The following is a 56,032-nucleotide window of genomic DNA, read 5'->3' on the forward strand; positions in this document are numbered from 1 at the left end:
CGACATAACGCTGACGATAGCGCTGCTCGACGTCCGCCAGGCCGTGAAACTTGTCGGGCAGCGGACGCAGCGACTTGGTCAGCAGGCGCAGCACGTCGGCCTTTACCGACAGCTCGCCCGTCTTGGTGCGCGTGAGCGTGCCCTGCGCGCCGACGATGTCGCCGACGTCCCAGCCCTTGAACGCGTCGTACACCTCGCCGAGCACGTTCGCCTGCAGGAACAGCTGGATGCGCCCGGATTCGTCCTGGATCTGCACGAAGCTGGCCTTGCCCATCACGCGCTTGAGCAGGATGCGGCCGGCGATCGCGACGCGCTGGCCCTTGGCTTCGAGCGCCTCGGCGGTCCACGTTTCGGCATCGGCGAACTGCGTTTGCAGATCGCCGGCGTATTCGTCGCGACGGAAATCGTTCGGAAAGGCGATGCCGCCCTCACCGCGCAGCGCCGTGAGTTTGGCGCGACGCTCGGCGATCAGGAAGTTCTCGTCGGCGGGCGTGGCGGTGGCGGGCGTCTGGTCGGTCATCGGTCGGAAAATCGGAAGGAATGGAGCGGAGGTGTTCGGGGACGGCGTGCGGCGCCGTCATCCCCTCGACAGCGGGGCCCCAGTGTCTTGGCTCCCGCGTTCAAATGCAAAAGTCGCTGGATGCCCGCTTTCGCGGGCAGGGCGATCTAGGCCGGATCGGCGCGATCAGACTGCGTCCGCGCGTTTCGAACCGGCCTCCAGGCCGGATTTGAGGCTCGCCTCGACGAATTCGTCCAGGTCGCCATCAAGGACCTTCTGCGTGTCGCTGCGCTCGATGCCCGTGCGCAGGTCCTTGATGCGGCTCTGGTCGAGCACGTAGTTGCGGATCTGGCTGCCCCAGCCGATGTCGGACTTGGTCGCTTCCACGGCGTCACGCTCGGCGTTGCGCTTCTGGATTTCCAGCTCGTACAACTTCGCCGCGAGCATCTTCATCGCGCGGTCGCGGTTGGCGTGCTGGCTGCGCTCGGTCTGGCACGCCACCACGATTCCCGACGGCACGTGCGTGATGCGCACCGCCGACTCGGTCTTGTTCACGTGCTGGCCGCCCGCGCCCGAAGAGCGGTACACGTCGGTCTTCAGGTCCGCCGGATTGATCTCGATGTCGATCTTGTCGTCGACTTCCGGCGAAACGAACACGGAAGTGAAGCTCGTGTGCCGACGGTTGTCCGAATCGAACGGCGACTTGCGCACCAGGCGGTGCACGCCGGTTTCGGTCTTGAGCCAGCCGTAGGCGAAATCGCCCTCGACGCGGAAGGTCGCGGACTTGATGCCGGCGACATCGCCGCCGCTGACTTCCATCAGCTCGGCCTTCCAGCCGCGCGACTCGGCCCAGCGCAGGTACATGCGCAGCAGGATTTCGGCCCAGTCCTGCGCCTCGGTGCCGCCCGCGCCGGCCTGGATGTCGACGAACGCATTGGTGCCGTCCATCTTGCCGGAGAACATGCGCTGGAATTCGAGCTTCTCGACGTCCTTCGCGTAGCGCTCGACGTCGTCCACCACGGCCTGCGCCGTGCCTTCGTCGTTCTCCATCTCGGCCAGTTCGAGCAGTTCGCCCGCGCCGACGAGGCCATCGGTGAGGTCGCGGATGCCTCCGACCACCTTGTCGAGCGAGGAGCGCTCGCGGCCCAGCGACTGGGCGCGTTCGGCGTCGTTCCAGACGTCCGGGCTTTCCAGTTCGCGGTTTACTTCTTCAAGACGTTCGACCTTGCGGTCGTAGTCAAAGATACCCCCTGAGCGCATCCAGCCGACCGGTGAGGTCGGCGATGCGCTGGCGGACGGGATTGAGCTCGATCATGTCCGGTTCGAATCGCGATGGTGAACCGCCGATTCTAACAAACGCCCTCGCCCGCCGCTGGTGCGTCGGCGGGCGATTGGAGCCGGCGCTTCAACGGAACCGGAACGGACCCGGCCGCCAGCCCGTGTCGGAGTAGCGCCGCACCGGGCCGTAGCCGCTGCTGCCGCCGAATCCGGTCCCGAAGCCACTGCCGAAGCCGCCGCGGAAATCGCGATTGCGGCGCTTGTGCATGCGTTCCTGGAGTTCGTCGCGGCGGCCTTCCAGCCAGTCCGCGCGACCGACGCTGGCGGGATCGAGCTTGCGGCGCTCGGCTTCGCGCTGGCGGAAGTCGCAGAAGTCGTCGTAGGCCTCGATCTCGTGGCGCAGCTCGCGCGCGCAGAGCTCGATCATGATCGCGTCGTCGATGAAGCCCAGCACCGGCACGTTGTCGGGAATCGCGTCGCCCGCGGAAACGAAGTACGCCAGCGCGGAACGCACGTTCGCCGCGTCGGCCTCAGACAGCGCCCAACCTTCGTCGCGAAGCATCGCGATCAGCGAATCCAGCATCAAGAGGCGGTCTTTGACGAACTGCGGCGGGTTGCTCTGGCTCGCCTTGGTGGCGAGTTGCGTTGCCGCTTCGACGACTTCGGCGTTGCTCTTGTCCGATGCTTCCCTTCGGGCCGACTCGACCACGCCGGCAAAGTGCTGCAGGTCCTCGTCCGAAAGATCGATGTTGATCGTCAGCGGCATGGCACGGACTCCCGAGGCTGGGGGAAGGCTGTTCAGCCTAGGTCCGGGAATGTTTCGGCGGCGTCAAGCCCGCGGCGCCAAGCGCGTCCCCGGGAAGGATCCTGAACGAGACGGGCCGAGCCGACTTTCCTCAGATTTCTCTGGTCGGCAGCGGCGTGCGGGAGTCCTACTCTCTCGCCCTCCCCGCACGCAACGGGACGGCTTCGATGCACGCCTCCGTGACCACCGCGACATCCTCGACGCCGCTCGCCGGACGCGCAGGCAGTCGCGTGGGTTTGAAGCTTTCCGTCGGAATTCCTCGTCAGCGGTGCGGTTCGCGTGGATGGCGCTGGGATTCCGACTTGGGAGTGTCCTCGCCGCCTCCGACGGTGGATGCGAGCTTGTGCCGCTCCACGCACGAAACAGGCACACCGAGCATTGCCGCGATCTCGCTGGTCGAACGGCCGCGTTCGAACATCCGGGCAATTTCGCGCCACAACACGGGCTCGTCCAGATGCGCGGCGTATCCGGCGATCGCCTCGGTGAAGCTTGGGCTCACGACGTTATCGCCCTGCTCGACGGCACGGATCGCGGCATGCAATTCCAGCGCGGGGGCGGCCTTGTCGATCAAGCCGCGCACGCCCGATTCGAGCAGCGCACGCAGGATCACCCCGTTCGACATCGTCGTCAGCATGATGACCGGCAGCTCCGGCCACTGCGACCGGATCCTGTGAACCATTTCGATGCCATCGACCTGCGCGTCGACCGGCATCGCGTAGTCGCACACCAGCAGGTCGCACGGCAGTTCGTGCAGCGCGGCGAGCAGTTCATCGGGCGATCGCGCACGCGCCACCACCGTCGCGCCTGTCGCCGCCACCGCGGCGCCGACGGATGCGAGCACCGGCAGATGGTCGTCCGCAATTACGACACGTGTATGCATGTTCCAGCCGTTCCTCCGACAGCCCGCGCAGTGTGCGCTCCGCCGGCCTTACCGGCCATCGGATTGATCCGGAACTGTCCGAGGGTCCACGCCACGCAGCCTGCTCAGGTCAGGCCGTTCTCCCGCGCGTACGCATACAGCTCCGCCTCGTTCTCCAGGCCCAGCTTGCGCATGGCATCGATCTTCTGCCGGCTGATGGTCTTCAAGCTTCGATCCAACTGCTGCGCGATCTCTGTTACCGTCAGGCCCGACGCCAGAAGGCGGATGATCTCGGCTTCACGCGCGCTTAACGTGCCCCGACCACGACGCTTGCCCATCGCGTCCAACTGCCGCCGCAGGCCAGGCGAGATGAACACCCGGCGGTTGGCCGCCGACTTCACGGCCATCGGGAGGATTTCCATGTCCTCGGTCTTTTCCACGACGCCCAGAACGGCCGCACGCAGCAGCGAGTCGAGGATTCCGACATTCCCGATCATCGTCATCACGACGATCGGCAGTAGCGGATGGCGCTCGCGCAACTGCCTGATCATTTCAGTGCCATCGGGCGACGTGCTGTTGGGCATCGCAAAGTCGGTCACCACGACGTCGCAGGTTTCGTTCTCCAACGCCGCCAGCAGATCGTCGCTGGTGCGCGCCTCTCCCACCACCGCGATCCCGCTCGCTTCCAGGATCGCCCGCGCACCGCGAAGTACGACAGGATGATCGTCGGCAAGGAACACTCGCAGGTTCATGGTGGATCGCCCGCCGGGACAGGAATTTCCGGGGGGATAGGATATCCCCGTGCCCGCATGCATGCACTGCTGGCGATGTTCCGTCGTGTCGCATGCCCGCTGCTTGTGCTCATCGCAAATCTCGCGCATGCGGCGCCTATCGAACGCACCGATGAAGAACGCGAGTGGCTGCGCACGCATCCGACGATCACGGTCGCGACGTACACCGGCGGCTGGCCACCGTTTGAGCGATACGAAAACGAAACACTGACCGGCCTCGCGCCCACATATCTCGACGACGTCGCGCGACAGCTAGGTGTGCGGATCGCAGTGCGTGCGTATCCGTCATGGGAGAAAGCCTTTGAAGGCGGCTGTCGGCGCGAAGTCGACGTGCTGATGAACGTCTCGCTCGTGCCCGAGCGAACGCCGTGCCTGGTATTCACGGCCTCCTACGTCGAAGCGACACCCGTCGCCGTGGGGCCGGCGACACGCGGCGATCTGCTGTCGCCCGACCGGCTCGCGTCGGCGCGCATCGCGGTAGAACGCGGCACCTCGGTCGAGCGCGCAGCGCGAGCCCGGTTTCCCGGCGCGGATATCATCGCAGTCGTCAACGCGCAGGAAGGCTTCGAGGCCATCCTGCATGGCAGGGCCGACGTTTTCATCGGCAATCCGTACGTCGCACATGCCGCGCTAGCGACCGACGCGTGGCCGTCGCTCGCGGTGCTCGGCCCGATCGACCTGCCTGCTGACACACTCCATTTCGCCGTACCCGACGATCGAAAACCCCTCGCGAGCATGATCGACAAGGCGCTCGCCCGCATCACGCCGCAACGGCGGCTCGCATACGAACGCAAGTGGCTCGGGGCTTCATCGTTGCCGATCCTGCGCGCGGGTCGCGTTCCACTTACGCACGACGAGGAACTTTGGCTGCGTCGCATGCCGGCGCCGCGGATCGGCTACGCAAGCGATTGGGAGCCGGTCAGTTTCAGAGGCGATGACGGCCATATGAGCGGCATCGCGGGCGAGTACGTCCAGATGATGCAAGACAGGCTGGGCCTCGAAGCGGGAAAGGAGTTCCCCGGCGACATCGAAGCGCTGCGGCAGCGCATGCGCCGCGGCGAGGTGGACCTCGTACCGATGCCGGCGGGCGCACCCCACGGAGCAGACTGGGCCATCACGTCCGCCTTCACCCGCGTCAGCCTCGTGATCGTCATGCGCGCCAATGCCCATCCGATCAGCGCGCTGGATGATCTGGACGGAAAGCGCATCGCCGTCCTGGGTCCCGAGCGGGCCAGACGCATCGCCGTCGCAGCACCCAACGCGGTCCTGTTGCCGGTGACCGACATTCCGGCGGGGCTGCGCGCGGTCGAACGTGGCGAGGCGGACGCCTACGTGGGCGACATGATTTCCGCGGACCGGCCCCTCCGACGCGGGGAATATCCGACGCTCCGGCTCGCCGCGCCCGCCGGATTCGACGAAGACCTCGTGTTCGCCGTGCGTGGCGAGTACCAGCCGCTGGTACCGCTGATCAACCGCATGCTCGCGGCGTTGAGTGCCGAGGACCAGCAGCGCATACGCTCGGGATGGCTGGAAGTGCAGGTCTCCAGCGGCGTGAAATGGCGGACCGTGGCCATCGGCTCGGCCCTGGCGGCGCTGCTGCTCGCGGTGCTCGCCTTCGCCTGGCTGCGCACGCGCACGGAAATCCGTCGCCGAGAGAAAACCGACAGCCTGATGCGCGACCTCACGCGCAACCTGCCCGGCGTGATCTTCAAGCTCACGCGCGATGCATCGGGCGTTTACCGCATGCCCTTCATCGCGGGCAACACGCTTGTGCTGTTCGGGGAGGATCACGCCGAACTCTCCGAACATCCGCGCGCGGCATTCGCGTCGCTCGTGCATGAGGACGACCGCGCGCGGCTCCTGGACGCGCTCGAGGCGTCCTTCGCAAACCTCGGCGCGATCGAGCTGGATTTCCGCACCGTAACGCCCGCGCCGGATCGCTGGATCCGCATGAGCACCGTCGCGCGGCGGCTCGACGACGGACTGGTGCACTGGAGCGGCTATTGGGTCGACGTCACCGCGTCGCACCGGCAGGCGGACGCGCTGGAGGCGGCGAAGCGATCGGCCGAAAGCGCCGCGCTTGCACGCGCCAACTTCCTCGCCGCGATGAGCCACGAGATCCGCACACCGATGGCCGGCATCAACAGCATCATCGAGATCCTGTCCCGCAGCGAGGTCAACGACGACCAGCGCTACCTCATCGGCCTGGTGGAGGATTACGCGCAGGCGCTGCGTACGATCCTCGACGACGTGCTCGACATGTCGCGCATCGAGGCGGGAGCGATCGAACTGGAACCGGTCGAGACCGACCTGCGCGTGCTCGTCTCCAACTCGATCGAACTGGTGCTGGACCTCAGTCGCCGCAAGCAGCTGCGCTGCCTCTGCCATATCGATCCGACCCTGGCTGGCCTGGTGGTGGCCGATCCCACGCGGCTCCGGCAGATCCTGCTCAACCTGCTGAGCAACGCGATCAAGTTCACCAGCAGCGGCTATGTGGCCGTGTCACTGGTGGTGCTCGGCACAGGCGACGATGAGCAGACCTTGTGCCTGAGCGTTACCGACTCCGGCATCGGCATCCCGCAGTCGGAACAGGGCAAGCTGTTCCAGCCGTTCAAGCAGGCCGACGCGAGCACCACACGCACGTATGGCGGCAGCGGACTGGGGCTGGCGATCTCCCGGCGCCTTGCCGAACGCATGCAGGCCGCACTCGAACTGGAAAGCACGCCGGGCGTCGGCACGCGCATTTCGCTCACACTGGACGTCGAGGTCGCAAGACATAGCGCGTCCGATCGCGTGCTCGCCGGACGCAACATGCTCGTGCGCAGCGATAACGCCAATGTTGCTGACGCACTCACCTCGACCCTGCAAGCGTTCGGCGCGTGTGTAGTGACCGACCCGTCGAAGGCGGACCTGATCCTCTCCGACGCTCCGCCCTCTTCGACATCACCGGCGCGCTACATCCCGCTGGTGGATGACAGCCCCGACGCTCCGCGAACGGCCATCGTCGTCGAGCCGCTGCTTCCCACGCATGTGCAACGCGCGTGCGCACTGGCGCTGGACCATGGCACACGCGCTGAAGCGTCCCGAAGGACGACGACGGCGGCACATGCCGGACACGTCCTGGTAGCCGAGGATCATTCGACCAATCGCCTGCTCGTGCAGCGGCAACTGCGCGAACTCGGGTTCCGCTGCCGCGTGGTGTCGAGCGGCGAACAGGCGCTCGCGGCGCTGGCGACCGAGCACTTCGATCTGCTCATCACCGACCTGCAGATGCCGGGAATGGACGGTTTCGCGCTGGCGCGGGCGATCCGAACCGCCGAGGCCGCCGAAGGACGGGCACGCCTTCCGATCATCGCGCTGAGCGCGGGCGTACTGTCGGAAGACGAGGCGCGCTGCCGGGAGGCCGGCATGGACGGCCACCTGCGCAAGCCGATCGGACTCGACGAGATGATGCGCGAACTCGAGCGGTGGCTGCCGCGCCAGCCCGCTGCGGACCTCGACGATGCGGCGGACGTCGTCGATCCTGACGCCACTCCCATCGATGCGGCGGCGGCGTCGCCCCGCCCTGCTCCGCCAGTCGAGCCGCCGCTCGAACCGCTCGACCTCGCGATGCTGACCCGCAGCTTCGGCTCGCGTGAAACGGTCTGCCTCGTCGCAGAGGACCTGCTCGCAAACCTGCCCGGCGACCTCGACGATCTGCGACGTTCGAACGACGAACGGGACGCCGGGCGCATGGGCCGCGCCCTGCACCGGATCACCGGCGCGCTCGGTACATTTGGCTATCGGAACCTGGCCGCCGACTTGCGGACCGCCACGCGCACAGCGGAGGCCGGAACGTTGGTATCGCCGGACGAGATCGCGCGCTTGCTGCGACGCGTGGATGGCACGTTGTCCGAACTCGGCGAGTTCGTGACCAAGAGCAAGGCCGGCGTCGATTGAACCGCCGGCGTACCGCGAACCGTCAGGCCACGGCTTCGCGATGCACGACGACCAGCTGCACGGCTTCGCCGCCGCGGTAATCGTCCGTTTCCAGGCGATAGGCGATGCGCACGCGCGGCGGCGGTGCGAGGCCACCCCAACCGCCGAACTCGATCGCGTTGAGCCGACGCCCGGCCAGGCCAAGTTCGAGCTTGAGGTGTCGCTCGCCGACCACGCGCCAGCCCAGCACGTCGAACTCGCCATCGAACTGCGGTTCGGCGAAGCCCTGCCCCCACGGCCCGCCGTCGCGCAGCGCTTCGGCGCTGGCGCGGCAGAACTCGTCGGCGGACAGCTCGCCGTCGCTCAGCAGTTCCGCCTGCAGCACCTCAGGCGTCAGCAATGTGGCGGCGGAATCGCGAAACGCCTCGGCGAATGCGGCAAAGGCCTCCATGCGCAGCGACAGTCCCGCCGCCATCGCATGGCCGCCGAAGCGCTCGATCAGGTGCGGATGCCGCGCGTGCACATCGGCGAGCGCGTCGCGGATGTGGAAACCCGGGATCGAACGAGCCGAGCCGCGCAACGACTCGCTGCCGGGCTCGGCTGGTGCGAATGCGATGACCGGTCGATGCAGCCGCTCCTTCATCTTCGACGCCACGAGACCAACGACGCCCGGATGCCATTCGGAGTCGAACAGGCAGATCGCCGCCGGCGGTGCGCTGTCGCCCAGCGCGACGCGGGCGAGCGCGCGTTCGGCGTCGTCCGTCATCTGCTGCTGCACGGCGCGGCGTTCGCTGTTGATCTCGTTGAGCGTCGCGGCGATGTCACGCGCGCGTGCAAGGTCGTCGGTGAGCAGGCATTCGATGCCCAGCGACATGTCTTCCAGGCGCCCCGCCGCATTGAGGCGAGGGCCGACGGCGTAGCCGATGTCGGTCGCCGTAAGGCGGGCGGGATCGCGCTGCGATACCTCGATCAACGCACGCAGGCCGGCACTGCCCTGCCCGGCTCGCAAACGCCGCAGGCCCGCGGCCACGAGCGCGCGATTGTTCGCATCCAGCGGCACGACGTCGGCCACCGTGCCGACCGCCACCAGATCCAGCAGGACCTGCAGGTCGGGTTCCTTCCCGGCGAAAGCGCCGCGCTCGCGCAGATGCCTGCGTAACGCCAGCAGCACGTAGAACATCACACCGACGCCCGCCAGGCACTTGCTCGGGAAGGCGTCGCCGCGCAGGTTCGGATCGACGATGGCGTCGGCCGGCGGCAGGTGTTCGCCCGGCAGGTGGTGGTCGGTGACCAGCACCTGCCAGCCGCGCGCCTTCGCCGCCGTGATCCCGGCGTGGCAGGCGATACCGTGATCGACCGTGACCAGCAGGTCCGGCTGCAACGCGGCGAGTTCGTCCACTAGCGCCGGCGACAGGCCATAACCATGCACGATGCGATTGGGCACCGCGTGCGAGACGCGCTTCGCGCCGAGCATGCGCAGCCCGCGCACGCCGACGGCGCAGGCGGTGGCGCCATCGCAGTCGAAATCGCCGACGACGACGATGTGGCGGTCTTCGGCGATCGCCGTGGCGAGCAGCGCCGTCGCCGCGTCGAGGCCGCCGAGCAGTTCCGGCGGATGCAGCTGCGCCAGGCGCGGCTGCGCGAGTTCGAGCGTCGTCGCGCCGCGCGACGCGTACAGCCGGCGCAGCAGCAATGGCATCGAGTCGGGCCAGAGGCCGGGGTCGACGCAATCGCGGCGACGCAGTCGTGCGATCGGCTTCATGCGGCCCCGTTGACGGCGGTCGCGCCGACGAATGACATCAGCGGGCGGCGCCAGAAACGCCAGCGCTGCGAGCGCGCGATGTCGTAGCGCGTGCCATCGTCGAAGTCGAAACGCAGCTGCTTCAGTTCGCCACGCACCAGCGCGCTCAGGAGTGGCGCGAACCAGTTGCGTTCAAGCACCGCGAGATCGCGCGCATCGCGCAGGTCGATCAACGTATTGCCCTCTTCAACGCGACCGCTCCATGACGCTGCCTTGGGCGCGAGTTCGACGCCGGCCAACGCAGCAAGCGCAGTCACGCTCTCGTCGTCGGTCACGATGTGCGTGTAGTCCGAGCGCACGTGGTCCGGCAGCGCACCCGCGCCCCAGAACCATAGCGAATTGACCGGGGCGAGCCCGGCAGCGGCGCGCTGCGCATTGAGCGGGTGATTGTGCAGGACGACCTGCGCCTCGCTCAGCAGCGCACGCCATCGGCGGCCTTCCGGCCCCTGCGGCAGTTCGTCGAACAGGTCGGCGCCGAGCGCCTGCTCCGGCGAAGTGAATGCGGGCAGCTTCGCGCCGATAGGCAGTTGCAGATACCAGCGCGTCGGCACCGGCGCGTCGATCGGAAACCCCGCATCGCCGAACAGCGGCTTGAGCGGCTTGAGCAGCGCCGCGGCGTCCTGCACGGTCAGGCCGAGCGCTTCGCCATAGGACAGCAGGCGCGCGCCGTTGATGTCGGGACGAACGTAGGCCGGGTCGGCACGAAGCCAGGCGGCGTTCGCCGCATCGCCGGCATCGCGCTGGCGCGCCGCCGCGGCGACGGGCCAGCCACGCGGCAGCACATCGAGCACGTTCGACAGCTGATCGCCGCTCCGTTCGCTGCGATCGCCGCGCGCGAGCGCCCGCCCGGTATCGGCGGACAGGCGCTGGCCGCCGAAGCGTTCGCGCGGCGGCAGCAGCAAGGTGATCATCGAAAGGGAATCAGCCGGCGTAGCTGACGCCGACGATCTCGTATTCGCGGGTGCCACCGGGCGCGTCGATGGTGATCGTGTCGCCTTCGTGCTTGCCGATGAGCGCACGCGCGACCGGCGACGAAATGGCGATCAGGCCGAGTTTGATGTCCGCTTCCAGGTCGCCGACGATCTGGTAGCGACGCTCTTCGTCGGTCTCGGTGTCGGCCAGCTCGACCGTCGCGCCGAAGACGACGCGCGAGCCGGCATTGAGCGAGGCCACGTCGATGACCTGCGCGTGCGACAGCTCGGATTCAAGCTGCTTGATGCGGCCTTCGATGAAGCCCTGCTGCTCGCGGGCGGCGTGGTACTCGGCGTTTTCCTTGAGGTCGCCGTGCGCGCGCGCTTCGGCGATCGCGTTGATCACCGCCGGGCGCTTGACCGACTTCAATTCTTCCAGCTCGGCGCGCAGACGCTGCGCGCCCTGAAGGGTAATGGGTGCTCGCATTGCTTGTTCTTCCTGTGCGCCGGGCGCGGGAGCCCGGCGGTGGCGATATGCGGATTCTGTATCAGATGGGCGCCGGGGTGAACCCGCCGGCGGCCCCGCCGGCGACCCGGGCGCGATTCGCGGCCCGGGCGGCCGATGCAGGGCTCAGGCGCCCTGCACTTCCGCGTGCAGTTCCTGCAGCGACCAGACCGGGCCGGTGCCGCGGTATTCCAGCGAGTTCACCAGCGCACGCGCGCCCGACACGGTGGTCGAGTACGTCACGCGATGCTGCAGCGCCTCGCGGCGGATCGAGAACGAGTCGTTGATCGCCTGGCGACCTTCGGTCGTGTTCACGATGTAGGCGATCTCGCCGTTCTTGATGAGGTCGACGATGTGCGGACGACCTTCGGTCACCTTGTTGATGCGCTCGCAGACCAGTCCGTTCTCGGTGAAGAACCTGTGCGTGCCTTCGGTGGCCACCAGCGTGTAGCCGCGCTTGACCAGGTCCTGCGCGACCGGCAGCACGCGCTTCTTGTCCGGATCGCGAACCGACACGAACACCTTGCCGCCTTCCGGCAGCGCCTTGATGCCACCGGCTTCCTGCGCGCGCGCCATCGCGGCGCCGAAGTTGCGGCCGACGCCCATCACTTCGCCCGTAGAACGCATTTCCGGCCCGAGGATCGGATCGACGCCCTGGAACTTGGCGAACGGGAAGATCGCTTCCTTGACCGAGTAGTACTCCGGCACGATCTCCTTCACGGCGCCCTGCTCGGCCAGCGTCTTGCCGACCATGCAGCGCGCGGCGATCTTCGCCAGCGCCATGCCGGTGGCCTTGGACACGAACGGCACGGTGCGCGAGGCACGCGGGTTCACTTCGATCAGGTAGATGGTTTCGCGGCCTTCATCGTCGAAGGTGATCGCGAACTGCGTGTTCATCAGGCCCACGACCTTCAGCGACTTGGCCAGCGCGACGACCTGCTCGCGCAGCTTGTCCTGCACGGCCGCGCTCAGCGAATACGGCGGCAGCGAGCACGACGAGTCGCCCGAGTGCACGCCGGCTTCCTCAATGTGCTCCATCACGCCGCCCACGAGCACGTTGCCGTCCTTGTCTGCGATGACGTCGACGTCGACTTCCACCGCGTTGTCGAGGAAGCGGTCCAGCAGCACCGGCGAGTCGTTCGACACCTTCACCGCATCGCGCATGTAGCGATGGAGGTCGGCGTCGGCGTGGACGATTTCCATCGCGCGGCCGCCCAGCACGTAGCTCGGGCGCACGACCAGCGGGTAGCCGATCTGCGAGGCGAGCACGATGGCTTCCTCCGGATTGCGCGCGGTGCGGTTCAGCGGCTGCGCCAGGCCCAGGTCCTGCACCAGCTTCTGGAAGCGCTCGCGGTCCTCGGCCAGGTCGATGCTGTCCGGCGAGGTGCCGATGATCGGCACGCCGTTGGCTTCCAGCGCGCGCGCCAGCTTCAGCGGCGTCTGGCCGCCGTACTGCACGATCACGCCCTTGGGCTTCTCCAGATCGCAGATTTCCAGCACGTCTTCCAGCGTCAGCGGCTCGAAGTACAGGCGGTCGGAGGTGTCGTAGTCGGTCGAGACGGTTTCCGGGTTGCAGTTGACCATGATGGTCTCGAACCCGTCCTCGCGCAGCGCCAGCGCCGCGTGCACGCAGCAGTAGTCGAACTCGATGCCCTGGCCGATGCGGTTCGGGCCGCCGCCGAGCACGATGATCTTGTTGCGGTTGGTCGGCTCGGCTTCGCACTCGTCTTCATAGGTCGAGTACATGTACGCCGTGGTCGTGGCGAACTCCGCCGCGCACGAGTCCACGCGCTTGTACACCGGACGCACGCCGAACGCGCGGCGCAGCGTGCGCACGGCGGTTTCGTCGGTGCCGGTCAGCTGCGCGATGCGCGCATCCGAGAAGCCCATGCGCTTGAGTTCGCGCATGCGCGTCTTGTCGAGCGACGACAGGCCGGCCGCGGCGACATCCTGCTCGGCGGCGATGAGTTCCTCGATCTGGTCGAGGAACCACGGGTCGACGAACGACAGCGCGTGCACGTCTTCCACGCTCATGCCGGCGCGGAACGCGTCGCCGATGTGGAACATGCGCTCCGGACCCGGCTCCTTGAGTTCGCGACGCAGCTTCGTCAGATCGTCTTCGCTGCCCAGATCCAGGCCCGTCGGGTCGAGGCCGACCTTGCCGGTTTCCAGTCCGCGCAGCGCCTTCTGCAGCGATTCCTGGAACGTGCGGCCCATCGCCATCACTTCGCCGACGGACTTCATCTGCGTGGTCAGGCGCGCGTCGGCCTGCGGGAACTTCTCGAACGCGAAGCGCGGGATCTTGGTGACGACGTAGTCGATGCTCGGCTCGAACGACGCCGGCGTGAGGCCACCGGTGATCTCGTTCTTCAGTTCGTCCAGCGTGTAGCCAACGGCGAGCTTCGCGGCGACCTTGGCGATCGGGAAGCCCGTCGCCTTCGACGCCAGTGCCGAGGAGCGCGACACGCGCGGGTTCATTTCGATGACGACGACGCGGCCGTTCTTGGCGTTGATGCCGAACTGCACGTTCGAGCCGCCGGTGTCCACGCCGATCTTGCGCAGCACGGCGATGGAGGCATCGCGCAGGCGCTGGTATTCCTTGTCGGTGAGCGTTTGCGCCGGTGCGACGGTGATCGAGTCGCCGGTGTGCACGCCCATCGCGTCGAAATTCTCGATCGAGCAGACGATGATGCAGTTGTCCGCCTTGTCGCGGACCACTTCCATCTCGAATTCCTTCCAGCCCAGCACCGATTCCTCGACGAGGATTTCGTGCACGGGCGAGAGTTCCAGGCCGCGCTTGGCGATCTCCTCGAACTCTTCCTTGTTGTAGGCGATGCCGCCGCCGGTGCCGCCGAGCGTGAACGAGGGGCGGATGATGGTCGGGTAGCCGACCTTCGCCTGGATCTCGATCGCCTGCTCAAAGTTGCGGGCGACTTCGGCCTTCGGGCATTCCAGTCCGATCTCGGCCATCGCGACGCGGAACAGCTCGCGGTCCTCGGCCATGCGGATGGCTTCGCGCGAGGCGCCGATCAGCTCGACGTTGTACTTCTCGAGCACGCCGTTGTCGGCGAGGTCCAGCGCGCAGTTGAGCGCGGTCTGGCCGCCCATCGTCGGCAGCAGCGCGTCGGGCTTTTCCTTCGCGATGATCTTCTCGACCGTCTGCCAGTTGATCGGCTCGATGTACACGGCGTCGGCCATGTTCGGGTCGGTCATGATCGTGGCCGGGTTGCTGTTGACCAGCACCACGCGATAGCCCTCGTCGCGCAGCGCCTTGCACGCCTGCGCGCCGGAGTAGTCGAACTCGCAGGCCTGGCCGATCACGATCGGGCCGGCGCCGATGATCAGGACGGTTTTGATGTCGGTGCGCTTGGGCATGGGGGTCCTCAGTAAAGTCGTTCCTGCCACGCGTGGGGCGCGAGCCAGGTGATCTGGTCGGGCGATCGGGCGTCGATCGCGCCTTCGTTCACGGCAGCAAGCACGGCCTGCTGCATGGCGGTCCAGCTGTCGGCGGCCGCGCCGATGCGCGCGCCGAGCCGGTTGTTGTGCGCATCCATCGCACGCGCCGCGTTGCCCTGCCCGCCGCGTTCCATCACTGCCGTGACCAGGTCGACGCAGCGCGGCGACGAGGTGTAGGCGACGATGGCGCTGGCGAGCGAGTGGCGGTACGCATCGGCCGGGCCGTTGCGACCGCCGGGCAATCCGGCGGCGAAGAACTGCGAGTACGTAGCCACCATCACGAACGCCGGGTAGGCGCCCAGCACGACCGCAACAACGAACAACCTGCGCCAGTGGCGCTTGCGGGCGGGCTTGGTGGCCGCGTGGCTCACTTGGCCTGCTGCATCATGGTCACGAACCGGTCGAACAGCGGCGCCACGTCGTGCGGACCGGGGCTCGCTTCCGGGTGACCCTGGAAGGAGAACGCCGGTGCATCGGTGAGCTCGATGCCCTGGTTGGTGCCGTCGAAGAGCGAGCGGTGGATCACGCGCACGTTGGCCGGCAGCGTCGCTTCGTCGACCGCGAAGCCGTGGTTCTGCGAGGTGATCATCACCCGGCCCGTGTCGAGGTCCTGCACCGGATGGTTCGCGCCATGGTGGCCGTGTCCCATCTTCACCGTCTGCGCGCCGGCGGCGAGCGCCAGGAGCTGGTGGCCGAGGCAGATGCCGAAGGTCGGGATCTTCGCGGAGATGAACTCCTTGATCGCCGCGATCGCGTAATCGCACGGCGCCGGGTCGCCCGGGCCGTTGGACAGGAACACGCCGTCGGGCTTGAGCGCGAACACGTCCGATGCCGGCGTCTGTGCCGGAACCACCGTGAGCTTGCAGCCGCGCTCGGCGAGCATGCGCAGGATGTTGAACTTGACGCCGTAGTCGTACGCGACGACGTGGAACTTCGGCTCGGCGCGAACGAACGCGTTGTTGTCCAGGTCGAGCTGGCCGTCGGTCCATTCGTACGACTCGCGCACGCTGACTTCCTTCGCCAGGTCCATGCCCTTCAGGCCCGGGAACTTGCGCGCGGCCTCGAAGGCCTTGTCGACATCGATCTCGCCCGCCATCAGTGCGCCGTTCTGCGCGCCCTTCTCGCGCAGGATGCGCGTGAGCTTGCGGGTGTCGATGTCGGAGATGGCGACGATGCCTCGGGCGTTGAGCCATTCCGGCAGCGAGACCTGGCTGCGCCAGTTGCTGGGACGGCGCGGCACGTTGCGCACGATCAGGCCCGAGGCGAAGCAGCGAGCGGCTTCGTCATCCTGGTCGGTGCAGCCGGTGTTGCCGATGTGCGGGTACGTCAGGGTCACCAGCTGACGCGCATACGACGGGTCGGTGACGATTTCCTGGTAGCCGGTGATGGCCGTGTTGAAGACGACTTCGCCGACGGAAAGGCCGGGCGCGCCTACGGAAACGCCCTCGAAGAGGGTGCCGTCTTCGAGTGCGAGGATTGCGGGTTGGGTCACGGGGATCGCCTTGGCTGCCGGGGGGTGCTGACCCTTCCCGTCGCGCAGTCGCCAATAAATCCGGGCTGCAGCAAAGCGCGGACGCGGTGCGGGACCGGTCCGACGGAAGGGGTTCAGGCGAGCCGGAATTCTAGCGGCCCGGGCCGGGTAACGCCAGCGTCATGTGCATCGAATCGGGCAATCGGCCCGATTACGCCTGCCGCGTTCAGGCAAGCAGATCGCGCAGCCGGTAGCGGCCCGGCGCGCGTCCGGCGAGCTTCGCGGCCGCGTGGAGCGCGCCGCGGGCAAAGATGTCGCGGTTGGTGGCGCGATGGACCAGTTCGATCCGCTCGCCCGGCGCGGTGAACTGCACCAGATGCTCGCCGACGATGTCGCCGGCCCGGAGCGAGGCGTAGCGAGGCGACGCCCCGCCCAGCTCCGCACTCGCGCCCAGCGCCAGCGCGGTGCCCGAGGGCGCGTCCTTCTTGTGCACGTGGTGCGATTCGACGATGTCGCAATCCCAGCCCGGCAGCGCCTGGGCGGCGCGTTCGACCAGTTCGCTCAGGATCGCCACGCCCAGGCTGAAGTTCGCCGCCCACAGCAGCGGGATGCGCTGCGATGCGGATTCCATCGCGGACAGCTGCGGCGCTTCCAGGCCCGTGGTGCCCGATACCAGCGCCGCACCGCGCTCCTCGCACAGTGCAAGGATGGGATCGAAGCCCTGCGGCAGGCTGAAATCGATGGCGACGTCGAACGCCGGTGCGCCATGCAGTTCGGACGCGGCGAAATGCGCCACGCCGTCCACGACGCGCTGCGCCGGTTGCGAACGCTGCACGGCGGCGACAACCACGACGTCGTCGCGTTCGGACGCCAGACGCAGCAGCGCCTGCCCCATGCGGCCGGATGCGCCGTGGACGAGGATTCGGGTCTGCGGAGAAGTGTGATCGCTCATGCGGGCAGTCTGAAGGCGGGTCTGCGTGGCGACAAGCGTCCGGGCATCATGCGTGACATTCGCCATGTCATCCGGAGCGACAGGCACTGACTTCCAGATACAAGAAAGCCGCGGACGATGCCGCGGCTTTCAGGTGTTTCGATCCGTGCGAGCGTCAGGACGTCATCCGATCCCAGAAGCCCTTCACGCCATCGAGGAAGGTCGACGCACGCGGCGAATGACGACGCGCGCCATCGCCGGCGAAGGTCGCTTCGAACTTCTCCAGCAGTTCGCGCTGCTCGGCGGTGAGGTTGACCGGCGTTTCCACGACGGCGCGGCAATACAGGTCGCCCGGCTTGCGGCTGCGGACCGACTTCACGCCGCGGTCGCGCAGGCGGAACAGCTTTCCGGTCTGCGTTTCGGCGGGAATGCGCAGTTCGACTTCGCCTTCCAGCGTGGGCACGCGAATCGTGTCGCCGAGCGCCGCCTGGCCGATGCGCACCGGCACTTCGCAGTGCAGGTCGTCGCCGTCGCGCTGGAAGATCTCGTGCTCGCGGACGCGCACGTCGACGTACAGGTCGCCCGGCGGCGAACCGGCCGGGCCGGCTTCGCCCTCGCCCGCCAGGCGGATGCGATCGCCGTTGTCGACGCCGGCGGGGATCTTCACCTGCAGCGTCTTGGTGCGTTCGACACGGCCCTGGCCGTTGCAGTCGGCGCACGGGTTGGGAATCGTCTTGCCGCGACCGCCGCAATGCGGGCAGGCCTGCTGCATCGAGAAGATGCCGCGCTGGAAACGCACCTGGCCGCGGCCATGGCAGGTCTGGCAGGTTTCGGTCTTGCCGTCGGCCGAACCCGAGCCATCGCAGGTTTCGCATTCGTCGAGCGTCGGGATCTCGATGGTCTTCTCGGCGCCGAAGACGGCTTCCTCGAGCGACAGCTCCATCACGTAGCCGATGTCGGCGCCGCGACGCGGACCGCGCTGGGCGCCGCCACCGAAGATGTTGCCGAAGATGTCGCCAAAGATGTCGCCCATGTCGGCGTAACCCTGGCCGCCACCACCGCCCATGCCGTGCTCGAAGGCGGCATGGCCGTGCTGGTCGTAGGCGCGCCGGCGGTTGCCGTCGGACAGGACTTCGTAGGCTTCCTTGCACTCCTTGAACGAAGCTTCCGCGGCGGCATCGCCGGGGTTGCGGTCCGGATGGAACTTCATCGCGCAGCGGCGATAGGCCTTCTTCAGGTCTTCGTCGCTGGCGTCGCGGGCCACGCCCAGCACTTCGTAGTAGTCGCGTTTGCTCATGGAGCGATTCGGGATTCGTGATTCGGGACTCGTGAAAACAACGGCGGCTCAGACACAGGAAAGGGATCCGGGCACGGAAACTGCTTTTCCGAATCCCGAATCCCCATTCCCGAATCCCGGCTTTACTTCTTGTCGTCCTTGACTTCGGTGAACTCGGCGTCGACCACGTCGTCGGACTTGGCGCCGCCCGACGGGCCGGCACCGGCGTCCGGACCGCCCGGCTGGCCAGCGGCCGACGCCGCCGCGAACAGCGACTGCGCGGCCTCTTCCAGCGCCTTGGACTTGGCCTCGATCTGGCCCTTGTCGTCGCCGCGCATCGCGGTTTCGAGCTCGGCGATCGCGCCTTCGGTGCGACCGATGACGTCGCCGGCCACCTTGTCGCCGTTGTCCTTGATGGCGCTGCGCGCGGTGTGGATCAGCGCGTCGGCGTGATTGCGGGCCTGCACCAGCTCGTGGAACTTCTGGTCTTCCTCGCGATGGGCTTCCGCGTCGGAGACCATCTTCGCGATCTCTTCCTCGGACAGGCCCGAACCGGCCTTGATCTCGACCTTCTGTTCCTTGTTGGTCTTCTTGTCCTTGGCCGACACGTGCAGGATGCCGTTGGCGTCGATGTCGAAGGACACCTCCACCTGCGGCATGCCGCGCGGCGCCGGCTCGATGCCGGTCAGGTCGAAGCGGGCCAGCGACTTGTTGTAGCGGGCCTGCTCGCGCTCACCCTGCAGCACGTGCACGGTCACAGCCGACTGGTTGTCCTCGGCGGTGGAGAACACCTGCGAGGCCTTGGTCGGGATGGTGGTGTTCTTCTCGATGATCTTGGTGAAGACGCCGCCCAGGGTTTCGATGCCCAGCGACAGCGGGGTCACGTCGAGCAGCAGGACGTCCTTGACGTCGCCGGCCAGCACGCCGCCCTGGATCGCGGCGCCCAGCGCCACGGCTTCGTCGGGGTTGACGTCCTTGCGCGGCTCCTTGCCGAAGAACTCGGCCACGGCCGACTGCACCTTCGGCATGCGGGTCTGGCCGCCGACCAGGATCACCTCGCTGATCTCGCTGGCGCGCAGGCCCGCGTCATTCAGCGCGATGCGGCACGGTTCGATCGTGCGCTTGACCAGGTCGTCGACCAGCGCCTCGAGCTTGGCGCGGGTCAGCTTGATGTTCAGGTGCTTCGGGCCCGAGGCGTCGGCCGTCACGTACGGCAGGTTCACTTCGGTCTGCTGCGCGCTGGACAGTTCGATCTTGGCGCGCTCGGCGGCGTCCTTCAGGCGCTGCAGGGCCAGCGGATCCTTGCGCAGGTCGATGCCCTGGTCCTTCTGGAATTCCTCGACGAGGTAGTCGATGACGCGCTTGTCGAAGTCTTCGCCGCCCAGGAACGTGTCGCCGTTGGTGGACAGCACTTCCACCTGCATTTCGCCGTCGACCGAGGCGATCTCGATGATCGACACGTCGAACGTGCCGCCGCCGAGATCGTAGACCGCGACCTTGCGGTCGCCGCCCTTCTTGTCCATGCCGTACGCCAGCGCGGCCGCGGTCGGCTCGTTGATGATGCGCTTGACGTCCAGGCCCGCGATCTTGCCGGCGTCCTTGGTCGCCTGGCGCTGGCTGTCGTTGAAGTACGCCGGCACCGTGATGACGGCTTCGGTGACGGTCTCGCCGAGGTAGGCCTCGGCGGTCTTCTTCATCTTGGCCAGCACTTCGGCCGAGATCTGCTGCGGGGCCATCTTCTTGCCGTCGGAGGTCTCGACCCAGGCATCGCCGTTCTCGTGCTGGGTGATCTTGTACGGCACCAGGCCGATGTCCTTCTGGACTTCGGCGTCGGTGAACTTGCGGCCGATGAGGCGCTTGACGGCGAAGAAGGTGTTCTTCGGATTGGTGACGGCCTGGCGCTTGGCGCTGGCGCCGACGAGGACTTCGCCGTCCTTGGTGAAGGCGACGATGGACGGCGTGGTGCGATCGCCTTCCGCGTTCTCGATGACGCGCGGCTTGCCGCCTTCCATGATCGCCACGCACGAATTGGTCGTGCCCAGGTCGATACCGATGATCTTGCCCATGGTGTTGCTCCCTCTCTGATCTTTTGACTGTGCGGCGGCGCGAGGCCGCCTGCTTGAAGGTTGATGGCGGCCACGTGCCGCCGATGTGCGTTATCTGGGGGGCTCGCGGCCCCGCTTCAAGGCGTCAGTCGTGCCTGGCCACCACGACCAGCGCCGGGCGCAGGAGGCGATCGTTCAGCACCCAGCCCTTCTGGTAGACCTGCACGACGTCGCCCGGCGCGTGGCCGGCGGGATCGACCATGCTCATGGCCTGGTGGCGTTCGGGGTCGAACGGCTGGCCGACCGGGTCGACCATGGTCAGGCCGTTCTCCGACACCACCTTCAGCAACTGGCGCAGCGTCAGCTCCATGCCCTCGCGCAGGTGGGCGGCGGTATCGGCCTGCACGGCCAGGCCGGCTTCGAGGCTGTCGATCACCGGCAGCAGCTCGGCGAGCAGGCGTTCGTTGGCGAACTTGCGCGCCATGTCGACGTCGCGCGCCATGCGCTTGCGCTGGTTTTCCAGCTCGGCGCGCTCGCGCAGCGTCTCCTCGCGCAACTGGGTCAGCTCGGCCTGGAGGCCTTCGAGCTGCGCGGCGAGCGCGTCGGGGGTCTCGGTGTTGGGGGCTGCTTCGGCGGTCTGGTTGGGTTCGCCGGAAGGCGTGCTAGCGGTCATGCGGTGCTCCATCCCTGCGCCATGGGCGCTCAAACATGCTGGAATTCAAGGTCTTGCAGCCGCGCTCACAGGCGCGTCAGGGCAGCAATGGGGCCCGCCCCTGCCGGATTCAAGACGGCAATGTCCAACACGAGCGCGCCGGCGGATGCCGGCCAGCGACCTCCTCCACGGGATACGCGTGACCCGTTACGAGTCCGGGTTCAGCGCGGCACCGAGCGCGTCCGCCGCGGCCTGGACGACCGGAATCACGCGGTCGTAGGCCATGCGCGTGGGGCCGATGACGCCCAGCACGCCCAGCACCGTCCCCGAGCCGGAGGCCACGTACGGCGCGGTCACCAGCGACATGCCTTCGAGCGGAGCCAGCCCGGTTTCCTCGCCGATGAAAATGCGCACGCCCGGCGCCTGCACGGTGCGTTCGAGCAGCTGGAGGATCTCCCGCTTGCGCGAGAAGGTGTCGAACAGGTCGCGCAGGCGGTCCAGGTCGGCCAGCTCCTGCACGCCCATCAGGCGGGTCTGGCCGGCCAGCACCATGTCGTCGCCGCCCGGCGCCAGCGCCTGCTCGGCCAGTTCGACCGACTGCGCCAGCAGCAGCTGCATCTCGTCCTGCGCGCTGCGCAGCTCGCGCACCAGCGTGGCGCGGATGTCGGCCACCGTGCGCCCGGCGAAATGCGCGTTGAGGTAGTTCGCCACGCGCTCCAGTTCGCCGGCATCGAACGGCCGGCGCGTGAGCACGATGCGGTTCTGCACCTCGTTGTCGGCGAAGACCAGGATCGCCAGCACGCGCGAGCCATCCAGCGGCACGAAGTCGATGCGCCGGAAGGCGAACTGCTCGCGCTTGGGCACGCTGACCACGCCGACGAAATGGGTCATCGCCGACAGCAGCTCCGACGCGCTGCCCAGCAGCGCTTGCGTCCCCGACCCCGCCGGCAGCTCGCCGCGAAGACGCGCGACATCGGTCTCCGGCAACGGCCGCACCTGCAGCAGCGAGTCGACGAAGAGCCGGTAGCCCTGCGGCGTCGGCACGCGCCCGGCCGAGGAATGCGGGGCGCTGAGCAGCCCGGCGTCTTCCAGGTCGGCGAGGATGTTGCGGATCGTCGCCGGGCTGACGTCCAGCCCCGCGTGGCGCGCCAGCGTCTGCGACCCGATCGGCTCGCCGCTGCGGATGTAGCGGCCGATCAGGGTGCGCAACAACTGGCGTGCGCGCGGGTCGAGGCTGGGATCGGCGGGTTTGCGGCTCATGTCGGCGATATATGACGGCTGGGTACGGGGCGCAAGTCGGGACGCACGGAGTCCTCCGCCCGGAGCCGCAGGCGGCGTCAGCGCACGAAGCGGAACCCCGGTCGCGATCTCCACCCGTGAGACGCCCCACCGCTATCAAGCCGCAACCCACACAGGGCACAATCGCGCTCCGATGCTCGTCCACCTGTCCCTCAAGCAATTCGCCGTCGTCACCGAAGCCGAACTGGCCTTCGGTCCCGGCCTGACCGTCATCTCCGGCGAAACCGGCGCGGGCAAGTCGCTGCTGGTCGACGCGCTCGGCCTGATCTCCGGCCTGCGCGCCGACAGCGGCGTCGTGCGCCACGGCGCCGATCGCGCCGAGCTGGCGGCCGAATTCACCCTCGACGATGTGCCGCTCGCCGCCGCGTGGCTGCGCGAGCACGAGCTGGACGAGGACGACGCCTGCCAGATCCGTCGCGTCATCCGCGCCGACGGCGGCTCTCGCGCCTGGGTCAACGGCCGCCCGGTCACGCTGGGGCAGCTCGGCGAGCTGGCCGCGCTGCTGGTGGAGATCCACGGCCAGCACGAACACCAGGCGCTCCTCTCGCGCCCGAGCCAGCTCGCGCTGCTCGACGCGTTCGGCCGCACCGATGCCGAACGTCGGGCGGTCGAAGCCGCCGCGGCCCGCTGGAGCGCGTTGCTTGCCGAGCGCGAAACGCTGCTCGCGCAGGGCGACGTCTCCGACCGCATCGACTGGCTCGAACACCAGCACGCCGAGCTCGATCGCGAGGAGCTCGCGCCCGAGGCCATCGCGCGCCTGCTGTCCGACCACCGTCGTCACGCGCACGCCGCGGGGCTGATCGCCGCCTGCGACGGCGCCTTCGCGCAACTCGGCGGCGAAGACGGTCCGTCGCTTTCGCGCACGCTCCAGCACGTGCGATCGGATCTTGCACGTGTCGCCGAGCACGAGCCGCGGCTTTCCGAAGTCGACGGCATGCTCGATGCGGCGACCATCCAGATCGACGAAGCGCTCGCCCTGCTCGACCGCGTGCGCAGCGACCTGGACCTGGACCCGTCGGCCTTCGACGCGCTCGAACACCGCCTTGGCCGCCTGCACGAGCTGGCGCGCAAGCACCGCGTCACGCCAGAACAACTCGCCTCGCATCGCGACGCCATCGCGACCGAACTGGACGCCCTGCGCGGCGCAGGCGTGCGACTGGCAAAACTCGATGGCGAGATCGAAACGGCCCGCACCGCGTGGCGTGAGGTCGCGCAGGTGTTGAGCGCACGTCGCCGCGAGGCCGCGGCGAACCTGGCGTCGAGCACGAGCGCGCTGATCGGCGAACTCGGCATGGGCGGCGGACGCTTCGACGTCGAGCTGGAGCCGCTCGAATCCGAACGCCCCGATCCGCAGGGCGCCGAGCGCGTGGAATTCATGGTGGCGGCGAACCCGGGGCAGCCGGCGCGTCCGCTGCGCAAGGTGGCGTCGGGCGGCGAACTGTCGCGCATCTCGCTGGCGATCGAGGTCGCGGCGCTGGGGCTCGATACCGTGGCGACGATGGTCTTCGACGAGGTCGATACCGGCATCGGTGGCGCCGTGGCGGAGATCGTCGGCCAGAAGCTGCGCGCGCTTGGAGCGAGCCGCCAGGTGCTGTGCGTCACCCACCTGCCGCAGGTTGCCGCGCAGGGCCATGCGCATTACCGCGTGAGCAAGGCCAAGAGCGAAGGCGTCACGCAGAGCGCGGTGCAGTTGCTCAAGGCGAAGGAGCGCGAGGAGGAACTGGCGCGCATGCTCGGCGGCGTCGAACTCACGCGCGAGGCGCGCGCGGCCGCGAAGCGGTTGCTGGCCGACGTGGTGTAACGGCGCTCATCGCCCACAAAAAAAGCCCGCCATCGGCGGGCTTTTTCGTTCGCGGAACCCGGCAGGTCAGACCGCCGGCGCGCCCTTCTTCCTGCGCACGTAGAGCACCAGCGAGTGCTCCTCGATCTCGTAGCCGTGCTTGGCCGCGACCTTGCGCTGCAGCTCTTCGATCTCCGGGCTTTCGAACTCGATGATCTTGCCGCTGTCGATGTCGACCATGTGGTCGTGGTGATGGCCGCGATCGAGTTCGTACACCGACTGCCCGGCCTCGAAGTTGTGCTTGAGCACCAGGCCGGCGGCCTCGAACTGCGTGAGCACGCGGTACACCGTCGCCAAGCCGATGTCCTCGCCGTGTTCCAGCAGGTGGCGGTAGATGTCCTCGGCGGTCATGTGCCGCGGCTTGGCCTGCTCGAGCAGTTCCAGGATCCGCAGGCGCGGATGGGTGACCTTGAGTCCGGCCTTGCGGAGTTCTTGCGATTCCATGATGGTCCCTCAACGATGCGGCGCGACCGGTGGCGCCGGAACGGCGGATGAACACGGCCGACCCCGAAGGTGGACGGCCCGACTCCGCGCTTGGTGGATGCGCCCGGCAGTGTATCATCGCCGCGTTATCCGCCTGTCGCAGACACCGATGCCGAAGCACATGCACAAGCTCCTGCTGGTCCTCTCCATTGCCTTGGTCACCAGCGGCTGCGGCATCCTCTACAAGCAGCCGATCTACCAGGGCAACCTGCTGGAAAAGGCCAACGTCGACCAGCTCCAGACCGGCATGAGCAAGCAGCAGGTCACCCTGCTCCTCGGCACGCCGTCGATCGACGACCCCTTCCATCACGATCGCTGGGATTACACCGCCACGCAGCGCACCAACCGCCGCGGCACCACCGAGCAGAAGAACCTCACGGTGTGGTTCGAGAACGACGCCGTCGTGAAGTGGGAAGGCGACTACTTCCCCGAGCAGGACGAACAGCTCGCCCGCCAGACGGTCAAGCAGTTCGGCCGCAACCTGCCGAAGGAAAAGGGCAAGAAGGGCCGCTGATCCGACCTTCGCTCCTGCAGCGCGTCGCTTCCGCGGCGCAAACGAAAACCCCGGCTCATGGCCGGGGTTTTGTTTTGGTCGACTCGGCGCGCCGGCGCCTCGCATCCTTCGGATCGGCCACCAGGGGCCGCAGCAGTTCGACGCGATCGCCTTCGTGCAACACGGTCTCGCCATCGGCGCGAACGCCAAATACGGCACAGGCCACGATGTCTGCATCGTCCTTCCAGCCGGAGGCCGCCAACGCCTGCGCGACCGTCGCATCGGCGGGCAACTCGACCCACACCGACTCAAAGCGCCGCGACCAGGCGCGGACGATCTCGACCTTCACGCCTCTTCGCCCCGGTCGGCCACGCGCACGAAGTCGTCGACCATGCGATCGGCCAGGCTCTGGAACCCCACCGCCATCGCCGGGCCGAGCAGCTTCACCTTCGGCTCGAAGTTCAGCGTCAGCGTCACCTTGCAGGCGGACTCGTCCAGCGCGTGGAACTCCCAGCGCCCGCCCAGGCTCTGGAACGGGCCGTCGACCAGTTTCAGGTCGATGTGGTGCGGCGCGCAGGTGGTGTTCTCGGTGGTGAACCAGGTGCGCAGCGCGCCGAAGCCGATGTCCAGCCGCGCCACCATGCGCCCGGTGCCGTCCTCGTTCACGCCCTCCTCCAGCACCTGCGAGCCCTCGCACCACCCGAAGCGGCGCGAGTAGGCGGCCACGTCGTTCACCAGCGCGTACATGCGCGCGGCGGAGTGTTCGACGAGGGCGGAACGGCGGATGGTCTGCATGCGGCGGCGATCCTGAAGCGATGAAGTCGCGCGCAGGCCCCGCTTTCGGGGACAATGGCGCGATGTCCAAGAATTCCAACAAGAAGACCGGCAAGGATAAGGGAAAGGGCGCTGGCGGCGGCACCATCGCGCTGAACAAGCGCGCCCGCCACGAGTACAGCCTCGAGGAGAAGTTCGAGGCCGGCCTGTCCCTGCAGGGCTGGGAGCTGAAGGCGATCCGCGCCGGACGCGCCAACATCGGCGACGCCTACGCGGTGGTCCTGCACAGCGAGATCTTCCTGATCGGCGCGCAGATCACGCCGCTGATCTCCGCCTCGACCCATGTCGTGGCCGACGACCGCCGCTCGCGCAAGCTGCTGCTGCATCGTGCCGAAATCGACAACCTGATCGGCCGCGTGCAGCGCGACGGCTACACCCTGGTGCCCACCGCGCTCTACTGGAAGGGCAACAAGGTCAAGGCCGAGATCGCGCTCGCCAAGGGCAAGCAGGCGCACGACAAGCGCGAGGCGAGCAAGGAACGCGACTGGCAGCGCGAGAAGCAGCGCGTGATGCGCAGGCACAACAAGGACGCTTGACGACCCATTCCGTCATTCCCGCACAGGCGGGAATCCACGTTCACCGTCCTTGTCCAGCGGTGAGCGTGCCGGGTCGGACGGTTGGATCCCCGCCTGCGCGGGGATGACTGCTTCTCAACGGCGCTGCGTTGTTCCTCCAGCGACCGTCACTCCGCCAGCTTCTCCCGCGGCAGCGTGAACCAGAACGTTGCGCCCTTCCCCACTTCGCCCTCGGCGCGGATAGTCCCGCCGTGGCGCTCGACGATGCGCTTCACCGACGCCAGGCCGATGCCGTGGCCGGCGAAGTCGTCGTTGTGGTGCAGCCGCTGGAACGGACGGAACAGCTTGTCCACGTAGGCCTGAGAGAAGCCCGCGCCGTTGTCACGGACGAAGTACTCCAGCCCCTGATCACCCATGACCGCGCCGAACTCGATCCGCGCATCGAGCCGATCGCGCGTGAACTTCCACGCGTTGCCCAGCAGATTGCCGAGCAGGTTGCGCAGCAGCGGCGCGTCGCCGATCACGAACAGCTCCGGCTGGATGTCCACCTCGACCTGGCGCCGGCTGTCGCTCACGCGCAGCTCCTCGATCACCTCGCCGGCGAGGCGGCTCAGGTCGACCCGTTCCAGCCGCAGTTCGCTGCGGCTGACGCGCGACATCTTGAGCAGCGCGTCGATCAGCTCGCCCATGCGGCCGGCCGCACGCCGCACGCGCACCAGGTAACCGCGGCCGTTCTCGTCCATTCCCGCCGAGTGCCGCTCGATCAGGATCCGGCTGAAGCCGTCGATCGCACGCAGCGGCGCGCGCAGGTCGTGTGAGACGCTGTATGCGAAGGCCTCCAACTCCTGGTTGGCTTGGCTCAATTCGCGGGTGCGCAGCGCGACGCGCGCTTCCAGCGTGCGGTTGAGCGCGTGCACCCGCGCCTCGGCGCGAAGACGCTCGGTCACGTCCTCCACCTGCACCAGTCCGACGATGTCCTGGCCGACGTTGCCCGGCACCGGCGCGTAGGTCAGCTGGGCCTGGCGCGGGTCGCCGCCTTCGCGGTGCAGCCGTCGTGTCGCGCGATGCACGCCCTGCGCGTCGGTGGTGCCGTGGCCGTAGGCGATCAGCTCCGGCTCGTCGCTTTCGAACAGCGTGTCGAAGCGCTTGCCCACCAGCGCCTCGGGCGTCAGCCCGACGATGTTCGCCAGCGCCGGATTGGCCTCGACGATATGGCCCTCGCTGTCCAGCAGCGCTTTGCCGATCGCCGAATACCGCATCGCGCTGCGGAAGCGCAGCTCGCTCCGGCGATAGTCCTCGGTCATGCGCACGGCGATGCGGTACGCCTGCGCTTCGGTGCGCGCGAGCATCCACGCGATCGCGTACAGCAGCAGCGACGAGAACAGGCCGAGCGCCAGCAGGTTCTGCAGGCCCTGCAATCGCGGTGCGGCCTGTGCCACGGGCGGCGATTCGAAGTCCACGCGCCAGTGGCGGCCGTAGAGTTCGAACGCGCTGCTGTGCCGGAACGCCGGCGGCGGGCGATCGGCCGGCGCGTACGTCGCGTAGAGCAGGCGCTCGCCGGCGGACACGTCGATCACGCGGAACTGGCTGTCGTTGCGCAGCGCGCCCAGCGCATTGCGCACGAAACCTGCCATGCGCACGGGCACGTACACCCAGCCCTGCATGTCGGCGCGACGGTTCGCCAGCGTCGCCGGCCGCCCGCCGCCGCGATATACCGGCAGGTACAGCAGGATGCCGGTGCTGCGCAGCGAGCCGTCCTGGATGAGGTGCACCGGTCCGGACAGCGTCGCGTTGCCGGTTTCCATCGCCTGCACCATCGCCGCCTGGCGCACCGGCTCGGAGTACATGTCGAAGCCGATCGCGCCCACGTTCGCGGGCGTCTTCGGTTCCAGATAGAGGATGGGCCCGTAGTCGCGGCGCTGCCCGCGCGGCCAGATTTCGAGCAGGCCGTGGCCGGCGTCACGCCATTCCAGCTGCAGGTCGGCCAAGCGCGTGGCGGGGACGAATTCGGCGAATCCCAGGCCGACCATGCCCGGGAAGCGCCGCTGCAGGTCCATTCCGTCCACGTACGCCTGCCACTGCGCCGGCGACGGTCGCGGGCGGGTGACCGACGCGAACATCGACACGCCACCGCGCGCGACCAATTCGTACTTGGTCATGCCTTGGCGCAGCAGCTCGGTGACTTCGGCGGTCTTGCTGATGAACTCCGCCTCGGCCGACCGCAGCTCGCGTTCGCGCGCCGCCCGCCACGCGGTGAAGACCAGCAGCAGCGAGCCGACGAGCACGATGAGCGCGAGCAGGTACCCGCGGCGCGGCGACAGCTCGGACAGGTCGGGCGTGCGGTCTTCGCGAACGGCCTCGGGGCTCATTCCCCAAGCATACAGGGCCGAGAATTTTTCGCATTCAGCCGGGTGGACCCGCCCCGCGTTGGTTAGCGCTCACGCGCCTCGTCACGTGCGTGGCCCGCGCGGCGAACGTCGCACGCCGGACAGTGCGAGCAGCTCGATCGCATCCACGCGGAAGCTGCATGCCCTGGCCATGATAAGTGCACGTTTTCTAGTGGTTACGTAGCCGCGCTTGCGCATTCGGCGCAGCATTTCGGTGCTGATGCCGGCCGCCTGCGCGGCCGCGCCGCAGGAGTTGAAACATTCAACGTATCGCTCGACCGGATTGGCCGCGACGTCCATTTCGATAGTCATGGCGCAAATGGATACCACCGCCAGTTGCCACATTCAACAACCTGAAGATGCGTGCTTTTCGCAGACGCTGCGCAACAATAAATTGCGACGTCTCACACTCCTCGTGTGGGTGTCGGATTTCCCTTATTCGAGCGCACGGAAATGCCGCAAAAACCGCACAAGGAATTCTCAAAACGGCTGCACCAGGCCTGGGATTACGCCGGCATCGTGAAGGGCCGCCATCGCACGGCGGCGCTCGCCGAGTACTTCGAGGTCAGCCGCGAATCCGCCCGCAAGTGGGCCGTGGGTCTTTCGAAGCCGGCGAGCGAACGCCTCACCGCGATGGCCGTGCAGATGAAGGTCAATTCCGACTGGCTGTCCACCGGCCGCGGCACGATGGAGCTGGCCGAGTCCGTGCGCGAGACGCCCACCAAGTACGACAACGCCGAAGAGGTCCGCCTGGTCGGGCTGGTGCGCAAGCTGCCGCGCAAGAAGCAACGCGCGCTGATCCAACTGCTCGAGGAAACCTGACGCACGCGCCGGTGCCGATGTCGCAGACACAAAAAAGCCCGCCGAAGCGGGCTTTTCTGCACTGGTATGGTGGAGGTGGGGGGAATTGAACCCCCGTCCGAAGGCACTCCATCCCCGGCACTACATGCTTAGCTCACCGTTGGATCTCGTCCCGGAACAGCACGGTATGCAAAGCGCATCCCGGAACCAGCCTGTTTTGGGTTGACCAGGGACTGACAGGCAACCGTCCCCGGCGATTCCGTGATGATGACCCTACGCTGCGAGCACGGACACAAGCAGTTTCGGGGCTTAGGCCTTAAGCGGCCAGAGCGTAGTTGTCGTCGTTGGCAACTAGAAGTTTGCAGCTGGATTTACGAGGAAAGCTACCCCCTCGGCATGCGCCAAGCGATTTCGCAACCCCCGTCGAAGCCAGTGCACCCCCGGGGACAGCTGATGCTGACCCGTCCAGTATAGGGGCGAAGCCCGCGACGACAAGGCCTGCAGGACGCGGGGTTTGCAGGCGTTCAAGCGTGCGGTGACCGTGGTGCGGGGTGCGTGGCGTGACGCCCTGCCCGCTTCGCCAGCGCGCACGCCCCAATTCGGACTCGTCTGATGGGCCCGCAAACGACCGTTGCGGAAAGCTGGAAGGCCCTCCGCCCTCCGGGACGCCCATGCGCCAGGCCCGTCGACTCACCGGCACCGAGCTGACCCAGACCGAGCGTTTCGCCCTGCTGGCGTTGCGCAACAAGACGCGGTTCCGGTGGGAGCACGCATTGATGGAGACGGCCACGATGCAGCGCCTGGCCGGCAAGGGGCTCGCGGTGTTCGAGGGCGAACGCTGGGAGCCGACGCAGAAGGGCATCGAGCTGATCGCCCGGCTGACAGGGCACGACCTCAGTTCGATCGCGCTCCCTGACGCCGCCGCGACGCACGAAGACGAGCCGGCCTGATCGCCCGCCTACGTCCTGCTTTCCCGCCGGCTGCGCCGCAACAGGCGCAGCGCGGCCTGTTCCCATTGGCGCTCGCCGCGGGCGCCGGCCACGGCGCGCTGCAGGCGGCCGTCTTCCCAGCACTCGAACACCGTCGGGTCGATGTACGACTTGCGGCATACCGCCGGCGTGTTGCCGAGCAGTTGCGCGACTTCCTTGATGACCTCGTTTCGTACCGCCGGTACCGCGGTGACCTTGATCTCGCCGTCCTCGCGCCGCGGCACCTCGCGTTCGGCCAGTAGCCGGATCGCCACCAGCGTGCCGCCCCAGGTGCGGAAATCCTTCGCGGTGAAGTCCGCCCCCATGGCCTCGCGCAGGTAGTCGTTGACCATGCCCGAATCGACCGGCTGCTGCTGCCCGTCGTCGTCGAGGTACTGGAACAGCGCCTGCCCCGGCAGCTGCTGGCAGCGCCGCATGAGTTTCGTGAGGCGCGCATCGTCGAGCACGATGTCGTGCTCCAGCCCGCTCTTGCCGCGGAAGCGCAGGTGCGCGCGGCCACCGCGCAGGAACTCGACGTGGCGGTTGCGCAGGGTCGTGAGGCCGTACGAACGGTTGCCGCGCGCGTATTCGGTGTTGCCGATGCGCACCAGCGTGTCGGCCAGCACCGACACGACGATCGCCAGCACCTTCTCGCGGCCGAGCCCTTCGCGCGCCAGATCGCGACGCAACGTGCGCCGCAGGTTCGGCAGCGCGGCAGCGAACGCGACGATGCGATCAAACTTGCGCGAGTCGCGGACTTCCTGCCAGCGCGGGTGGTAACGGTACTGCTTGCGTCCGCGCGCATCCCGCCCGCAGGCCTGCAGATGCCCGTTCGCGCGACGGCAGATCCACACGTCGCGATACGCCGGCGGGATCGCCAGCGAGCGGATGCGCGCCAGCGTGTCGGCGTCGCGCACAGTGCGCCCCTCCGCGTCGATGTACCGGAAGCCCTTGCCTGAGCGCATCCGCCGCAGCCCGGGCTCGCCATCGCTCACATAGACCAGCCCGCCGTCGCTGGCCGCGGCCACGTACGCGTCGTTCTTCGGCACGCCATTCTTCAAGACGCCGCTCTTCAGCACGCCCTCGCCGCTCGCCTTCGGTCGTCGCGGCACCTTGCGGGATTTCGCCATGCCGCCAGCATCCGGAGGAGTGCATCAAGGTCGCGTCGCGATGACGCGTCTCACATGCCATCGGCGATGATGGCCGGCATGGCGTTCCTGCGGACCAGCGACCCCGAACGCACGCGCGGCGTAAGCGAAGGCGCGTGCCATCTTTACGTGCTGCCGTGCGCGTACGAGGACCTGCTGAAGCTCGGCTTCTCGCGGCAGCCACTGGAGCGCATGCAGGCGCTGCATCCGCGGTTCTTCGAGTTCTTCGACCTCGACCGTGCGCTGCTGGTGGACACCGAAACCGTGCGCGACTCGCGCCGGCTCGAACTGGAGCTCGGCCATGCACTGGCCGAATACAGCGCGCCTGCGCCGCTTACCGTGCGGATCCAGGCCGCGGGTCATACCGAGTGGTATCGCGGCGCATATCCCATCTTGGCAGAGGCCGTCGACCGCCTTGCCGAGCGCGGCCACACCGTGCACGTGCCGTTGCGCGCGTGGCTTGAGGCGCAGATGCAGGCACGCGCGCCGGCGTTGTTCTCCTGGGGAACGGGCGTGCTCGAGCGCGTGGAAGGCGAGCCAGCGCACCTGGACCAATTGCCGATGTTGCACGCGCTGCGGCAGCAAGTCCTTGACGTGCTGGACGCGCATCGCGCGCTTGGCGTCGACGTGGGCGAACACCTGCCCGAGACGCTCGCACGATGGTACGCGCGGCGATCATGACTTCGCGTATGTAACCGGACGGAGGCCTACTTGCGACCGGCAGGCAGCGGTTCTTCCTCGCGGTCGTACGCCGGCGGGTAGTAGAAGTTGACCGTCTTCAGGCGCGTGCGCCCGGTGTTGCGGATTTCATGGCGTTCGCCGCGCTCGACCACCAGCAGGCTGCCGGCCTTCAGGGGCTGGCGACGTCCTTCGACGATCGCCAGCCCCGTCCCGGATACGACATAAAGCCATTGGTCGGCGCCGCGGTGCCGGTTGTCCGGGCCGCCTTCGCTGTCGCCCGGCGCAATGACCATTTCGGCCGCCTGCACCTTGCGTACGTCGAACGCGACACGGAATCCCGGTCCGAAGCGGAACCGCTTGTGCTTCATGCGACCGTTGCGTGGAAGATCAGCGGGCGCGCCCGCGCGTGAACAGATTCACGATCGCCAGCAACACCACCGCGCCGAGCAGCGACAGCAGCAGTCCTGCGATGCTGAAGTTGCCGTCGTTGATGTCGCCGCCGCCGATGCCCAGCACGCTGCCGAGCCAGCCGCCGATGAAGGCACCCACGATGCCCACGACGATGTTGAGGATGATGCCCTGCTGCGCATCGCGACGCATGATGAGGCTGGCGAGCCAACCGACGATACCGCCCACGATCAACCAGATGATGATGCCCATTTCGTGTCTCCTCCTCTCTCCGTCTAAGGTGCGCCGGATGGTAGGAACGCGGTCGTGAGCGGCGCGTGTGTGGCCGCTAGCGGCACCGTGACGATCCCTACACATCGGCAGAACCAACGTGTCGGCATGGACTGGACGCTCCAGCTGCTCGTTGTGCGCGACGCCGCGATCGCCATGCTGCTTGGCGGCGTGATCGGCTTCGAACGCGAATTGAAGAACAGACCGGCCGGCTTCCGCACGCACATGCTGGTCGGCGGCGCCGCCGCGCTCCTGGTCGGGCTCGGTCAGCTGGTGATCATCGACCACCGGCTCGACAGCGAACTGCGCCTCACCATCGACCCGTTGCGACTGGTCGAAGCGGTCATCGCCGGCGTGTCCTTCATCGGCGCAGGCACGATCTTCGCGCGCCGCGGCTCGCAGGTCGTCGTGGGCATCACCACCGCCGCCACCATCCTGATGGTTGCGGTGATCGGCGTGATGTGCGGCTTCCGCTACCACCTGCTCGCCGGCCTTTCGACCGCGCTGACGCTGTTGATCCTCACGGCCATCAACTGGATCGAACGGCGCATCCCGGGAGACGACAAGCGCGACAAGGCGGACTGATGTCGCAGCGCGCACGAATGCAGCGCGTGAAGCAATGCGCGCATCGGCCTCACGGCGCCTTAGCGGTGGCGACCTATTCTGGAGTCCGTTCATCGCGCGCGACGCAACGCGCAAGCACGCGGGCGCCGGCGCGGAACACGCCCAGCCTTCCAACTGCACCACGGAGCACGAACGCATGCGCGATGCCCTGCCCGCGCCCTCGCTCTCGCCCATCCCGCGCCCCGTGCGCGCCGACGCCTTGAGCACGCAATCGACGGGCCTGGCCCGCACCGGCCGCATCCTGCGCTTCCTGATGCGCTACCGCGGCACGGGCGTGTTCACCGGCCTCGACCTGCGCTCGTCGGCGCAGATCGCCGGCGATGTCGACGTTTCCGACCAGCGGCCGGAGCAGTTCGTGAAGGATCTCGAAGCCCTGGGCCCGACGTTCATCAAGCTGGGCCAGGCGTTGTCCACGCGCACCGATCTCGTGCCGCCGCCGTATCTTGCCGCGCTCACGCGCATGCAGAGCCAGGTCACGCCGGTCGAATTCGACGCGATTCGCACGCAGGTCGAATGCGCGCTGGAGCGTCCGATCGAAGAAATCTTCGCGTGGTTCGATCCCGCGCCGCTGGGCAGCGCGTCGCTCGCGCAGGTGCATCGCGCGCGCCTGCTCGACGGCAGGCCGGTCGCCGTCAAGGTGCAGCGTCCCGGCGTCGCCGAGGAAGTGAAGCAGGACCTTTCCGTGCTCGACTCCATCGCCACCGGCGTCGACCACACCACGGGGCTCGGACAGCGCGTGCGCTTTTCCGACTGGGTGCATGAGTTCCGCAAGGCGCTGGTGGGCGAACTCGACTACACGCTGGAAGCGGCCAACCTGGAGCGCTTCTCCGAACACCTCGCCGCCTACCCGGACCTGCTGATCCCGCGCCCGGTGTGGCCGCTCACGCGCACGCGCGTGCTGGTGATGGACCTGGTCAACGGCGATCCGCTCGACGCGAACGTGCTCTCGCGCATGCGGCCGGATTCGCTGGAACGGTTGTGCGAATCGCTGCTGCGCGGTTACCTCGACCAGATGTTCGTGCATGGCGAGATCCACGCCGATCCGCACCCCGGCAACCTGCTGCTGACCGACGACGGACGACTGGCGGTGATCGACCTCGGCATGGTCGTGCACGTGCCACCGCGCCAGCGCACGCGCCTGCTGAAACTGATGTTCTCCGCGGTGGAAGGCCGCGGCGACGATGCGGCGGACGAGGTCATCGCGCTCGGCACGCGGCTGGAGACCTTCGACGAGGAGCGCTACCTGCGCGAATCCGGCCAGCTCATCGCACGCTACGCCGCGCACGCCGGCCTGAAGGATCATTCCGAAGGCCGGCTGATGCTCGACCTCACGCGCATCGGCGCGATGTGCGGCCTGCGCACGCCGCCGGAACTGAGCCTGCTCGGCCGCACGCTGCTCCACCTGGAAGGCGTGTGCCGGCTGCTCGCGCCGCAGTTGAACGTGCAGAAGGTCATCGAAAGCCATATGCCGTCGATGATCACCGCGCAGATCAAGCGTTCGCTCTCGATGCCGGCGCTGGCGGTCGAAGCGATCGATTTGCAGGCCCTGGTGCAGGACGCGCCCCGCAAGCTGTCCTCGGCACTGTCGCTGCTGGCGGAGAACCGCCTGCAGGTGCGCATTACCGGGCTGCAGGAATCGCGGCTGATGGAGAACCTGCAGAAGATCGCCAACCGCATCGCGGCCGGCGTGGTCGTCGCCGCACTGATCCTCGCCTCGGCGATGCTGTTGCGCGGCAGCGGCCCGGGCACGGCGAACCGCTACGAATGGCTGGCGCTGGTGCTGTTCCTGGTCGCCACCGCGCTGGGCCTGGCGCTGGTGGTCAGCGCACTGCTGCGCGATCGCAAGGCCAAGCCGCGCGAGGAACGCGGGCCGCGCACCTGAGCGCGACCCGCAGCCGCATCACACCTGGTTGATGCGCACGTGGTTGCCGGCCGGATCGCGGAACGCGCAGTCGCGCACGCCGTAGGGCTGGTCCGTCGGTTCCTGGATCACTTCCGCGCCGCTGGCCTGCACCTTCTCGAAGGTGCCATCGAGGTCGCGGCTGGCGAGGATGATCATCCCGTAGGTGCCCTTGGCCATCATCTCGATGAGCGTGCGGCGCTCCTCGTCGCTGATGCCCGGCGTGATCGCCGGCGGCGTCAGCACGATGCTGGTTTCCGGCTGGCCCGGCGGGCCGACGGTGATCCAGCGTAGGCCACCGTAGTCGACGTCCTTGCGCACCTCAAAGCCGAGCGTGTCGCGATAGAAGCCCAGTGCGGCATCGGGATCGTTGTGCGGCAGGAAGGTGGAATGGATGGTCAGTTCCATGGGGTCGTTCTCCGTGAGGATGAGGGTGTGGCCGGGCCGACGTTGTCGAAAGCCGGCGTGTTCGAATGAACCGGTGCGATCAGTCTGCGGCCGGCGCATCGGCCGGCGCTTCTCGATTCCTGATCGATTGCGACCGGATCGGCCGCGTGACCTGCTTGGCGACGCAGGGCGGCATGCCCTCGGCCGCGCCGCCGTGCTCGCGCTTGTACGCGCCGGGCGGCATGCCGACCAGTTCCGTGAAGCGCGTGGTGAAGGTGCCCAGCGACGCACAACCGACGTCGAAACACACCTGCGTCACGCTCATGTCGCCGCGACGCAGCAACGCCATCGCGCGCTCGATGCGCCGCGTCATCAGGTAGCTGTAGGGCGATTCGCCGTAGGCGCGCTTGAACTCGCGGCTGAGGTGTCCGGCCGACATGTGCACCCCTTGCGCGAGCGCTTCGACGTCGAGCGGTTTGGCGTACTCGCGATCGATCCGGTCGCGCACGCGGCGCAGGCGCGCGAGGTCGCGAAGGTGGACGGCATCGGCGTCGGGGGTATTCACGGGCGCGATGCTGTCACGCCGCCTGAGCCCGACTCAAGCGCGCCCGTCCATCGGATGCGCTTGCGTGGCACCGGGGCATTCACGTCGCCCGCCCGGGTGCTTCACGCGGGCGAAATCGCCGCGATGCCATGGTTCGGGTTTCGACTTACCGAGCATCCACAGGAGCACGCCCATGAAAGTGGCCGAGATCATGAACACCGACGTCTTCCTCACCGCCCCGAACCGCAGCATCCGCGAAGCGGCCGAGACCATGCAGCGCATGGACGTGGGCAGCCTGCCGGTGGGTGACGGCGACCGCCTGATCGGCATGGTCACCGATCGCGACATCGCCATCCGTGCCGTGGCACGCGGCCTGAACGCCGACACGCCGGTGCGCGAGGTCATGACGCAGGAAATCCGCTACTGCTTCGACGACCAGGACGTCGACGACGTCGCGCGCAACATGGCCGACCTGCAGGTTCGTCGCCTGCCGGTGATCAATCGCGACAAGCGGCTGGTGGGTTTCGTATCGCTGGCCGATTTCGCGCACGGCGCGGACAACGGCGCGACCGAGGAGCTGGTGCGTGGCGTTGCGACGCCGCACTGACATGGTGAGGCGCGCACTCGCCCTCGCGCTGGTCGGCGTGCTGGTGACCACCGCAGGTTGCCGGCGCGACGACACCGTGCCGCCGGCCGCCACGCCGCCCGGCTCGCAGCCGTCGACCGACGCCACGGGCGCGGGCACCACGGCCTCCGACACGCACACCAGCGCCGACACCGCACCCGCACCACCGGCGCCGACGCCACCGCCATCGGCGGGTGTATCGCTTGCGCTGGTCGCTGCAGTGGACGAGTTAGAGATCGCCGCCGTCGAGCAGGCGCGCGCTCGCAGGCTCGGCCCGCAGGCAAGCGAATACGCACAGATGCTGCATCGCGAGCACAGCGAGAATCTCGCGGCACTGCGTTCGCTTTCGTCAGCCGGTCATCTGATCGAACCGGAGACGACGACCGAAGTGCACGGCCTCGTCGGCCAGGGCAAGACCACCCTGGAAACGCTGGCGAACACGTCCGACGCCGATTACGAACAGGCCTGGTTGCAGGCCATGGTCGACGGCCATGCGCACGCGCTGTCCATGCTCGACGGGCGGCTGATCCCCGCCGCCACGGACGAACCAGTGCGCAACTTCCTCAACAACACCCGTGACCACATGGCCATGCACCTGGAGCGCGGGCGCGCGTTGCTCGAATCCTCCGGCAAGCGCTGATCGGGCAAGCTTGCACCGCGCCGCACGTCCCTGTGCGGCGCGCCCTCCCCTCAACGAATCGTCGCGAAGCCGAAGCGCGGCTCCGGCTCGTAGCTGCGCGGCGCGTGGCGCTCGGACAGGCGCGTCCACGCGGCCATGGCGACCGGCAGCGCCTCGTTCCAGTCCAGGCGCGAATTGCCGCGCACGCGCACGTAGCAGAGCTGGAGGGCGTCGGCCATGTCGTCGAAGTCCTGGCCATGGCCGCGCAGGTACGCGTCCAGGCCGAGCTTCAACGCCGGCAGGTAGTCCTCGCTGCGGAACCTCGGCACGTAGTTGCGGTAGTGCCGCATCCAGTACGCGACTTCCTCCTCGATATCCACCGCTTCCACGACCGTCGAATGCTCCCCGTAATACAGCTTCGCGTTCATCGTCTCTCTCTCCGTTGTCTTATCGTCGTTGCGGTGCTTCGGAACCGGCGAGCGGTCCCGACAAAGACAAGCAGGAGCAACTTACGTGCCATGGTCGGCGGTCGACGCAAAGGCCGCGAAGGACGCGTGAAAAATCTTCGCGAACCTGACCGTAGCGATACTGGTGAGACGTTGTGAATGCCTTCACGGCGTGAAGGAACAACGCCGATCGCGAAGATGTTTCCTGCGGCATTGAATATTCTTCAAAGGGTCTTAACTTCGCCGCGACTACGCTGACGGCCTCAAGAGGGAGATCTCCAGTGCCGGCATCCTTGTTGATCGTCGACGACGATCGCGACTTCACTGCGTCCGCGGCCGACTTCGCCCGCCTTCGCGGCTTCCAGCCCTACGTGGCGCATTCGCTCGAGCAGTCCCGGCAGTTCAGCCACCTGCCGCCGCTCGACCTGCTGCTGCTCGACTTGGAACTGCCCGACGGCAACGGCATGGACCTGCTCGACGATCCGGCGCTTCCCGAACACGACCACGCGGTGATCGTCACCGGACAGCCGTCGGTGGAATCGGCGATCCAGGCGGTTTCACGTCCCGTCTACGACTACCTGCTCAAGCCGCTGTGCCCGGAACAGTTCGACGCGCTGCTGTCGCAGGCCGCCTCGGCCTACGCGCGGGCGCACGACATGCCGGTGCGCTTCGGCATGGTGGGACGCTGCGAATCGATGCGGCTGGTGACCGACGACATCGAACGCGTGGCGCCGTCGGACGCATCGGTGCTGATCACCGGCGAAAGCGGCACCGGCAAGGAGCTTGTCGCGCGCGCCGTGCACCAGCGCAGCGGACGGCCCGGCGCGTTCATCGCGGTGAATGCCGGTGCGATTTCGCCCGAGCTGCTCGCCAGCCATCTGTTCGGCCACGAACGCGGCAGCTTCACCGGTGCCAATGCCCGCCATGCCGGCTACTTCGAACAGGCGCACGGCGGCACGTTGTTCCTGGACGAGATCACCGAAATGCCACTGGCACTGCAGGTCTACCTGCTGCGCGTGCTCGAGACCGGCACCGTCACGCGCGTTGGCGGTTCGGAAAGCATTCCGGTGGACGTGCGCATCGTCGCGGCGACCAATCGCGATCCGCTCGGATCGGTCGATGCGGGAACGTTGCGCGAAGACCTGTACTACCGCCTGGCCGACTTCACCATCGCCATGCCCAGCCTGCGCGAACGCGGCGAGGACGTGCAGCTGCTCGCGCAGCATTTCCTCGATCTTCTCAACGTGCGGCACGCCACCAACAAACGCTTCGCCGATGGCACCGACCGCACGCTTCGCCGCCACGCGTGGCCGGGCAACGTGCGCGAGCTTCGCAGCGCGGTGCAGCGCGCGTTTCTCGCGAGCGACGACGGCATCCTGCGCATGCGGCCGAACGCGCGCCGCATGCGTGCCAACGATGCCGATCCCGGCGCGGTGACGTTCACCGTCGGCATGACCTACGCCGAGATCGAACATGAAATGCTCAGCCGCACGCTGGCCTACTTCGACAACGACCGCACGCGCACCGCGCGCGCGCTCGGGGTGAGCGTGCGGACGATCCACAACCAGCTGGCGCGCCTTCGCACGCGGGACGCCGAAGCGTGAGCGTGCCGCTGGACGATGCGACCGAACGCCAGTGGCGCCACGGCCTTCGCAACGAACTCAACGTGATCACGATGGCGGTGTCCACCGCGCTGGCGATGCTCGATCACGGTGCCGAACCCGAACGCATCCGCGAGCACCTCAAACGTGCCGAAGCCGGTTGCAAGCGCTGCCGCACGATGGTGATGGATCCGCGTGACGCAGCAGAGCATCCCTAGTTCGCTTGGCAAAACCTGTCGTCCCCAAAGAGAAAGGCCCGCGATTGCGGGCCTTTCTGTCCTCAGTGCGCTTCCCTGTTCGTCAGTGCTGGGAGCCGCCCTGGTTGTTGTCGCCACCGGTGCTGCGCGTGGACGACGAGCCGGTCGTGGTCGAGCCGCCGCTGCTGGCGGTCGTGCCGCTTGCGCGGGATGACGTCGACGAGGACGCCGAGCGACCCTGCGACTGCGACGAGCCCTGCGCCTGCGACGAGCCGGACTCGCTGGAGCGTCCGGACTGCGACTGCGACTGAACCTGGATGCGGTTGTCGACCTGCTTCACGCCGCTGCTCGCATCGGCCAGGTCTTCGGCGCGGTGCTTCATCCAGCGCTCGGTGACGGTACCTTCCAGCGTGATCACGCCGTTGACGCAACGCACGGTGATCTCGGTGGCGTCCAGATAATCATCTTCGGTCAGACGCTCGTTGATGTCCTCGAGCAGGCGTTCGTCCGAACGCGTGTACGAGCGCGGGCCCATGCCGCGGTAATTGCGGCTGTACTGGTCGCGCGACGACATCCCCGACGAGCTCCCGGACATCGAACGCTGGCGGCTGGAGCCCTGCGTGTCGCTGGGATATCCGCTGGCGTAGCCGCTGCTGCCGGAGCCCGAACCGTACTGGCTGCCGTAAGCCTGTTCGTCGGCGTAGCCGGACGAGAGGCCATAACCTTCGCCATAACCGCGTTCCCAGTTGCGATTGCCGGCGTGACGTCCGGACTCGCCGCCTTCGTAGCCGCGGTATTCGCGACCGCTGCCGTAGCCGTGCGAACCGGAACTGTGTTCGCCCTGCCCGTAGGCCTGCGTGCCGTAGCCGCGCTGGTTGCTGTAATCCTGCTGGCCTTCCTGGCGACGCTGGCTGCCGAAGTCGGAGCCCGACGCGCGGTAACGCCCCTGGCTGCCGTAATCCTCGCCTTGTTGCTGCGAGCGGTAGCTCTGGCTGCCATAGCCCTGGCTGCCCTGCGTGCCGTATGCACGATTGCTGCCGTAGTCACCGTGGCCGCGATCGCCATACTGGCCGCCGAACTCGCGTTCGCGTCCGTAGTCGCTGCCCTGGCGATCGTATTCGTTGCTGCCCTGCGCACCGTAGGTGCCCTGCTCGCCCCAGCGCTGCGATTCGCGACGCCCCTGCGACCAGTCCTGCTCATCGCGGCCCATGCCGCTGCCGTACTGCTGCCGGCCCATGCGGCCGCCGGTTTCGTAATCGCCCGCGTAGTGGCCCTGCGTGCGACCGGAACTGCTGTCGTCCCAGTCCTCGCCCGCGCCCCAGCGACGCGCGCCTTGCCCGTACTCCGAGCGACCCGACATGCCCGATTCCTGGCGCTGCTGGCGCAGACGCTCCTCGTACCGCCTGGATGCATCACGTTCGTTCATCGTTCCTCTCCTTCCACTCAACCAAGCACGTCCCGTCTCCAGGGCGCGCGCGCCCAGCCGCATCGCGTCTTGCGCAACGGCCTTGAATTCACCGGTTCCCGATCGCTCGTCGGTCACTGGACTACCCTCCTGTGTGGATGTGTGATTTCGCGCGCCTCGGCGGCAAACGCTCGCAGGCGGACTGTGCCGCGGCAGATGTAAAAACGGCGCGGACATCGTTCAGCGACGACGTAACAAGTCGCCGATGCGAATGCGGATTCATGCATGGAAAACGCAGGGTGCAGCGGATGCAGGAGCGTTCCGCAAAAGACATGCCAGCGCGCGATCGCACCAGGCGCGACCTGTGCGCGATCGCGCGCGGAAAAATTTCCGTCGGCGAAATTGTTTCCGTCGCGGTTTTCGTTGACGACGTTGCGCTAGCCCGCGAGCGCTTCGTTCGGTTCGGTTCAGTGACGAACGCGTGACATCGCATCGCAACGGCGCGCTGAACACGCGACATCGCGATGCGTGTGGTTTACGGCTTCACGCTGCCGTTGTCCTCCTGCAGCGCCGGCTTGAACGGAATGTCCGGCGGCGGACGCGCTTCGGCGGGCTGGTCGTTGAGGTTGGGATCGCTCAAACCGCAACTACCGCCAAGGCCGAGCATCGACACGACGCATTCGATGCGTTTGTTCGTGCCCGGGATCGGAATGGTTACCTTCTCGATGCCCTTGCGCACCCATTCGGCGAGCAGCGTTTCGTCCGGCACCCAGTACTTGTCGAACGAGGTCGGTTCGAAATCCGTCGGCTTGCGCTTGAGCCACGTGCCCGAACGATCGAGATCGCGGATTTCCTCCGTGATCGCGCCTGGCGGCCGGTTCGGCGATGCCGAGCCACCTGGTTCGGGCACGCGCACGCTGCCGTCGGCGTTGTACAGGCCCGGCGTCAGGCCGCGTTGCCCGCCCGGCGCATTGCGCGTGCTGGCGCCCCAGTCGTCGCCACGGCGCGGCGTGGACCACGTGCCCGGCGACGGCGTGGGGCTCGGACCCGCACCCGCGGTCGACGGCTGCGTGCCGCGGCCGGCCGCGGCCGGTGCGGTACCGGACGGAGCAGCGGACGAAGGTGCCGACGCCGTCCGCGCTGCGGGTGCATTCGACGATGCGGTCGACGGCGCATTCGAAGTGGTGGACGACGGCGCCGGCTGCGCTGTCGCAGCCGCGCTCGTCGCCACGGGCGCCGCAGGCGACGGCGTGGGTGCCGCTGGCGTCGGCGGCGTCGGGACCTCGCGCGTGCGGACGGTCTGTTCGGCCGCGCGCACCTGCGGGGTCGGGACGCTGGGTTCGGGCAGCGTCGGCACGGGAACGCGCGGCACCGGTACCGGCACCTCGCGCATCGTGATCTCGCGCGTGCGCTGCTGGATCGTCGGCGCCGCGATCTCGCGTGGCGTGATTTCGCGATGCACCGGCTGCACGGGTTCGGCGACGTCGGTCGTGCGCACCTGCGGCACGGGCGTGCGCAACTCGGGCGCCGCGAGCGTGGGTTGCGGTGGCTGGCGCCGGGTCGGCGGGAGCACGAACACGTCCGGCGTGTTCGGCACCGGTTCGCTCACGGTCACCGGCTGCGCCACCGGCGGTGGCGCCGGCGGCGGCAATTGGGGTTCGGGCACGTCGCGCTGGGCGATGTCGGGAAGTGGCGCGTCGATGCTTGGCGTCGGCAACGGCGGCGCGGGGACGGACGGCGCCTGCTGCGGCGCGGGTTGTGCCGCAGCGGCCTGTTGCGACGGCGCGGGTTGCGCGGGCGCCTGCGTGGCTTCGGGTTCCTGCGAGGGCTCGGCCGCGCCGCCGCCGGGTTCCTTCGGCGTGCCCGTGCCGACGTATTCGATCATCGTCACGTCCTCGCCCTGCGGCGCGGGCGCACTGACGGCCATGAAGCGCAGGTACATCAGGTACAGCAGCAGCGCGCTGAAGATGACGTGCCACAGGATCGTGAACGTCGCTGCGAACCAGTGCGTGCGACGGTCGTACTTGTCCCAGCGGTTGTCGTCGCGCGACCAGTCCTGGCGCATCAGCGTGGTGAACGCCTGCCACCGCGTCAGATCGCGCAGTCGTCGCGGACGCTCGGTCAGGGGACGCTGAAGGAAGACGGCGATGATCGCGTCGACGGTCGCACCGCGCACCGCGCCCACGCGCTCGGCCATGCCGTCGAACCACGTCTGCCAGCCCGGGGGAAACTCACCCGGCTTGCGCCGCAGGTGCGGCGCGACGAGCTGCAACCTTCGTTGCAGTGCGTGGATCAGATCGGCGGCGGAGAACATCTACGTCGCCGGGCCCGGGTCAGGCCGCGGAATCGCGACGGATGTAAGGCGCGTCGCCGGTATCGTGATCGGTCGCATCGCGCACTGCCGTCACGCCGGGCACCTTGCTCAGCAGCGTCTTCTCAATGCCCTGCTTCAGCGTCACGTCCGCCATGCCGCAGCCGTGGCAACCGCCACCGAAGCGGAGCACGACCACGCCGTCGGCCGTCACTTCCTGCACCGACACGTGTCCACGATGCGAGGCGAGCTGCGGGTTGATTTCCTGTTCGACGATCCAGTGCACGCGCTCGACCAGCGACGCCGAATCGGCCGGCGCCTCGCCCTTGATCTTCGGCGCGCGGATCTGCAGCTGGCCGCCGGTGGACTGGGTTTCGTAATCGATCTCCGCACCGTCCAGGTATTTCACGCTGGGCGCGTCGAGCCAGATCGTGAAGCCGTCGCAATCCACGGCCCACTCGTCGCCCTGCAGGTCGCCGGGTTCGGCGAACTCCAGCCGCACGTCGGCGCGCGGCGTACCGGCGTGCACCGCCGCCAGACGAACGCCGAGACCCGGAAGGGACTCGCGTTCGATCAGCTTGCGGAAATGGCGCTGGGCGGATTCGGAAATATTGATCATGGCGGTATTCTAGCGGGGTCCACGCATTCAGATGGCGCGGCCGTCACCTGCGATGGCCGACGATGCGTTCCATTCAGTCGGCCCGCCGGTCGCCCTCCCGCAAGGAGCCCCACTTCGTGAACGACCTCATTCCCCTCGCGCAGGCCCACTGCATCGCCCGCCGCGGCACCGAGCATCGCCTGAGCGAAGCGCGCGTGCGCGAACTGCTGCCGCAGATCCCGGGCTGGGAGGTGGTCGAGGACGGGCATGCGATCACCCGGACGTTCACCTTCGCCAACTACTACGAGACCATGGCGTTCGTGAACGCGCTGGCGTTCGTGGCCCATCGCGAGGACCACCACCCGGACCTCGGCGTGCACTACAACCGCTGCGTGGTGCGCTTTTCGACGCACGACGTCGGCGGCCTGAGCGAGAACGACTTCATCTGCGCCGCCAAGGCCCAGGCCCTCGCCGCCTGACCTTCCCGTCCCGTACGAGGCAGCCCGCATGGACTTCCCCCGCATCCGCATCGCACTGCTCGCCGGTTCCGTGCTCGCCATCGCCGCCTGTCAGCCGGAGGCGCCACCAGCGCCGGTCAAGACGACGGAGTTGATGGCGGTGGACACGCCGCCGCCGGGGTATCCCGAAGAACTCGCCTGCGACGACATCGGCGGGCAGGTGATCCTGGCGATGACGATCGGCGTGGATGGCAAGCCGAGTTCGGTCGAGGTCTTCCGCAGCAGCGGCGTGCCGCCGCTGGACCAGGCCGCGAAGGAAGGCGTCCGCACGTGGACGTTCAAGCCGGCGACCCGCGACGGACAGCCGCAGTCCTCGCGCCTGCAGGTGCCTGTGAACTTCAATCCGCCGGTGGAGCGTCCGCAGTCCTGCTTCGTACTCGACGAGAAGCGCCGGCGCGGCGGCTGAGGATCACGCCAGCCGGTCGAGGACGTCGATCAGTTCCGGCGCCAGCGGGGCATTGAGCAGGTACGGCGTCTTGCCGTCGTCGAGCGCGAATTCCAGCGTGGAGGCGTGAAGGAACAGGCGCTTCAGGCCGGCCTGCTCGCGTAGGCGCTTGTTGGCGTCCACCTCGCCGTACTTGTCGTCGCCGGCAACCGGATGCCCGATGTGCTGCGCGTGGACGCGGATCTGGTGCGTGCGGCCGGTCTCGATGCGCACTTCGCAGTACGACTGTCCGCCCCGGCGTTCGAGCACCTTGAAGTGGCTCAGCGATGGCTTGCCGGCCGCGTTCACCTGCACATGGCGCTCGCCGCCCTGGCGCAGGCCGATGTGCAGCGGAGCGTCCACGGTCATCACGCCGTCGGGCATGCGGCCGGTGAGAAGCGCCAGATACCGCTTGGAAATGCCGCCCTCCTCGCGCATCAGGGCCTGCAGCTCGGTGAGCGCCGAACGCTTCTTGGCGACGATGAGCAGGCCGGAGGTGTCGCGGTCGAGCCGGTGGACGAGCTCCAGCGTCTGCCCCGATCGCAGCGCGCGCAGCGACTCGATCGCGCCGTGGCTGATGCCGCTGCCACCGTGGCTGGCGAGGCCTGAGGGCTTGTTCAGCGCGAGCAGGCGGGCGTCCTCGAAGACGATCGCCGCTTCCAGCGCCTCCAGCAGGCCCTTCGGCGGCGCGGGGCGTTCACCGGCTTCGCCCAGGCGCACCGGCGGGATACGGACTTCGTCCCCGCCTTCGAGCTTGCGCTCGGCCTTGGCGCGACCGCCGTTCACCCGGACCTGCCCGGAGCGCACGATCTTGTAGACCAGCGACCGCGGGGCGCCCTTCAGCTGGCCCAGCAGGAAGTTGTCCAAGCGCTGCCCGGCGCGGTCGTCGGGCACGCGGACGGTGCGGACCTGGCCGGACTCGTTTGCCGGACGCGGCGCGGAGCCGGTCCTGCCCGGCCTGTCGTTGGGGTCTGAATGGGTCATCCGAAGGGGGTTATCTGTTACACTCGCGACGCGAGATAAGGTTTTGATTTCGCAGGAAGTTACTTCACAAAGGCCGAAAGCCCTTTCCTGCGATTCCGGTCCGCGCCTAACCACTGCCCCCGGGGCAGCCATGTTAGCAGCGATGGCCCGGCGGAACCCGACATTGCCGGAGCGGGTCAAACCGCCCGTGATGAACACGTCCCGCGCGGCGTTCGCGCCGCCGGTCCCTAAGCTGTCTTGAAAGAAACAATTAAGCGCTCCCGCGGCGTGCCGTGGTGTCGTAGCGCTGGAAAACTTGAGGCCGCAGCGCCAGGCCCCGCCCAACGGCGACCGGCGCGCGGCTTGCGGTATCCAGAGGCGAAACGCCCCACGGCGTTCCGCGGCTGCAGGACGCGCATGCGTCCCGCGCCGACCACGCGCAGGAGCGCGCGAGGAACGCACCAATGAAGCGAATGCTCATCAACGCGACGCAGGCGGAAGAACTGCGCGTCGCCATCGTCGACGGCCAGACCCTGTACGACATCGACATCGAACAGCCGGCCAAGGAACAGAAGAAGTCCAACATCTACAAGGGCCGCATCACCCGGCTCGAACCCTCCCTCGAAGCGGCCTTCGTCGAATACGGCGCGGAGCGCCACGGCTTCCTGCCGCTGAAGGAAATCTCCCGCGATTACTTCCAGGCCGGCGTCGACCACAACAAGGCCGGCCTGCGCGAACTGCTGCGCGAAGGCCAGGAAATCGTCGTCCAGGTCGACAAGGAAGAGCGCGGCAACAAGGGCGCGGCGCTGACCACGTTCATCTCGCTGGCCGGCCGCTACATGGTGCTGATGCCGAATTCGCCCACCGCCGGCGGCGTGTCGCGCCGCATCGAGGGCGAGGATCGCGCCGAGCTCAAGCGCGCGATGGATGCGCTGAACATCCCCGACGACATGGGGGTGATCATCCGCACCGCCGGCGTCGGTCGCGATGCCGAAGAACTCCAGTGGGACCTCGACTACCTGCTGCAGGTGTGGAAGTCCGTCGCCGAGGCCGCGCTGAGCAAGCCCGGCCCGTTCCTGATCTACCAAGAATCGCGCCTGATCATCCGCGCCCTGCGCGACTACATGCGCCCGGACATCGGCGAGATCCTCGTCGATACGCCGGAGATGTACGCCGAGGCGCGTGATTTCGTCGAGCAGGTGATGCCGCACAACCTGCGCAAGCTCAAGCACTACACCGACGACACGCCGCTGTTCAACCGCTTCCAGATCGAATCGCAGATCGAGAACGCCTACGAGCGTGAAGTCCGCCTCCCCTCCGGCGGCGCGCTGGTGATCGACCAGACCGAGGCGCTCACGGCGATCGACGTGAACTCCGCGCGCGCCACCAAGGGCGGCGACATCGAAGAGACCGCCTTCAACACCAACCTGGAGGCGGCCGAGGAAGTCGCGCGCCAGATGCGCCTGCGCGACCTGGGCGGCCTGGTGGTGATCGACTTCATCGACATGTCGTCGAACAAGCACCAGCGCGAGGTCGAGAACCGCCTGGCGCACGCACTCAAGCAGGACCGCGCGCGCGTCCAGATCGGCCGCATCTCGCGCTTCGGCCTGCTCGAACTGAGCCGCCAGCGCCTGCGCCCGAGCCTGGGCGAATCCAGCCAGCTGGTGTGCCCGCGCTGCGAAGGCCACGGCCGCATGCGCAGCGTCGAGTCGCTATCGCTGTCGATCCTGCGCCTGGCCGAAGAACACGCGATGAAGGAAAACACCGGCCAGGTGCTGGTGCAGGCGCCGACCGAGATCGCCAATTACCTCCTGAACGAGAAGCGCCGCGCGCTCAGCGAGATCGAGAAGCGCCACGACGCGCCGATCGTCATCGTCGCCGACGAGCAGCTGCACACGCCGCATTACGAAGTCACGCGCATCCGCGAGAACGAGCTGGGCGAAGAGTCGAACAAGCCGAGCTACCAGCGCGGCACCCCGCGCAAGCTGCCGACGCACTCGCTGACCAAGGCGCACCTGAACATCCCGGCCGCGCCGGCGGTGACCAACGTCAAGCCGGCCCAGCCCGCTCCGCTGCGCGAGCCGCGCGAGCAGCAGGTCGCCGCGCCGGCGCCCGCCCCGGCTCCGGCACCGGTCGCCGCCCCGACACATTCGATCGGCGTGGTCGAGCGCATCCTGCGTTTCTTCCGCGGTACGAGTTCGCCCATCGCGGTGGAACCGACGCCGGCCGCGCGTCCACAAGACAATCGTGGCGGTCGCAACGAACGCGGTGATCGCAACGACAAGCGTCGTGACGGCCGCAACGGCAAGCAGGGCCGCGATGGCCGCCGCGACGATCAGCCGCGTCGCGAGGAGAATCGCCGTGATGAGCCGCGTCGCGACGAACGCCGCGACGAGCAGCGCCGCGAGAAGCAGCCGCAGCAGGCCCAGCAGCAGAAGCAGCCGAAGCAGCAGCAACAGCAGCCCAAGCAACAGCAGCAACAGCAGAAGCAGCCGAAGCAGCAACAGTCGCAGCAGTCGCAGCAGCAGGCTCAGGCGCAGCAGTCGCAGATCGAAGAGCGCGTCCAGCAGTCGGCCGCCGAGGCCCGTCCGCCGCGGAACGAGAACCGCCCCGCTCCGGCGAAGGCCGAAGTGAAGTCGGACGTCGTCAAGGCCGAAACGCCAGCCACGACGGCAGCGGACGTGGCGCTGGTCGCGCCGGCCGTCGTCGCAGCCGCGGTGACTGCCTCGGACACCACCGAAGCCGCAACGCCTGCGGTCGTGCAGACGGGTGAAGCCGTCGCCCATGCCGATGCCACCCAGGGCGAAGGCGCTGGCGAAGGCGGCAGCCGTCGCCGTCGCGGCCGTCGCGGTGGCCGTCGTCGTCGTCGTGGCGGTGGCGACGCCGCTGCAGGCACCGACGAGGCGCAGCTGCACGACGAGCATGACGACGCTTCGCTCCTCGACGACGAGGACGACGCGCACGAAGCGAATGCCGCCGAAGGTACGGCCCCGGCGCCGGTCGCGCAGCGTTCGCAGCCCGAGTTCGATTTCGACGACGAGCCCGCGACTCCTTCGGCCGCGCCGTCGAACGTGACGCACACGCCCGCGACCCCGGCTCCGGTGGCGACGCCGGCGCAGGCCGCCGTGGCGACCGTTGCCGCCGTTGCGGTGGCGACGGGCGAAACCGCTGCGCCGAAGGCCGATCAGCCGCCGGTCGCCGCGCCCCCGGAACCGCAGGCCCCGGCCGAACCGGCCGTCGTCGTCGAGCAGCCGGTCGTGGTGCCCGAGCCCGTTCCGGAACCGGAAAAGGTCGAAGAGCCGGCCGTGATCGATCCGGCGCCGATCGCACCGGCCGAAGACGCGCGTCCGCAGAAGCAGGCCGAGGCGGAAACCACCGAGTCGCGTCCGCAGGCTTCGACGCCGTCCGCTGCGCCGCTCGCCAATGGCGACGTCCCGCGCACCGCCGGCCTGTTCGATTCGCTGCCGCACGACACTCGCGCGCCGGCCGCCGAAACCGCGCCGGTCCCGGCGCCGGTGGAAGCATCGGTCGCTGGCGAGTCGCAGGCTGACGAAACCGCGCCGGACACCGTTGCCGTAGACGCCGACGAGGCAGCGCCCTCCCCGGCCGAAGCCGCCGCCGAACACGTCCACGCAGCCGCGCAGGGCGAAGGCGAGCGCAAGCAGGAATCCGGGCACGTCTGATCGCCCGGTTCCATTTGCTGGAAACAAAAAACCGGCTGCCTTCGGGCAGCCGGTTTTGTTTTGGGCGCGACGCAAACTTGTGGACCCCCACCTTCGCGGGGATGACAGCAGGAGCCGATCAGATCGCCCGCGTCGGATCCATGATCCCGTAGCGGCTCGCAAGACGCGCCAGCGCAATGCTGTCGCCGATGTCGAGCTTTTCGAACAACCGCGCCTTGTGCGTGTTGACCGTCTTCGCGCTCAGGCTCAAACGCTTGGCGATGACGTCCTGGCGCAGGCCCTGGATCAGCATCAGCGCGATCTCCATCTCGCGGGGCGACAGGCTGTCGAACGGCGATGCGCCGCCATCGATGCCGGCCAGCGCGAGGTTCTGCGCGATCCCGTTGGCGAGGAAACGCTTGCCGCGCGCGACTTCGCGGATTGCACGGAGCAGTTCCGCGGCATCGCCGCCCTTGCCGACGTAGCCCGATGCGCCGGCTTCCAGCAGGCGCTTGGGCATCGGCCCGTCCTGCAGCACCGACACGATGATCACGCGCGCGGCCTGTTCGCTCTTGACGATGCGCTCGGTGACTTCCAGGCCGCTCAGGCCCGGCAGGTGCAGGTCGCACAGCACCACGTCCGGCTTGAGCTTGCGGATCAGCGGCAACGCTTCCTCGCCGCTTTCCGCGTCGCCGACGACCTCGATGTCGTTCTCGCCCGACAGGATCAGGTTCAGCCCCGTCCTCACGAGCGCGTGGTCGTCGATGATGAAAACCCGGATTTCCATTCCACTCTCCGTTGGTATGCGTGTGCCCGCTGCGCGTGGATGGCCCTTCCGGCCCATTCCATGTCCCCTGGCCTGGGGCACACTGAACCGGATTCTAACGGGGACCCCCACCAATGCACCGACTGTTAGTTGCGACGCTCCCGATCCTTTTTCTCAGTGCCTGCGCCTCGCCGGCACCCGTTACGCAGACCACGCCCAGCACGGCGAGCGTCGAGCAACCGGCTGCGACGCAGTGGTTGTCCGACGTCCGCACCATTAGCGACGCCGGCGAAAACGCGCAGCGCCGTGAAGCGATCGCCACCCGCCTCGACGCGCTCGGCGTGATCTGGCGCAAGGCGCCTTTCGAAGCCAGCGGCAAGGCCGGCGAGAACCTCATCGCCGAGGTTTCCGGCGCCGCCAATGCCCCGCTGCTGCTGATCGGCGCGCATTCCGACCGCGTCGCCGTCGGCCACGGTGCGACCGACAACGCGTCGGGCAGCGCTTCGGTGCTCGCGCTGGCCGAGCGTTTCCAGCGCCAGCCGCTGAAGCACCATCGCGTTGCCATCGCCTTCTGGGACCTGGAAGAAGAAGGCCTGCTGGGCTCCAAGGCCTTCGTGGCCGACGGCTCGACCAAGCCGGCGCTGTACGTGAACTTCGACGTGTTCGGCTGGGGCGACACGCTGTGGATGATGGCGCCGGGGCAGGCCCAGGCCGCGCTGGTGGACAGCAGCCGCACCGCCACGCAGGCGCTGCAGCTGGGCTTCTCCCCGGGCGAACAGTATCCGCCCACCGATCACCTGCCCTTCCTGCGCGCCGGCTGGCCGGCGGTGTCGTATTCGCTGGTGGGTGCGGACGAGATCACGCAGGTGCTCGCCGCCTATGCCGGCAAGAAGCCGCACACGCCGGCGAAGGTGATGCGCGTGATCCACACCGATCAGGACGTGATCGGCCAGATCGACGCCGCGGCCGCCGTGCGCGGCGTCGACGCGGTCGAGCGTGCGCTGCGCGACTGGGATGCGAAGGGTGTCACGGCGTCGCCCACTACGACGTCCGAAAGCAGCCGGTAAGGGTCGCGTCTCGCGGCGACCATCGGCTTCCCATATCGACCGTCGAGGTTCCCCATGCACGCCAGCAACGCCGAACACGCCGCCCGTTTCCGCAACCTGCACACGCGCGGCGTGCTGCGCCTGGCCAATGCATGGGACGCCGGCAGCGCCCGCCTGATCGAAAGCCTCGGTGCGCCCGCCATCGCCACGACCAGCGCGGGCGTGGCATGGGCGCGCGGTTACGTGGACGGCGACGTGCTGCCGATCGAGCGCCTGCTCGACACGGCAAGGGAGATCGCACGCGTCATCCGCGTGCCGCTGTCCGTCGACATGGAAGGCGGTTATTCCGACGATCCGGCCGTCGTCGCCACGAACGTGGTGCGCGCGGCCGACACCGGCGCGGTCGGCATCAACATCGAGGACGGCAGCGGTTCGCCCGATGCGTTGTGCGCGAAGCTCTCGCGCATCCGCGACGCGCTCGCCGCGCGCGGGCTCGACGTCTACGTCAACGCCCGCACCGACGTGTATCTGCGCGGCCTGGCGCCGCCGGACGCGCGCGTGGCGATGGTGCTCGAACGCGCCGCACGCTATCGCGAGGCCGGTGCCGACGGCCTGTTCGTTCCCGGCCTGATCGAAGCGGGCGCGATCGGCGACATCGCCTCCGCCGCGGGATTGCCGCTCAACGTGATGCTGCGTCCGGGATTACCCGCGCTCGAGGAACTGGACGCCCTCGGCGTGCGCCGGCTCAGCGCGGGCTCGGACCTGGCCGAAGCAGTGTTCGCGCACGTGGGCACGCTGGCCAGCGCGTTCCTTCAGGACGGCCGCGCCGCGCCCGGCGAGCGCATGGCCTACGGCGCGGTCAATGCGCTGTTCGCCGATCGCTGAGACGCATTGATCGGCCATCGGTCCGACAAGGTGACGGCGGCCGGTTGTTTCACGGCTTGGTTGCGCCTCAACAAACAGCCGCAACCTTTTGATTACGCAGCGTCGCAGCCGGTGATACACCGCCGCGCTTAGATCGGCCAAAGCCCGGGCTTGCCCGCGGCCGTGAAGGTAAATAGATTTTTACCTCGACCAGGGCCGTATAGATGTCCGACCTCACCGCTCGCCAGGCGCAGATCCTCGCCTTCATCCAGGATCACACCCATGCCGAGGGCCTGCCTCCGACGCTGCAGCAGATCGCCGATGCGTTCGGCTTCCGACAGGCGTGCGCGGCGCACAAGCACGTCCGGCGGCTGGAACAGGCCGGGCACCTGCAGGTGCGTCCGAACCAGGCGCGCGGCATCCGGCTCGCCACATCCCGGCCCAAGCCGCAGCGCGACGACGACCGGCTCACCCTCGCCGTCCTCGGCCGCGTCGCCGCGGGCGCGCCGATCGGTGCCGATGCGCATGTCGAACGCGAACTGCACATCGATCGCGCGCTGTTCTCCACCGTGCCGGACTACCTGCTGCGCGTGCAGGGCGATTCGATGCGCGAGGAAGGCATCTTCGATGGCGATCTGGTCGCCGTGAAACGCACGAGCGATGCGCGTGACGGACAGATCGTGATCGCGCGCATCGACGAGGAAATCACCATCAAGCGCCTGGAGCGCAACGCACGCGGCATCCGCCTGTTGCCGCGCAATCCCGACTACCCGCCCATCGACGTGCCACCCGGCAGCGATTTCGCGATCGAAGGGCTCTACTGCGGCCTGGTGCGCACCGACTGATGGGCGCGCAGATCGTCCCGCTCGAATCGCTGCTGTCCGCGCGCACCGTCTGGCGCGCGGGGCGACAGGCCGCGCCTGCGCCGCTGGGCGAATCGACGGGTTTTGCCGCACTCGACGCCCTGCTCCCGCACGGCGGATGGCCGCAGGGCGCGCTGAGCGAGTTGCTGATTCCGGTGGAAGGCGTGGGCGAATTGACGCTGCTGATGCCGACGATCGCGCGGATGACGCAGGCCGGCCGCCTCGTCGCGCTGATCGCGCCGCCGTTCTGTCCGTATGCGCCGGCGTGGCAACGCGCGGGCGTGGATCTTCGCTATCTGGAAATCGTCGACACGAACGCACAGTCCGGTTCGAAAAGCGCGCTGTGGGCCTTCGAACAATGCCTGCGCAGCGCCGCGTTTTCGGCCGTGCTGGGCTGGCCATCCAATGCCGACGGTCCGGCGTTGCGTCGATTGCAGGTGGCCGCCGATACCGGCGAATGCCTCGGCTTCGCCGTGCGCGACAGCCGGCACGCCGACAACCCCTCGCCCGCCGCGCTTCGCATCGAGCGCGTCGAAAACGACTGGCGCATCCGCAAATGCCGCGGCGGCCAGGTTCCCTCGCAAGGATTCGCGCCACCGCTGCACGCCGGCTTGCCCGGCTGAGGTCCTGCCGTGCTCTGGGCCTGCATCCGCCTGCCGCACCTGGCGCTCGACGCCGTCCTGCGCGACGTCGACGACCGCACGCACCCGCTCGCCCTGGTCACCGGGCCGGCACAACTGCGCACGCTGCTGTCGGTCAACGCGTCCGCGGCCGAAGCCGGCCTGCGCCCCGGCATGCGACTGACCGCCGCGAACGCGCTGTGCGCGCAGGCGACGCTGCGCGATCACGACGAACAACGCGACGCACGCGCGCATCGCTTCCTCGCCGCGTGGGCGTACCGGCACAGTTCGCTGGTGAGCGCGCAATGGCCGGGCGCGATCGTGCTGGAAGCCAGCGCGAGCTTCCGCCTCTTCGGCCCCTGGCCGCAGCTGGAAGCGAAGTTGCGGCGCGAACTCGACGCACTCGGCTTCCAGCACCGCATCGCATTGGCGCCAACACCGCGTGCCGCGCAGGTGTTCGCCGGATTGCGTGACGGCTACGCGCTGTCCGATCGCAATGCGCTTGCATCGACGCTCGATCGCGTGCCGATCCGCCGCGCCGCGCTGCCCGACGAAGCCGGCGTGCGGTTGCACCGCATGGGCATCGGCTCGCTGAAGGAACTGCGCGAACTGCCGCGCGATGGCATCCGCCGCCGTTTCGGGCTGCCACTGCTGGAGCACCTCGATCGCCTCTACGGCATCGCCGACGATCCGCTGGATTGCTACCAGCCGCCCGATCATTTCGATTCGCGCGTGGAGCTCGGCTACGAGGTCGAAAGCCACCAGGCGCTGTTGTTCCCGCTGCGGCGACTGGTCAACGACCTCGCCGTGTACCTGTCCACGCGCGACGGTGGCGTGCAGCGGTTCGTGATCCGGCTGGAACACGAAGTGCTCCGGCGCGAGGCCGGCGTGCGCGAGAAAAGCCACACCGACGTGCAGGTCGGCCTGCTCGCCGCCGAGCGCGATGCGTCGCTGCTGATGGACATCGCACGCAATCGGCTGGAACAGGCGTCGATCGACAAACCCGTCGTCTGCCTGCGCCTGCTCGCGCGCGAACTGCCGCCGTTCGTGCCCGCCGCGCGCGACCTGTTCGACACGCGCCCCTCGCAGGCGATGCCATGGCCGCAACTGCGCGAACGCCTGCGCGCGCGGCTCGGCGACGACGCGGTGTACCGCATCGCGCCGACGGGCGATCCACGCCCCGAACGCGCCTGGCGCGCCGCAGGCATCGACGAGGACGCCGCGTGCAATGCGCCCGCGCCCGTGCGTCCGCCCCGCCCCACGTGGCTGCTGGAGCATCCGGTGCCGCTGCGGCAGTCCGGCCTGCGCATCGTGTCCGGGCCGGAGCGGCTCGAAAGCGGCTGGTGGGACGACGACGACGTCCGCCGCGATTACTACGTGCTGGAAACCCCGCAGGGCCAGCGCGCCTGGGCATTCGCCGATCCGGGCAAGCGCGGCGAATGGATGCTGCACGGCTGGTTCGCATGAGCACACGTGCATGAGCTGGGACGACGCCATCGACGGCGTGGATCGCGAAACGCCCGGCGATCGCGTGCCACGTGCGTTGCAGGTCGGCCTGCGCCTTCGCCACGCGGCCAACGACGACGTCGACGACGACGCGCCGCCGTACGCCGAACTGCATTGCCTGTCCGACTTCAGCTTCCTGCGCGGCGCCGCAAGCGCGGAGGAACTGTTCGAACGCGCCCGCCACTGCGGTTACCAGGCTCTGGCGATCACCGACGAGT

55 protein-coding genes and 1 other RNA gene (2 of these 56 running past the window's edge) are annotated in these 56,032 nt (G+C 68.1%); 23 read left to right on the forward strand and 33 right to left on the reverse strand.

Annotated features, from left to right (window positions below; all coding sequences use genetic code 11):
* The 5 genes from lysS to GOY17_RS10535 form a co-directional block, all read right to left on the reverse strand.
* Positions 1 to 520 carry the 5' portion of a lysine--tRNA ligase gene (gene lysS, locus GOY17_RS10515; protein WP_157030373.1) on the reverse strand. It extends 1,004 nt beyond the left edge of the window, so only the first 520 of its 1,524 coding nucleotides appear in the window; the start codon lies at positions 518 to 520; the stop codon falls past the left edge of the window.
* Between the two features lie 165 nt (positions 521 to 685).
* Positions 686 to 1,814, reverse strand: a protein-coding gene (gene prfB, locus GOY17_RS10520) for a peptide chain release factor 2 (RefSeq protein WP_115841529.1) whose coding sequence is annotated in 2 segments (ribosomal slippage) — positions 686 to 1,738 and positions 1,740 to 1,814 — 1,128 coding nt in all. Because the reading frame shifts where the segments join, the coding sequence is not laid out codon by codon here.
* 90 nt (positions 1,815 to 1,904) lie between these two features.
* Positions 1,905 to 2,543: a YkvA family protein gene (locus GOY17_RS10525; RefSeq protein WP_157030374.1), complete on the reverse strand. Its 639-nt coding sequence runs from the start codon at positions 2,541 to 2,543 to the stop codon at positions 1,905 to 1,907.
* 301 nt (positions 2,544 to 2,844) lie between these two features.
* The gene (locus tag GOY17_RS10530; protein ID WP_157030375.1) at positions 2,845 to 3,462 is read right to left on the reverse strand and encodes a response regulator; all 618 of its coding nucleotides are present in this window, start codon (positions 3,460 to 3,462) and stop codon (positions 2,845 to 2,847) included.
* A gap of 104 nt (positions 3,463 to 3,566) precedes the next feature.
* Positions 3,567 to 4,181, reverse strand: a complete 615-nt coding sequence (locus GOY17_RS10535; RefSeq protein WP_232338404.1) for a response regulator — start codon at positions 4,179 to 4,181, stop codon at positions 3,567 to 3,569.
* Between GOY17_RS10535 and GOY17_RS10540 the strand changes: the two genes are divergently transcribed.
* The gene (locus GOY17_RS10540) at positions 4,161 to 8,171 is read left to right on the forward strand and encodes an ATP-binding protein (protein ID WP_157030377.1); all 4,011 of its coding nucleotides are present in this window, start codon (positions 4,161 to 4,163) and stop codon (positions 8,169 to 8,171) included. The genes GOY17_RS10535 and GOY17_RS10540 overlap by 21 nt on opposite strands.
* A gap of 22 nt (positions 8,172 to 8,193) precedes the next feature.
* Here the strand turns inward: GOY17_RS10540 and recJ are convergent, their stop codons facing one another.
* From recJ to hrcA, 11 genes are all read right to left on the reverse strand, one after another.
* A complete protein-coding gene (recJ, locus tag GOY17_RS10545) occupies positions 8,194 to 9,912 on the reverse strand; it encodes a single-stranded-DNA-specific exonuclease RecJ (protein WP_157030378.1) in 1,719 nt (572 codons plus the stop codon).
* Complete coding sequence (locus GOY17_RS10550) at positions 9,909 to 10,862, reverse strand: phosphoglycerate mutase (RefSeq protein WP_157030379.1); 954 nt, start codon at positions 10,860 to 10,862, stop codon at positions 9,909 to 9,911. Before GOY17_RS10550 ends, recJ begins: the two co-directional genes overlap by 4 nt.
* A gap of 10 nt (positions 10,863 to 10,872) precedes the next feature.
* A complete protein-coding gene (greA, locus tag GOY17_RS10555) occupies positions 10,873 to 11,349 on the reverse strand; it encodes a transcription elongation factor GreA (protein ID WP_115841535.1) in 477 nt (158 codons plus the stop codon).
* A 144-nt stretch (positions 11,350 to 11,493) separates the two neighbouring features.
* Positions 11,494 to 14,742: a carbamoyl-phosphate synthase large subunit gene (gene carB, locus GOY17_RS10560; protein ID WP_157030380.1), complete on the reverse strand. Its 3,249-nt coding sequence runs from the start codon at positions 14,740 to 14,742 to the stop codon at positions 11,494 to 11,496.
* Positions 14,743 to 14,750: 8 nt separating this feature from the next.
* Positions 14,751 to 15,194 carry a DUF6973 domain-containing protein gene (locus GOY17_RS10565; protein WP_157030381.1) on the reverse strand — a complete coding sequence of 148 codons (444 nt, stop codon included), beginning with the start codon at positions 15,192 to 15,194 and terminating at the stop codon, positions 14,751 to 14,753.
* A complete protein-coding gene (gene carA / locus GOY17_RS10570) occupies positions 15,191 to 16,315 on the reverse strand; it encodes a glutamine-hydrolyzing carbamoyl-phosphate synthase small subunit (RefSeq protein ID WP_157030382.1) in 1,125 nt (374 codons plus the stop codon). The genes GOY17_RS10565 and carA overlap by 4 nt, the downstream gene beginning before the upstream one ends.
* A 205-nt stretch (positions 16,316 to 16,520) precedes the next feature.
* Positions 16,521 to 17,246: a 4-hydroxy-tetrahydrodipicolinate reductase gene (dapB, locus tag GOY17_RS10575; protein WP_157030383.1), complete on the reverse strand. Its 726-nt coding sequence runs from the start codon at positions 17,244 to 17,246 to the stop codon at positions 16,521 to 16,523.
* Positions 17,247 to 17,400: 154 nt separating this feature from the next.
* Positions 17,401 to 18,522, reverse strand: coding sequence for a molecular chaperone DnaJ (gene dnaJ / locus GOY17_RS10580; protein ID WP_115841540.1), 1,122 nt, complete (start codon positions 18,520 to 18,522; stop codon positions 17,401 to 17,403).
* 122 nt (positions 18,523 to 18,644) lie between these two features.
* Positions 18,645 to 20,567 (reverse strand): molecular chaperone DnaK, encoded by a 1,923-nt coding sequence (dnaK, locus tag GOY17_RS10585; protein ID WP_115841541.1) that lies wholly within the window; start codon positions 20,565 to 20,567, stop codon positions 18,645 to 18,647.
* 124 nt (positions 20,568 to 20,691) lie between these two features.
* A complete protein-coding gene (gene grpE, locus GOY17_RS10590; RefSeq protein WP_157030384.1) occupies positions 20,692 to 21,219 on the reverse strand; it encodes a nucleotide exchange factor GrpE in 528 nt (175 codons plus the stop codon).
* 186 nt (positions 21,220 to 21,405) lie between these two features.
* A complete protein-coding gene (gene hrcA, locus GOY17_RS10595) occupies positions 21,406 to 22,458 on the reverse strand; it encodes a heat-inducible transcriptional repressor HrcA (protein WP_115841542.1) in 1,053 nt (350 codons plus the stop codon).
* Positions 22,459 to 22,630: 172 nt separating this feature from the next.
* Between hrcA and recN the strand changes: the two genes are divergently transcribed.
* Positions 22,631 to 24,298 (forward strand): DNA repair protein RecN, encoded by a 1,668-nt coding sequence (gene recN, locus GOY17_RS10600; protein WP_157030385.1) that lies wholly within the window; start codon positions 22,631 to 22,633, stop codon positions 24,296 to 24,298.
* A 66-nt stretch (positions 24,299 to 24,364) separates the two neighbouring features.
* Here recN and fur read toward each other — a convergent pair whose 3' ends face one another.
* Positions 24,365 to 24,781, reverse strand: coding sequence for a ferric iron uptake transcriptional regulator (fur, locus tag GOY17_RS10605; protein WP_115841544.1), 417 nt, complete (start codon positions 24,779 to 24,781; stop codon positions 24,365 to 24,367).
* Between the two features lie 160 nt (positions 24,782 to 24,941).
* Here fur and GOY17_RS10610 point away from each other — a divergent pair, with 160 nt between their 5' ends.
* On the forward strand, positions 24,942 to 25,334 hold the full coding sequence (locus GOY17_RS10610; protein ID WP_115841805.1) for an outer membrane protein assembly factor BamE: 393 nt from the start codon (positions 24,942 to 24,944) through the stop codon (positions 25,332 to 25,334).
* A gap of 55 nt (positions 25,335 to 25,389) precedes the next feature.
* Here GOY17_RS10610 and GOY17_RS10615 read toward each other — a convergent pair whose 3' ends face one another.
* Positions 25,390 to 25,662, reverse strand: coding sequence for an RnfH family protein (locus GOY17_RS10615; protein ID WP_157030386.1), 273 nt, complete (start codon positions 25,660 to 25,662; stop codon positions 25,390 to 25,392).
* Positions 25,659 to 26,108, reverse strand: coding sequence for a type II toxin-antitoxin system RatA family toxin (locus GOY17_RS10620; protein ID WP_115841546.1), 450 nt, complete (start codon positions 26,106 to 26,108; stop codon positions 25,659 to 25,661). The genes GOY17_RS10615 and GOY17_RS10620 overlap by 4 nt, the downstream gene beginning before the upstream one ends.
* A 62-nt stretch (positions 26,109 to 26,170) precedes the next feature.
* Here GOY17_RS10620 and smpB point away from each other — a divergent pair, with 62 nt between their 5' ends.
* Positions 26,171 to 26,683, forward strand: coding sequence for an SsrA-binding protein SmpB (gene smpB / locus GOY17_RS10625; protein ID WP_115841547.1), 513 nt, complete (start codon positions 26,171 to 26,173; stop codon positions 26,681 to 26,683).
* A 146-nt stretch (positions 26,684 to 26,829) separates the two neighbouring features.
* Here the strand turns inward: smpB and GOY17_RS10630 are convergent, their stop codons facing one another.
* Both GOY17_RS10630 and GOY17_RS10635 read right to left on the reverse strand, forming a co-directional pair.
* Positions 26,830 to 29,031 carry a CHASE domain-containing protein gene (locus tag GOY17_RS10630; RefSeq protein ID WP_157030387.1) on the reverse strand — a complete coding sequence of 734 codons (2,202 nt, stop codon included), beginning with the start codon at positions 29,029 to 29,031 and terminating at the stop codon, positions 26,830 to 26,832.
* 81 nt (positions 29,032 to 29,112) lie between these two features.
* Complete coding sequence (locus GOY17_RS10635) at positions 29,113 to 29,394, reverse strand: hypothetical protein (RefSeq protein WP_147298568.1); 282 nt, start codon at positions 29,392 to 29,394, stop codon at positions 29,113 to 29,115.
* 108 nt (positions 29,395 to 29,502) lie between these two features.
* Between GOY17_RS10635 and GOY17_RS10640 the strand changes: the two genes are divergently transcribed.
* Positions 29,503 to 29,871 carry a DNA-binding protein gene (locus tag GOY17_RS10640; RefSeq protein WP_115841550.1) on the forward strand — a complete coding sequence of 123 codons (369 nt, stop codon included), beginning with the start codon at positions 29,503 to 29,505 and terminating at the stop codon, positions 29,869 to 29,871.
* A 67-nt stretch (positions 29,872 to 29,938) separates the two neighbouring features.
* On the opposite strand, the gene ssrA is transcribed toward GOY17_RS10640, so the two are convergent.
* Positions 29,939 to 30,292: a transfer-messenger RNA gene (gene ssrA, locus GOY17_RS10645) on the reverse strand.
* Positions 30,293 to 30,521: 229 nt separating this feature from the next.
* Here ssrA and GOY17_RS10650 point away from each other — a divergent pair.
* Positions 30,522 to 30,800 carry a hypothetical protein gene (locus GOY17_RS10650; protein WP_157030388.1) on the forward strand — a complete coding sequence of 93 codons (279 nt, stop codon included), beginning with the start codon at positions 30,522 to 30,524 and terminating at the stop codon, positions 30,798 to 30,800.
* 8 nt (positions 30,801 to 30,808) lie between these two features.
* On the opposite strand, the gene GOY17_RS10655 is transcribed toward GOY17_RS10650, so the two are convergent.
* A complete protein-coding gene (locus tag GOY17_RS10655; protein ID WP_157030389.1) occupies positions 30,809 to 31,948 on the reverse strand; it encodes a DNA topoisomerase IB in 1,140 nt (379 codons plus the stop codon).
* A 54-nt stretch (positions 31,949 to 32,002) separates the two neighbouring features.
* Between GOY17_RS10655 and GOY17_RS10660 the strand changes: the two genes are divergently transcribed.
* Positions 32,003 to 32,647, forward strand: coding sequence for a GIY-YIG nuclease family protein (locus GOY17_RS10660; protein ID WP_232338405.1), 645 nt, complete (start codon positions 32,003 to 32,005; stop codon positions 32,645 to 32,647).
* Between the two features lie 26 nt (positions 32,648 to 32,673).
* On the opposite strand, the gene GOY17_RS10665 is transcribed toward GOY17_RS10660, so the two are convergent.
* The gene (locus tag GOY17_RS10665; protein WP_115841553.1) at positions 32,674 to 33,015 is read right to left on the reverse strand and encodes a cupin domain-containing protein; all 342 of its coding nucleotides are present in this window, start codon (positions 33,013 to 33,015) and stop codon (positions 32,674 to 32,676) included.
* Positions 33,016 to 33,034: 19 nt separating this feature from the next.
* Positions 33,035 to 33,307, reverse strand: coding sequence for a GlsB/YeaQ/YmgE family stress response membrane protein (locus GOY17_RS10670; protein ID WP_115841554.1), 273 nt, complete (start codon positions 33,305 to 33,307; stop codon positions 33,035 to 33,037).
* Between the two features lie 126 nt (positions 33,308 to 33,433).
* On the opposite strand from GOY17_RS10670, the gene GOY17_RS10675 reads away from it, so the two are divergent.
* Together GOY17_RS10675 and GOY17_RS10680 are read left to right on the forward strand one after the other, a co-directional pair.
* A complete protein-coding gene (locus tag GOY17_RS10675) occupies positions 33,434 to 33,910 on the forward strand; it encodes an MgtC/SapB family protein (protein ID WP_157030390.1) in 477 nt (158 codons plus the stop codon).
* A 175-nt stretch (positions 33,911 to 34,085) separates the two neighbouring features.
* Positions 34,086 to 35,831, forward strand: coding sequence for an ABC1 kinase family protein (locus GOY17_RS10680; RefSeq protein ID WP_157030391.1), 1,746 nt, complete (start codon positions 34,086 to 34,088; stop codon positions 35,829 to 35,831).
* Positions 35,832 to 35,849: 18 nt separating this feature from the next.
* Here the strand turns inward: GOY17_RS10680 and GOY17_RS10685 are convergent, their stop codons facing one another.
* Together GOY17_RS10685 and GOY17_RS10690 are read right to left on the reverse strand one after the other, a co-directional pair.
* Entirely contained in the window at positions 35,850 to 36,257 is a 408-nt protein-coding gene (locus tag GOY17_RS10685; RefSeq protein ID WP_157030392.1) for a VOC family protein, read from the reverse strand.
* Positions 36,258 to 36,336: 79 nt separating this feature from the next.
* The gene (locus tag GOY17_RS10690) at positions 36,337 to 36,801 is read right to left on the reverse strand and encodes a helix-turn-helix transcriptional regulator (RefSeq protein WP_157030393.1); all 465 of its coding nucleotides are present in this window, start codon (positions 36,799 to 36,801) and stop codon (positions 36,337 to 36,339) included.
* A 172-nt stretch (positions 36,802 to 36,973) separates the two neighbouring features.
* Here GOY17_RS10690 and GOY17_RS10695 point away from each other — a divergent pair, with 172 nt between their 5' ends.
* Both GOY17_RS10695 and GOY17_RS10700 read left to right on the forward strand, forming a co-directional pair.
* Complete coding sequence (locus tag GOY17_RS10695; RefSeq protein ID WP_115841558.1) at positions 36,974 to 37,387, forward strand: CBS domain-containing protein; 414 nt, start codon at positions 36,974 to 36,976, stop codon at positions 37,385 to 37,387.
* Positions 37,365 to 38,045: a DUF4142 domain-containing protein gene (locus GOY17_RS10700; protein ID WP_157030394.1), complete on the forward strand. Its 681-nt coding sequence runs from the start codon at positions 37,365 to 37,367 to the stop codon at positions 38,043 to 38,045. The genes GOY17_RS10695 and GOY17_RS10700 overlap by 23 nt, the downstream gene beginning before the upstream one ends.
* A gap of 50 nt (positions 38,046 to 38,095) precedes the next feature.
* Here the strand turns inward: GOY17_RS10700 and GOY17_RS10705 are convergent, their stop codons facing one another.
* Entirely contained in the window at positions 38,096 to 38,452 is a 357-nt protein-coding gene (locus GOY17_RS10705; RefSeq protein WP_157030395.1) for a hypothetical protein, read from the reverse strand.
* Between the two features lie 299 nt (positions 38,453 to 38,751).
* On the opposite strand from GOY17_RS10705, the gene GOY17_RS10710 reads away from it, so the two are divergent.
* Positions 38,752 to 40,074, forward strand: coding sequence for a sigma-54-dependent transcriptional regulator (locus tag GOY17_RS10710; protein WP_115841561.1), 1,323 nt, complete (start codon positions 38,752 to 38,754; stop codon positions 40,072 to 40,074).
* Positions 40,071 to 40,289: a hypothetical protein gene (locus tag GOY17_RS10715; RefSeq protein WP_115841562.1), complete on the forward strand. Its 219-nt coding sequence runs from the start codon at positions 40,071 to 40,073 to the stop codon at positions 40,287 to 40,289. The genes GOY17_RS10710 and GOY17_RS10715 overlap by 4 nt, the downstream gene beginning before the upstream one ends.
* 82 nt (positions 40,290 to 40,371) lie before the next feature.
* Here the strand turns inward: GOY17_RS10715 and GOY17_RS10720 are convergent, their stop codons facing one another.
* Positions 40,372 to 41,694, reverse strand: a complete 1,323-nt coding sequence (locus GOY17_RS10720; protein ID WP_198173654.1) for a BON domain-containing protein — start codon at positions 41,692 to 41,694, stop codon at positions 40,372 to 40,374.
* A 278-nt stretch (positions 41,695 to 41,972) separates the two neighbouring features.
* Here GOY17_RS10720 and GOY17_RS10725 point away from each other — a divergent pair, with 278 nt between their 5' ends.
* A complete protein-coding gene (locus tag GOY17_RS10725) occupies positions 41,973 to 42,158 on the forward strand; it encodes a hypothetical protein (RefSeq protein WP_157030397.1) in 186 nt (61 codons plus the stop codon).
* 50 nt (positions 42,159 to 42,208) lie between these two features.
* Here GOY17_RS10725 and GOY17_RS10730 read toward each other — a convergent pair whose 3' ends face one another.
* Together GOY17_RS10730 and GOY17_RS10735 are read right to left on the reverse strand one after the other, a co-directional pair.
* The gene (locus GOY17_RS10730) at positions 42,209 to 43,987 is read right to left on the reverse strand and encodes a hypothetical protein (RefSeq protein ID WP_157030398.1); all 1,779 of its coding nucleotides are present in this window, start codon (positions 43,985 to 43,987) and stop codon (positions 42,209 to 42,211) included.
* 19 nt (positions 43,988 to 44,006) lie between these two features.
* Entirely contained in the window at positions 44,007 to 44,603 is a 597-nt protein-coding gene (locus GOY17_RS10735; RefSeq protein ID WP_115841565.1) for an NfuA family Fe-S biogenesis protein, read from the reverse strand.
* Positions 44,604 to 44,719: 116 nt separating this feature from the next.
* Between GOY17_RS10735 and GOY17_RS10740 the strand changes: the two genes are divergently transcribed.
* Entirely contained in the window at positions 44,720 to 45,061 is a 342-nt protein-coding gene (locus GOY17_RS10740) for a 4a-hydroxytetrahydrobiopterin dehydratase (protein ID WP_115841808.1), read from the forward strand.
* 28 nt (positions 45,062 to 45,089) lie between these two features.
* A complete protein-coding gene (locus GOY17_RS10745) occupies positions 45,090 to 45,506 on the forward strand; it encodes an energy transducer TonB (RefSeq protein ID WP_232338406.1) in 417 nt (138 codons plus the stop codon).
* A 3-nt stretch (positions 45,507 to 45,509) separates the two neighbouring features.
* Here GOY17_RS10745 and GOY17_RS10750 read toward each other — a convergent pair whose 3' ends face one another.
* Entirely contained in the window at positions 45,510 to 46,508 is a 999-nt protein-coding gene (locus GOY17_RS10750; RefSeq protein ID WP_157030399.1) for an RluA family pseudouridine synthase, read from the reverse strand.
* 443 nt (positions 46,509 to 46,951) lie between these two features.
* Here GOY17_RS10750 and rne point away from each other — a divergent pair, with 443 nt between their 5' ends.
* Positions 46,952 to 50,170, forward strand: a complete 3,219-nt coding sequence (gene rne, locus GOY17_RS10755; protein ID WP_157030400.1) for a ribonuclease E — start codon at positions 46,952 to 46,954, stop codon at positions 50,168 to 50,170.
* A 118-nt stretch (positions 50,171 to 50,288) separates the two neighbouring features.
* Here rne and GOY17_RS10760 read toward each other — a convergent pair whose 3' ends face one another.
* Positions 50,289 to 50,936: a response regulator gene (locus tag GOY17_RS10760; RefSeq protein ID WP_115841569.1), complete on the reverse strand. Its 648-nt coding sequence runs from the start codon at positions 50,934 to 50,936 to the stop codon at positions 50,289 to 50,291.
* A gap of 236 nt (positions 50,937 to 51,172) precedes the next feature.
* Here GOY17_RS10760 and GOY17_RS10765 point away from each other — a divergent pair, with 236 nt between their 5' ends.
* From GOY17_RS10765 to GOY17_RS10790, 6 genes are all read left to right on the forward strand, one after another.
* Positions 51,173 to 51,982 carry a M28 family peptidase gene (locus GOY17_RS10765; protein ID WP_198173655.1) on the forward strand — a complete coding sequence of 270 codons (810 nt, stop codon included), beginning with the start codon at positions 51,173 to 51,175 and terminating at the stop codon, positions 51,980 to 51,982.
* A gap of 54 nt (positions 51,983 to 52,036) precedes the next feature.
* On the forward strand, positions 52,037 to 52,846 hold the full coding sequence (locus GOY17_RS10770; protein WP_157030402.1) for an isocitrate lyase/PEP mutase family protein: 810 nt from the start codon (positions 52,037 to 52,039) through the stop codon (positions 52,844 to 52,846).
* A 203-nt stretch (positions 52,847 to 53,049) separates the two neighbouring features.
* Positions 53,050 to 53,670 (forward strand): transcriptional repressor LexA, encoded by a 621-nt coding sequence (gene lexA, locus GOY17_RS10775; protein ID WP_157030403.1) that lies wholly within the window; start codon positions 53,050 to 53,052, stop codon positions 53,668 to 53,670.
* Positions 53,670 to 54,311 (forward strand): translesion DNA synthesis-associated protein ImuA, encoded by a 642-nt coding sequence (imuA, locus tag GOY17_RS10780; protein WP_157030404.1) that lies wholly within the window; start codon positions 53,670 to 53,672, stop codon positions 54,309 to 54,311. The genes lexA and imuA overlap by 1 nt, the downstream gene beginning before the upstream one ends.
* Positions 54,312 to 54,320: 9 nt before the next feature.
* The gene (locus GOY17_RS10785) at positions 54,321 to 55,775 is read left to right on the forward strand and encodes a Y-family DNA polymerase (protein ID WP_157030405.1); all 1,455 of its coding nucleotides are present in this window, start codon (positions 54,321 to 54,323) and stop codon (positions 55,773 to 55,775) included.
* 10 nt (positions 55,776 to 55,785) lie between these two features.
* On the forward strand, positions 55,786 to 56,032 hold the beginning of the coding sequence (locus GOY17_RS10790; RefSeq protein WP_157030406.1) for an error-prone DNA polymerase. It continues 3,032 nt past the right edge of the window; 247 of the gene's 3,279 nt are visible here — the first part of the coding sequence; the start codon lies at positions 55,786 to 55,788; its stop codon lies off the right edge, out of view.

It is taken from the genome of Lysobacter soli (genome assembly GCF_009755585.1).
Classification (GTDB): Bacteria; Pseudomonadota; Gammaproteobacteria; order Xanthomonadales; family Xanthomonadaceae; genus Lysobacter_J; species Lysobacter_J soli.

Bases quoted from the DNA above. Each gene is read 5' to 3' on its own strand.
- GOY17_RS10525 (WP_157030374.1), bottom strand. From the start codon at position 2,543: ATGCCGCTGACGATCAACATCGATCTTTCGGACGAGGACCTGCAGCAC.
- GOY17_RS10530 (WP_157030375.1), bottom strand. From the start codon at position 3,462: ATGCATACACGTGTCGTAATTGCGGACGACCATCTGCCGGTGCTCGCA.
- GOY17_RS10540 (WP_157030377.1), top strand. From the start codon at position 4,161: ATGATCGTCGGCAAGGAACACTCGCAGGTTCATGGTGGATCGCCCGCC.
- recJ (WP_157030378.1), bottom strand. From the start codon at position 9,912: ATGAAGCCGATCGCACGACTGCGTCGCCGCGATTGCGTCGACCCCGGC.
- GOY17_RS10550 (WP_157030379.1), bottom strand. From the start codon at position 10,862: ATGATCACCTTGCTGCTGCCGCCGCGCGAACGCTTCGGCGGCCAGCGC.
- greA (WP_115841535.1), bottom strand. From the start codon at position 11,349: ATGCGAGCACCCATTACCCTTCAGGGCGCGCAGCGTCTGCGCGCCGAG.
- carB (WP_157030380.1), bottom strand. From the start codon at position 14,742: ATGCCCAAGCGCACCGACATCAAAACCGTCCTGATCATCGGCGCCGGC.
- dapB (WP_157030383.1), bottom strand. From the start codon at position 17,246: ATGAGCGATCACACTTCTCCGCAGACCCGAATCCTCGTCCACGGCGCA.
- dnaJ (WP_115841540.1), bottom strand. From the start codon at position 18,522: ATGAGCAAACGCGACTACTACGAAGTGCTGGGCGTGGCCCGCGACGCC.
- dnaK (WP_115841541.1), bottom strand. From the start codon at position 20,567: ATGGGCAAGATCATCGGTATCGACCTGGGCACGACCAATTCGTGCGTG.
- grpE (WP_157030384.1), bottom strand. From the start codon at position 21,219: ATGACCGCTAGCACGCCTTCCGGCGAACCCAACCAGACCGCCGAAGCA.
- hrcA (WP_115841542.1), bottom strand. From the start codon at position 22,458: ATGAGCCGCAAACCCGCCGATCCCAGCCTCGACCCGCGCGCACGCCAG.
- recN (WP_157030385.1), top strand. From the start codon at position 22,631: ATGCTCGTCCACCTGTCCCTCAAGCAATTCGCCGTCGTCACCGAAGCC.
- fur (WP_115841544.1), bottom strand. From the start codon at position 24,781: ATGGAATCGCAAGAACTCCGCAAGGCCGGACTCAAGGTCACCCATCCG.
- GOY17_RS10610 (WP_115841805.1), top strand. From the start codon at position 24,942: ATGCACAAGCTCCTGCTGGTCCTCTCCATTGCCTTGGTCACCAGCGGC.
- GOY17_RS10620 (WP_115841546.1), bottom strand. From the start codon at position 26,108: ATGCAGACCATCCGCCGTTCCGCCCTCGTCGAACACTCCGCCGCGCGC.
- smpB (WP_115841547.1), top strand. From the start codon at position 26,171: ATGTCCAAGAATTCCAACAAGAAGACCGGCAAGGATAAGGGAAAGGGC.
- GOY17_RS10630 (WP_157030387.1), bottom strand. From the start codon at position 29,031: ATGAGCCCCGAGGCCGTTCGCGAAGACCGCACGCCCGACCTGTCCGAG.
- GOY17_RS10635 (WP_147298568.1), bottom strand. From the start codon at position 29,394: ATGTGGCAACTGGCGGTGGTATCCATTTGCGCCATGACTATCGAAATG.
- GOY17_RS10640 (WP_115841550.1), top strand. From the start codon at position 29,503: ATGCCGCAAAAACCGCACAAGGAATTCTCAAAACGGCTGCACCAGGCC.
- GOY17_RS10650 (WP_157030388.1), top strand. From the start codon at position 30,522: ATGCGCCAGGCCCGTCGACTCACCGGCACCGAGCTGACCCAGACCGAG.
- GOY17_RS10655 (WP_157030389.1), bottom strand. From the start codon at position 31,948: ATGGCGAAATCCCGCAAGGTGCCGCGACGACCGAAGGCGAGCGGCGAG.
- GOY17_RS10660 (WP_232338405.1), top strand. From the start codon at position 32,003: ATGCCATCGGCGATGATGGCCGGCATGGCGTTCCTGCGGACCAGCGAC.
- GOY17_RS10665 (WP_115841553.1), bottom strand. From the start codon at position 33,015: ATGAAGCACAAGCGGTTCCGCTTCGGACCGGGATTCCGTGTCGCGTTC.
- GOY17_RS10670 (WP_115841554.1), bottom strand. From the start codon at position 33,307: ATGGGCATCATCATCTGGTTGATCGTGGGCGGTATCGTCGGTTGGCTC.
- GOY17_RS10675 (WP_157030390.1), top strand. From the start codon at position 33,434: ATGGACTGGACGCTCCAGCTGCTCGTTGTGCGCGACGCCGCGATCGCC.
- GOY17_RS10680 (WP_157030391.1), top strand. From the start codon at position 34,086: ATGCGCGATGCCCTGCCCGCGCCCTCGCTCTCGCCCATCCCGCGCCCC.
- GOY17_RS10685 (WP_157030392.1), bottom strand. From the start codon at position 36,257: ATGGAACTGACCATCCATTCCACCTTCCTGCCGCACAACGATCCCGAT.
- GOY17_RS10695 (WP_115841558.1), top strand. From the start codon at position 36,974: ATGAAAGTGGCCGAGATCATGAACACCGACGTCTTCCTCACCGCCCCG.
- GOY17_RS10705 (WP_157030395.1), bottom strand. From the start codon at position 38,452: ATGAACGCGAAGCTGTATTACGGGGAGCATTCGACGGTCGTGGAAGCG.
- GOY17_RS10720 (WP_198173654.1), bottom strand. From the start codon at position 41,694: ATGAACGAACGTGATGCATCCAGGCGGTACGAGGAGCGTCTGCGCCAG.
- GOY17_RS10730 (WP_157030398.1), bottom strand. From the start codon at position 43,987: ATGTTCTCCGCCGCCGATCTGATCCACGCACTGCAACGAAGGTTGCAG.
- GOY17_RS10735 (WP_115841565.1), bottom strand. From the start codon at position 44,603: ATGATCAATATTTCCGAATCCGCCCAGCGCCATTTCCGCAAGCTGATC.
- GOY17_RS10745 (WP_232338406.1), top strand. From the start codon at position 45,090: ATGGACTTCCCCCGCATCCGCATCGCACTGCTCGCCGGTTCCGTGCTC.
- GOY17_RS10750 (WP_157030399.1), bottom strand. From the start codon at position 46,508: ATGACCCATTCAGACCCCAACGACAGGCCGGGCAGGACCGGCTCCGCG.
- rne (WP_157030400.1), top strand. From the start codon at position 46,952: ATGAAGCGAATGCTCATCAACGCGACGCAGGCGGAAGAACTGCGCGTC.
- GOY17_RS10760 (WP_115841569.1), bottom strand. From the start codon at position 50,936: ATGGAAATCCGGGTTTTCATCATCGACGACCACGCGCTCGTGAGGACG.
- GOY17_RS10770 (WP_157030402.1), top strand. From the start codon at position 52,037: ATGCACGCCAGCAACGCCGAACACGCCGCCCGTTTCCGCAACCTGCAC.
- lexA (WP_157030403.1), top strand. From the start codon at position 53,050: ATGTCCGACCTCACCGCTCGCCAGGCGCAGATCCTCGCCTTCATCCAG.
- imuA (WP_157030404.1), top strand. From the start codon at position 53,670: ATGGGCGCGCAGATCGTCCCGCTCGAATCGCTGCTGTCCGCGCGCACC.